This is a genomic window from Psychrobacter nivimaris (assembly GCF_043419765.1).
In the GTDB taxonomy this organism is placed as follows: domain Bacteria; phylum Pseudomonadota; class Gammaproteobacteria; order Pseudomonadales; family Moraxellaceae; genus Psychrobacter.
Genome location: NZ_JBHOFX010000007.1, coordinates 1 through 57,671, shown reverse-complemented (window position 1 = coordinate 57,671; position 57,671 = coordinate 1). Strand labels below are relative to the sequence as shown.

Genomic DNA, 57,671 nt, shown 5'->3' with positions numbered 1-57,671 from the left:
AATAGCACTCTCACTAATAAAAGTAATGTGCATGACGCGAGTAATATTGATATTTACTCATTAAGCATCATGACTGATCGCAACCAAGCATTGGCGGCTACTGTCTATCGCCCTAAAGATGCAACAAAAAAAGCAATCATGATGGCACCAGCCACAGGTATTAAGCGCCGCTTTTATCATAACTTTGCGACCTACCTAGCAGAAAGCGGCTTTGGGGTGCTGACCTTCGATAATGAAGGAATCGGTGAGTCACTATCGACCGATCTGGCAAAATGTAGCGCTTCCTTGATCAGTTGGGGTCGCCATGACATGCCTGCCGTACTTGATGCCTTACAAGATGAGTTTCCTGAGGCTTCTTATCATCTTATCGGTCATAGCGCAGGTGGTCAGCTCATCGGCTTGATGCCTAACTATCAAGCGATTAGCTCAGTGTTCAATGTCGCTTGCTCGTCAGGGCGTATCAAAAATATGGGCATGCCATATAAGCTCAAAGCCATGGGTTTTATGGATGCGTTTATTCCATTCACTAATTTAACACTGGGCTATACACCTTCAGACAAAATCGGTATGGGTGAGCCGCTGCCACGCGGCGTGGCTCGTCAATGGCGTGAATGGTGCAATGGCGCGGGCTATATCAAGACCGCATTTGGCAAAAGCATACACACGCATTTCTACGATGAGCTCAGTATGCCAGCACTGTGGCTTGGCTTTAGCGATGACGATATCGCCAACAGTGAAAACATGGACGATATGATAAGGGTATTTACAAAAATGCCCGTAGAAAAGCGTTTCTTAGATCCTGAAGATTTTGGGCTAAATCATATCGGTCATATGCGCTATTTTAGCAGTAAGACCAATATCAAAGCGCCGCAGCTATGGCAGATGGCGGTGACATGGTTGCACGACCAACCATAATCTTATCGTCACGTAGCCTCTTATATATTAGCTACGTAATAACTTAGATTACTTTTTCGCGTTTTCTGCTTCATCCAGTTGTAAGCGTTTAGTCAGTGCCGAATACAGCGAAGGCTGCATGTTATGAATATTGCCTATCATCCATTTAACATAGCTGATGGGCACGTCTTTAATCGGCTTGCCTTTATGCTTACCAAACGGCATTTTGCTCACAGGAGTCGCTTTATTAGAGATAGCATGTGCCGCTGCAAAATCTGTCGGCGCAATCTCTAGACGCTCACAGCATGCTTGATACAGCAGATAGCACATTCGAGCATCGCCAAGCGCGTCATGAGCGGCAATTGTCATTGCACTCGCCTCACCCTTACCCAACAGCTGCTCGATACACTTAGACTGACCGTAAGCACGCCATTCTGGAAAAGCTGCCCGCGCAAGTCTCACTGTACAAATCAGCTTAGCAGAAGGACTGCCAATCACTCGCCAATCAAAACGTACGTTATGGCCAATCAAGTATTCTGGCAATTCAAACTGCTCCAACTCAAAGCGCTCAAGTCCAGCCACATCATCATCAGTAATACCATGCACCTTTATGACAATGGGTGAAATAGATCGACCACTGTTAAAGTATTTCATCCACTCAAAACCAGTTGCTACATTGATAGTAGCAACTTGAATGGGTCTGGGATCACTGCCCTGATCTGTTTCGGTATCGATAACCAGCGCTGTTGTGTCGCGCGTGGCAGAAATATCAGCAGGCTTAAAAGCATCATTCATAAAATATTAACCATCAGTAGCAACTGTCTATTCTCAGCAGAAATGTTAAGTAGATAAAAATATATTTGCTGTCTATATCCTTAACCATAATGATATCTATGGGGGTAAAAACGATAGATAACAATGCGATACATATGTTGTTAGACGAAGCTCTTATAATAAAAACTCAAATGACATCAAATATATATGAGACATCAATGCTAGCAGATGGAAATAACCAGCCTCCCAGACCTTCTTTTTTCAGTCGTTTAATAAGCCTCTTAATTAAGGCTATCGTATTGCTAGCACTGTTATTTGTCTTTGATAAACTGCTACCCAGTATCAGTCAACAAACGCAATCATTTGTGGTTGCCAAATGGCAGCAATTGAGTCTATTGCAACAAGAGCTACCGACCGAAAATAGCTTGCCCAGTCCACTACCAGAACGAAACCTGACAGATACTTGGGGCGCGGCACGTAGTCAAGGCCGCTCCCACGAAGGTATCGATATCTTTGCGCCGCGTAATACTCCCGTGCAGTCAACCACACAAGGCGTGGTAAGCAAGGTTGGTGAAAACACATTGGGTGGGCGCGTAGTCGTGGTGGTAGGGCCTGGTGGCGCAGGACATTACTACGCTCATCTAGAAGACTATGCTGACATCTCCCCCAATGACTGGGTCAATCAGGGCGATGTAATCGGTTATGTAGGTGATAGCGGTAATGCAAAAGGGACACCGACACACGTACATTATGGTATCTATATTAATGGCAGTGCGGTCAACCCTTATCCGCTTTTGCAAAAGGATTAACGAATACAGAAAAGTATATCGTTGCCCCGAGCTGAAGTAGTGCTAAGTTTGCATTAATCACAAAACTGAAGCCGAAAAACCAACGCTAATACAGACTAGAAATCATATTAATTGGCTGTGACAGATCTGACGTAATTTGAGGGAAATACCACACTAAATGTCGACCCTTCCCCTTCTACTGAATCGATTTGCAATTGCGCTTCGTGCTGGTGTAATACATGTTTTACAATCGCGAGTCCCAACCCCGTACCACCTGTCGCACGGCTGCGACCTTTGTCGATACGATAGAAACGCTCTGTCAAACGGGCGATATGCTCTGACGCAATACCGATCCCATCATCTTCAACCGCGAAACGGCAACCATCAGACGTCCTTGTCCAGCTGATAGTGATATTGCCACCCTTTGGCGTATATTTGATCGCATTGATTACCAAATTGGATAGCGCACTATTTAAGTACATCTCTGACCCGTACAGCCCATCATACGTATCTATATGCAAATGAATGATGTGTTTGTATGCTTGGTTGTAGGCCTGTGCATCGTCGTAGATATTGGTTAGTAGCTTAGTCATATCTATGTAATGCAGCTCGTGTGACTCTTCGATTTCAATCTTAGACAGTAGCAGTAAGTCGTTCACAATTCTGTTCATACGGGCAGTTTGCTGCGTCATCAGCTCAAAACCGCGACGCCATTGCGGCGGCATATCTGGCTGATCGGAGAAATTTTCCAGATAGCCCATCATCACAGTTAATGGTGTTCTAAGCTCATGCGAGACATTCGCCACAAAATCTTGACGCATTTGCTCTAAATGCCGCAGGCGGGTCACGTCATATACAAACAGCAGTTTTTCATCACCGAAAGGAGTCAGTTCACACTTCAAGTAGCGACTAGGATCTCGCCATGATTCTATATGGACGCCATCGTTGGGTATCGTTGTACCTTCATAGTACTGGCGGAACTCAGGTACAGTAATAAAGTCAAAAATATTTTGACCTTTGTCCTCTGGCTGTAGCAGCAATAAGTCTTGTGCTGCCTGATTCCACCACTCTAAACCGTCAGTATTATTGAGCAAAATCACTGCATCGCGCAAGGCTCGTAGTGCACTGCCGATTTTTTTGAGTTGCTCAGCTGTACTTTGAGTAGATATTTGCTCTAATAGAGCTGATTGCTCACGTTGTGCTGGCGCTATCTTGTCCATTTCTTATCCTTACCACTATCCGCTGCCTCAATATCGCTGCGGCATTATTTGTACAAGATTAACTTGGCTCAATCAGGCTAGAAAATCGGTAGCCTGTCCCGCGTACTGTCTGTATCAATGTATCACAGTCATAAGGTCGCAGTAATTTACGTAGACGTTTGATATGCACATCGATGGTTCGGTCTTCGATATATACATTGCCGCCCCATACCTGATCGAGCAGCTGCGTTCGTGTATAGGCGCGCTCAGGGTGACTCATAAAAAATGCCAATAGACGATACTCTGTGGGCCCAACATCAACGATTTTACCTGCAGCTGTCACGCGCTGACTCTTGGTATCTAGACTTAACTGTCCAATTTCGATAGGTTTGTCGCTGCTCATCGCGCTACTGCGGCGTAGTACGGCTTTGATTCTAGAAATCAGCTCACGAGTCGAAAAAGGCTTGGTCATGTAATCATCTGCCCCTGCATCAAGACCATGCACCTTACTGTCTTCTTCACTTTTTGCCGTTAGCATAATGACTGGTATTTCAGAGAGCAGCTCATCGTTTTTGAGCATACGACAAAAATCCACACCGCTCTTGTCACCTGGCAACATCCAGTCTAACAGTATCAGTGACGGTCTATGATCGACCACTTGCTGATGCGCCTCTGACACGTCAGCCGCTTGCAAGCTATCAAACCCAGCCATCTCTAGCGTCATGACAACCATTTCACGAATCGCAGGCTCATCTTCAACAATCAAAATTTGCTCATTATACATAGGACATTCTCGGTGTTAGAGGACAAAATCTAGCATGTAAAAAGGCGATATATACTCACCAGTCTCTACCTATTAAACGGATTAATTATGACAGCTTGATGACACTCTAAAATCAGATTTCTAGTAAAAAATTGAGCGGCCCATCATTGACGCTCGACACTTGCATATCCGCACCAAACTGACCAGTTGCCACGTTAGGGTGCTTAGTTTTGGCATAGTCGACCAATTGTTCAAATAACGCTTGCGCCGCAGCAGGTACCATTGCTCCACCAAAGTCTGGTCGGCGCCCTTTGTCTGTTTTTGCCATTAGGGTAAATTGTGAAACTAAAAGCAACCCACCAGCAACCTGCTGAACGTTTTTATCCAGTTTACCAAATTTGGCCGGATCATCGTCATTTTCAAAAATGCGATAAGTCAGTATTTTGTCAATCATACGCTGGGCAGCGGCGAAATCGTCTTCATGCCCTAAGCCAATATATGCCAATACCCCATGCTCAATCTCGCCAATACACTGCTGATCGACGACCACACTAGCGTGCTTCACCCGCTGTATGAGTGCTTTCATTTACTAATTCCTTAACAGATTATGGCCATACAATAATATGCTGTCCATGATAAAATACCGTCATTAACTTAACTATTATTAGGGCGTGTTTGATATTCACAAATAGGTACTGCGGATCGCTAAAACTGTTCCAGACAAGGCGTAAAACGACGATAATGCTCATGCCTTATCTAGATCTACAACGTAGTATGGCGCAATTTTAGCCACTGTCAGTGCCATGGTCGAATTTCCAACACGCCCCCATTACATTACACCTTATTTTGGTAGCCTTATTATGAATGTATTTACCACCTTACAACAGCTTGTGCCGCAGCAAAAGCTCAGTAAAGTCGCTGGACGTTTGGCCGCCAGTCGCCATCCTTATGTCAAACGCACCTTTATCCGTAGCTTTGCCAAAGCTTATAATATCAGCTTAGACGAGTACGAACGCCAAAGCCTTAACGCTTATGAAAGTTTTAATGACTTTTTTACCCGCGAGTTAAAAGAAGACGCTCGTACTATCGACGCCACTGCAAACGGTATCGTGAGTCCTGCGGACGGTATTATCTCTCAGCTAGGACAAATCGAAGACCACAAACTACTACAGGCAAAAGGTCGTCACTATGATGTCGGCCAACTACTTGCTGATAGTGAAGATGGCAGTTATTTCGCTGATGGCAGTTTTGCGACTATCTACTTGGCGCCTAGCAACTATCACCGTGTGCATATGCCATTTACTGGCACATTGACTAAGACTCGCTATGTGCCTGGTACACTGTTTTCGGTCAACAATACTACGGCGGCTAACGTGCCAGACTTGTTTGCGCGTAATGAACGTCTGGTCTGTATGTTTGATACCAAGTATGGCAAAGCAGCTGTTGTGATGGTTGGTGCTATGATTGTCGCTGGTATCGAAACCGTCGCGACAGGCAAGATTGCTCGTACTGACGACATATTCGAGTCTGATCATGACATGCAGTTTGTAGCAGGCGAAGAGCTTGGACGCTTCTATCTAGGCTCAACGGCTATCGTAGTATTACCAAAAGCAGCAAAGGCTGACTGGCTAGATAGTATGCAAGCCAACGGCGTCGTGCAAATGGGACAGTTGCTAGGAATGGCGAACGCTCAATAACACGCCTGTATAAAAATAATTAAAACATCAGCCTAATTAAGCGTAAATCATAATGCTTAATTGGGCTTTTTTTATGCCTGCTACTTATGTAGATTTACGCATCAATTAACCAGCCTTTCTGAGTTGCGTATTCAATATTATGTGAGAGCCAATCATGGATAGGAGGAAAGCTGTCTTTGATAAATGCATGAGCACCCGCCACTTGCGAGCGCGTAACGCCAAGCTCAATCCACGTTTTACCATCGGTATTTAGATTGAGTAAAAACGGCAATAAGCGATCAACCACTCTGAGCAACTGGCTCTCTTTGCTACTTCCTGTTTCTTGCGCTTCCCAAACCTCACTCAAATCACTAATGCCATTGCCTCGCTCACGTTGCAATCTGGCAATACCTGCACGCTCTTCGACGTGTGCATCAGTACGCGTATCGGCATATAAAAAAGTATCGCCCGCATCAATCTCACCTAAATCATGGACTAACGCCATCTTCAGCAATTTTTCATGATTAACATCTAGCGCAAATAATTCAGCAATCGACCAACAGGCCATCGCTAAATGCCAAGAGTGTTCGGCAGAGTTTTCTTTGCGAGTGGTCTGTGTCACATAGCTGCGGCGATTCACGCGTTTGAGCGCATCTAACTCCAATAAGAAATGAGTGACATCATCGATTTGGATATGTGAAGTAGATTCGGAGTTAGTGAGTGATATAGAGCTGGCTTGCGACATTGATTTTCTCTGGTTTTCTCTAGTTATTGGTTTTAACGCTTATAAGTTCTAGCGATTTTAAGTTTCATTGCTCAAGGTATTATAGTTAGTTTGATATCTAGCAATGGTTAAAAAACTATTACCGTTATCAAAAAAATAGCGCTTATTTTACCAAGCGCTATCTATTATAAATTAGAAGATAAATGGTTAAATTGACATTTATCCAAGTCTTTAAGCAACTAAAGCTTAACCACCTACTTAATCAAATTAATAATGGTTTTAAACGCAGGATCTTCGCGGCTACGGCACAGTTCAAACAAGATTGATTCGACAGTACTAATCACCCCACCTGCACGGCGAATACGGCGAATGGCTTGCTTTTTGTCATAAGGAAAACGAGAACCCACCGCATCCCCAATAATGACAGGCTGCATACCATTATCCAATAAATCCAGTGCCGTCTGCATAATACAGACATGAGCCTCAGCACCAAAAAGCAGAACAGTACTACGGTTCTGCTGCGCTAGATGGTGCCATGAATCATTATTATCGCAGGCACTAAAGGTAACCTTTTCAAAGCTCTTGGCATTATCTCCTTCAAGTACGTCGCGCAGCTCTGGTAAGGTATCGCCCAAGCCTTTTTTATATTGTTCATTGAGCATGATTGGAATATTGAGCGCTTGCAGCCCTTTAATCAAGGTAACGGTTTTTTTGACGATATTTTCGTGGTCATAGATATGCGGCGTTAAGCGCTCTTGCACATCAACAATCATCGCTTGGGTATTCTCACGAGCGATTCGATAGGTGCGATCATTAATCATAGTAGACATAGTACACTCCTTGTACGGCTGACAGTTGCAACTAAAAACTATTTTAGAATTATCATAAACAGTGCCATGGTTCATCTTTCTCTTATTTAGTCATAGTTTCATGAATGCGTCAATGGAGATAATTTTTAATCGCCGTAATACTGTGTTTTTCAACTCTGTGATTTACTAACTGGCTAACTATTAATTTAACCCATAAAAAAACCTCTAGCCGTTATGACTAGAGGTTTTCCGTTAGCGAGTAGCTACTTATTAAGTGTTCAAATAATCTTGTTTATATAAATAAGACTAAACACGCTCAATAATAGTAGCAATACCTTGGCCAAGACCGATACACATCGTTGCTAGACCGATTTCAGTATCCGACTGCTCCATTGCGTTTAGCAAGGTAACCGTGATACGAGCGCCTGAACACCCTAGTGGATGACCCAGAGCAATCGCGCCACCATTGATGTTGACGATGTCTTGCTTGTCAGATAGGTTTAGACCTTTCAATACTGATAGACCTTGAGCAGCAAACGCTTCGTTTAGCTCGATGGTTTGCATGTCATCGATGCTCATGCCAGCACGCTTCAATGCTTTTTGGGTAGCAGGTACAGGACCATAGCCCATGATAGCAGCGTCACAACCAGCAACAGCCATACTACGGATACGAGCACGTGGCTTTAGACCTAGATCTTTGGCTTTTTGTGCGCTCATTACTAGCATTGCTGACGCACCGTCAGATAATGCAGATGAGGTTGCCGCTGTTACTGTACCGCCTTTTGGATCAAACGCTGGACGTAGCTTTTGCATTTGTTCCATCGTTGCATCTGGACGAATCACTTCATCAACCGTACATAGTTGCAGACGACCAGCAGCATCATGACCTTCGATACCGATGATTTCATTGTCGAAACGACCTTCAGTAGTTGCAGCCCATGCACGGCGATGTGACTCAAGACCAAACGCGTCTTGCTCTTCACGTGTGATATTGTTCATACGACCTAGCATTTCAGCAGTCAAGCCCATCATGTTTGACGCTTTTGCATAATGCTTAGAAGCAGCAGGGTTCAAATCAACACCGTGCATCATGCCGACGTGACCCATGTGCTCAACACCACCGATGATGAATACATCACCTTGGTTGGTCATGATTTGTGCAGCGGCAGTATGTAGTGCCTGCATAGAAGAACCACATAGACGGTTAACCGTTTGGCCACCAGCAGTCTTTGGGATACCAGCTAGCAAACCGATGTTACGACCGATGTTCAAGCCTTGCTCTAGCGTCTGATTGACACAACCCCAGATAATGTCTTCGATATCATTGGTATCAAAGTCATTACGTTCTACTAGCGCACGTACTAGTTCCGCTGACATGCTATCAGCACGTACATGACGGAACATACCGTTTTTGGTTTTGCCCATTGCCGAGCGTACGCCATCTACGATGACCACATCTTTTGGACTTAAAGTTGTCATACCATATTCCTTTTCAATTTTTATTGTCAGTGTAGTCAGTCCAATTTACGACTATTACCTTGTTAACCCCGCTCAAAGTACAGTAGGTACATTTGCGCTTGATTTACTCGTACTAGCATTAAACTAAACCAACTATAATCGTACGTTCGCTATTGGAGACTATTCATGTCTCAATTGCTTTCATGCAAAATAGCAAACGTACTGCACTTCATCCTAGTAATGACTGACTATTACGCTGTTGCGTAAAAAGTCTCGCCTGCGGCTGCCATGTCGCGAATCTTTTGTGGCGCTTCATAAGCTTTGCCAAGATGTGCGTATTTTTCACATAATGCCAAGTAGTTATCTAGACCCATTTGGTCGACATAACGGCAAGGGCCACCACGGAATGGAGGGAAACCTACGCCCATGATCATCGCCATGTCGGCCTCGCTTGGTGTGCTTACGATGTTATCTTCTAGGCAGCGAACGGTTTCGTTGCAGAAGGCAATCATAGTGCGATCAATGATTGCTTGATCGTCAAACGTTTGCTTTTCACTGTCAGTTGTGGCTTTTAGCAACTCGTAAGTGGCTTCATCAGCAACTTTCTTTGGCTTGCCGCGCTTGTCCATTTCATATTTATAGAAACCGATGCCGTTTTTCTGACCTAGACGCTCATTGTCATATAGATGCTGGATAGCACCTTTATAATCAGGCTTCATGCGATCAGGGAAACCATCAGCCATCACTGCTGCGCCATGTACACCAGTATCTAGACCAACCACGTCGATTAGGTATGCAGGGCCCATTGGCCAACCGAATTTTTCCATAACTTTATCGACATGAGCAAAGTCAGCACCTTGCTTCAGTAGCAAGTCAAACGCACCAAAGTATGGGAACAATACACGGTTTACCAAGAAACCTGGGCAGTCATTCACAACTACTGGCACTTTACCCATTTTAGAAGCAAGGGCAACAGTAGTCGCGATGGCTTCTTCAGATGATTTCTCACCGCGGATAACTTCTACCAATGGCATACGATGTACTGGGTTGAAGAAATGCATACCAACGAAGTTTTCTGGACGCTCAAGCGCTTCTGCTAGGAACGTAATAGAGATAGTCGAGGTGTTTGAGGCTAGGATGCAGTCGTCTTTTACTAGACCTTCTACTTCTTTTAGTACCGCACGCTTCACGTTTGGATTTTCTACAACGGCTTCGATAACGATATCAGTCTCAGCAAAATCACCATAGTTCAAAGTAGGACGGATACGGCTTAAGGTTTCACCCATTTTTGCTGGAGTCATCTTGCCGCGTTCTACCATTTTACCAAGCAGTTTGCTCGCTTCGCCCATACCAAGGTCTAATTGCTCAGACTTGATGTCTTTCATGATGATTGGCAAGCCTTTGCTGGCTGCTTGATAAGCGATACCGCCACCCATGATACCAGCGCCTAGTACAGCGGCTTCGCTGATGTCGTGTGCTTGCTTGCTGTGTTTTTTGGCCAGTTTTTTGACTAGCTGATCGTTTAAGAATAGACCAACCAAGCTCTCTGCTTGTGGCGTCTTAGCGGCTTTTGCAAAACCAGCAGCTTCTACTTCGATCGCTTTGTCACGTGATAAATTAACGTGCTTTTCAATCGTTTCGATAGCGATTGCTGGTGCTGGGTATTGCTTAGGATTGGCTTTAGCGAAAATAGCACCTTTGGCACTGTTGAACGCCATCGCTTGCTCAAGCTGGTTTAGCTTAACTGGAGCCAGTTTCTCTTCACGTTTTGCTTTCCAATCAAGCTCACCTGAGATACATTTTTTGACTAGGTCAATCGCTGCATCTTGTAAGTCGTCAGCAGGTACAGTCGCATCAACCAAGCCCAGCTTCAATGCTGCCAATGCTTTCTTTGGGCTACCAGTCGCGATCAGCTCAAGCGCGTTATCGATACCGATGATACGCGTACTACGAACTGTACCGCCGAAACCTGGGAAGATACCTAGCTGAGTTTCTGGCAAACCGATGATCGCTTTGTCACTCATGACACGGTATTCACAAACCAAAGTCATTTCACAACCGCCGCCCATCGCCGCGCCATTGATAGCCGCAACTTTCGGGAATGGTAGGTCTTCAAAACGATTGAAAGCGTCATTAACATGAACGACCCAATCTTTGATCTCGCTTTCTGATTTTTTGAAAGAACCGACGAATTCTGTGATGTCAGCACCAGCGATAAACACGCCTTTGGCTGAAGTAACGATAAGACCTTTTACGTTGTCGGCTTTTTCTAACGCACTAACTGCTTCACCAAACTGCTTATTGGTTTCGGCATCAAATTTGTTCACGCTCTCATTTTCGGCGTTGTACTGCATATTGGCGATGCCATCCTCTAGCATTGTCACCGTGATGCGATTTCCTTGGTATACCATTTGAAACTCCTTTCTATATAACGAAAGCTACGTTTTGAATTAAAATAAATAGCCAGTTACTGTTAGTAAAATGGGTAATAGCACTGTGCGCTTGTCATGTTATAAAGACAAACATATAACCAGCTCACAAGTGAAGATGTCTTTATTATCCAGCGTTCATCATGATGCACGTATTTTGCGTCTCTTGCATGACATCATATGACGCTTCATTTATATACTGCTGTTGCAGGTACTGATGTTCAAAATATTGACTGAGACTTGGTCTAACACTCGGTATCGACGATTGAACATCCTGAGAAAAATCCCAGTAGGGTCACCATCAGACCATTTTCACGTCAATTAGTGTAGGGGATTATGCCCCTAACTGTCACAAGCTAATACCATACTCGCAAGTCACTCTTAAATCACTTGCAGGCATTTACCTTACGATAAAAGTGTTTTAGTGAATAAATGTATACTGAATTATTAATTTAGATTTGTTTCGTGTTGTTGGCTCAACGAATGCCATCTTTGGAACGATAGTCCGTTGGTGCTATCTAATAAGTGCCAATTGATCGATGCTACTTGGTCAGTGCTAACTATTCAGTGTCAGCATTCAGTACCATTTTTCTACGATAATTAGATGAACGTGCCAGCCTAGCTTGCTCTTTTATCAGAACATATTCAACCAGAGAGTGACATCATCCATCGGTAACGAAATCTTGTCGTTATATTGCAGCTAAGATTGCTCTACTTTCGAATAGACTTCGGTAGAAAAATGCAAAAAATAATCAATTGATACCGTGTGTCACATAAGCGATATGACCTATCATGCTACACTAATAGCGTTTTTATCTTATCCCTAATAAGTTTTATTGTATCCCTGATAAATGGTTGGATTATGACTGTTTCCCTTACTTCTAGCACTACCTCTACTGGCGTTATCCCTTTTGACTTTGTTTCTTTTCAAAGCACTGAGCAGTTTCATGGTGCTGTGCGCGAGCAATTGGCGCAAGATATCGAGGTGTTGTTCGCTTATGCCAAGCTCCCTAGCCCGCTAGTAGATGCTTGCCGCTATGTCATGACTGGACAAGGAAAACTGGTACGTCCACTGATGGTTGCCAGCGCTTTTGCCAGTATTAATAGCAGTAATAATGAACGTACAGATGAGCCTAATGATGATATCGATACTCTCGATACTGATCTGGACGCGCTACTAGAAAACGACTCAGACTATGATATGTCGCGCCGTGCTGCATTAGCAGTAGAGCTACTGCATACCTACTCACTGGTACATGATGACTTGCCATGTATGGACGATGATGAGCTGCGCCGTGGTCAGCCGACTGCGCATATCGCCTTTGATGAAGCGACGGCTCTGCTGGCAGGAGATGTATTGCAGACACTAGCGTTTGAAGTATTAACTGCAGAGATGCCAACCTTTGCGCCATTCGATGCAAATATCGCAAGTCAGCTCATGGCAATATTTGCGCCGCGCGCCAGACGCATGGTATCGGGTCAAATGCTAGACCTCAATGCCGAAGCCAGTGCCAGTATTGCGCAGGATGATTTAGAAGCCATTCACCGCGACAAAACAGGCGCGCTGATTGAAGCGGCGATGCTCATGGGCGGCGTCTGTGCTGGTGCAACGGCCCCACAGCGCATGGCACTACAAGAGTGCGCCCAATATATCGGTCTAGCCTTTCAAGTCCAAGACGATGTGCTAGACGTCACGATGACGACCGACACCCTTGGCAAGCCTGCGGGTAGCGATGAAAAACTAGACAAATCTACCTACGTAAAACTGATGGGTGTCGATGACGCGACCAGCTATGCGCAATCGCTATTTAACGACGGACGCGCAGCCATTTCTAATGAACTACATAGTCGTGAGCTTGGTGCTAGCATCGATGGCGTTGGTACAGATAATGATGCGCTACTGGCATTGATTGAATGGCTCTGGTCACGTAAAAAGTAGCTTTTCACATAAGCGGTGATAAATATATCGTAATAAATTTTATTACCCAAAACGGCAGTGAGTGGTCAACATGGACAGTTCCCCTACCCCGCGCATTTACCTCGGCACTGGTGGCTATAGCGATACCGATTTGCTCGGTACGCTGTATCCCACCGGTACCAAAAAAACCGACTTCTTACGTGAATACGCCAAACAATATGGCGCAGTCGAAATCAACAGCACCTTTTATGCGCCCATCGGACAAAAAGCCTTTGCTGGGATGGTTGATAAAGCTTATGCACAGGCGGACAGTCAGTTGAAGTTCGCCGTCAAACTGCATCAAGACTTTACCCACGCTCGCAAAGGCACTGCTGAGCACGCACAAGCATTTCTAAATGCCTTATCTCCACTTATCGAAGCAAATGCTTTAGCGCCATTATTACTTCAGTTCCCACACGGCTTTGATCGTACTCGTGAGCATCGTCTCTATTTAGCAAACCTCGTCAGTTGGTTTCAAGACTACCCACTCACCATTGAGTTTCGTCATAACGGCTGGCACACACCGCAAGTGGTCGATAGTTTCCAGCAGCAAGGTCTCATTTGGTGTAGCGTCGATTATCCCAAGGTAGGCGGATTACCGCCGTCACGGTTGATATTCACTGAACGCACTGGCTACCTACGTATGCATGGCAATAATACAGGCTGGTGGGATGCGATGAGCGCGGCTGATCGTCATGACTATCGCTATAGTGAAGCTGAGATGCAGGACTGGGCGCAAGCGATTGCCAATCAGCGTCAGCACTTTGATACGCTCTATATCTTCTTTCAAAACACTGTCAATGCACACGCTTACTATAATATTGCGATGCTGCGAGAAACGTTGGGTAAGTTTGGGTTTGAGGTGCTATAAAAAGCAAATAAAGAATCAACTTGGAAAATGTTTACAACGTAGCTTATGCTTCATGCTAGCCTACGACGTTATAACTGTAGAAAACTTATCTGATAGATAGGCTAATTCATCAAAGGAACTGATAAATGTCTAAAAACATCAATGTAATTGAACCAATAAAAGATAGTGTTGTGTTGTCTACAGCTAAAAATAAAGTTCCTATAACAGTAAATGCAACACACAAAGGTGTTATGCATATAGGTGGTATAGACCTTGAGTGTTATGTACTTGAAGATGGTAGAAGAGTGTTTAACAAAAAAGGAATGGCTAAAGCTATTGGTTTAAAATCTGATGGTGGTAATTCATTTATGCGGACTATAGGTCGTAAAGGGTTAGGATCTGAAATAGATGACAGACTACAAAACTCTATTGAAAATCCTATACTTTTGAATTATTTGAGGTCAGATCCAAACCATGCCTATGAAGCTGATGTACTTGTAGAAGTTTGTAAAGCAATTAAGCGCGCACATGATGCGGGAAAACTTACTTCGACTCAAAAAGATCTTTACTATCAATCAGTAGCAATATTAAATGCTTTTGCCAAAATTGGTGTCGTAGCATTAATTGACGAGGCTACGGGATACCAAACTGAACGTAGCCCAGATGCACTGCGCTTACTTGTTCAGCAGTATTTAGAAGAAGAAAAAAGAGAATGGCAGAAAGAATTTCCTGATGAGTTTTATAGAGAATTAAACCGAATATACGGTAGTCAGAGTACTGCCACAAGGAAGTCTGGAGCTATAGTCATTAATAAGCCACAGCATTTTGCAAAATTTACTAGGTCATATGTTTACGAGCCTCTTGAAAACGGGGCAGTTTTAGAAGAATTAGATAAGTTAAACCCAAAGATAGATGACAAAGGAAATAGGAAAAATAGATTTCATCAACATATGACAGAAGAGTATGGTGTAGAAAAGCTTAGACTCCAAATGAGAGAAGTTTTAACTTTATTAAAAATTTCTGACACAATTACCGAATTTAAAAGAATGTTTAAAAAGCGCTTTCCACAATCTGGTGATCAAATGGATCTTTTATAGAAATATAATTTGAATTGAAGCTTTCGAACATAATAAAAAGGACACCTCACCGTGTCCTTTTCTTATCCAAACCCTAAATAGCTAAAAACTCCCTTTCAACGCTAACCTCTTAAACTCTATGCTTTACATCCGCATAGACACAATAGATAAATTTATCCAAAACAAGCATACAGAATCGCTCTACTTATTCGTTTTGCACACTGGTAACTTATAATCCTATGAATCAAGAGACATCAGTCAAAACGCAATATAAGCGTACTGATATTCACTTATACTATTGGAGAAAGTATCGATGACAACACTAAATAATAAAGTCGCGATTGTAACCGGTTCATCAAAGGGTATTGGCGCACAGATAGCCTTATCACTTGCAGAATCAGGGGCTAAAACCGTCATTAATTATGCAAATGATGACGTAGCAGCCAATGATATCGTCAACCAGATTAAATCCGCAGGCGGTGAAGCAATCGCCGTTCAAGCTGATGTCAGCAATCCCAAGCAAGTCGAAGCAATGTTTGATGCCACTATCAGCGCGTTTGGTAAGCCAGATATTTTGGTCAATAGCGCAGGTATAATGATTAATAAACCCATTGCCGAGACCACCGATGAAGACTTTGACCGTATATTTGCTATCAATGTAAAAGGCACGTTCAATACGTTGCGTGAAGCTGCGACTAAACTCAATGACGGTGGCCGCGTTGTAAACCTCTCAAGTACGACCACTCGTATGCTACTACCTAATTACGGCACCTACTGTGCGACCAAAGGCGCGGTCGATCAGCTAACCCGTATATTTGCCAAAGAAATTGGCGAGCGCAATATCACGGTCAATGCAGTATCTCCCGGCCCTACTGACACTGAGCTATTTCATCAAGGTAAAGCAGATGAAACGGTAGAGAGACTTGCCAGTATGTCACCGTTTAATCGTATCGGTGAACCAGTCGATATTGCTCATGTGGTAGCATTTTTGGTCAGTGAAGAAGCGGCTTGGGTTACTGGACAAAATATCGGCGCAAACGGCGGTATTGCCTAATAGCGTAATGGCGATGCTCTATCAGAAATATGTTTTAATCAGATATCAAAATAGAAAGCTATTATAGAAAGTTATCACATAAAAAAAGGACACCTCGCGGTGTCCTTTTTTCAATCAAATACTTAGTCGTTAAAGATTACTCTTCAACGCCAGCATCTTGACCTTTGTATTTTGCGTTTGCGTAGTCCCAGTTCACTAGTTTGTCTAGGAACGTGTCAACATAGTCAGGACGACGGTTACGGTAATCTACATAGTACGCGTGTTCCCATACATCACAAGTCAATACAGCTACTTGGTCATGTGCAAGTGGGGTGTCAGCATTAGCCGTTTTGGCGATTGACAATTTGCCACCGACTTTATCAGCAACTAGCCATGCCCAACCTGAACCAAACTGAGTCAATGCTGCGTTTTTGAACTCTTCACGGAATTTGTCGTAGCTACCGAAATCTTCTTCGATTTTTGCTTTTAGATCGCCAGTAGGTTCGCCGCCGCCGTTCGTTGGCGTCATGCAGTTCCAGTAGAACGTGTGGTTCCATACTTGAGCTGCTTGGTTGAACATACCTTGCTTGCTGTCATCTTTAGCAGTCGCTACGATGATTTCTGGCAATGTTTTGTCTTCTAGACCAGAACCTGACAACATGTCTTTTAGCTTGTTTACATAAGCAGCATGATGCTTGTCATGATGATACTCTAGCGTTTCGGCACTGATATGTGGCTCTAGTGCGTCTTTTGCATATGGTAGGTCTGGTAAAGTAATGTTTGACATAATTATTTTATCCTTGCTGTTTAGCCGTTAGTTTATAAAAACTTGCTTATAGAAACTGAATTTTACGCTATTTTTACACCGCAAAAAACACTATAAAATAGCGGACTAAATTGGCTGAGTTTATTGTTTGAAATGAACTTTATCGCTTGATACACGGTACTGCTCAATACAATATCACGTATCATTATGAATCCAAAATTAACCTAGCGGTTACTTATTGCTATTATTCTTCGCCAAAAAGCCAAGTCTCTGACTTTATAGACTTTTATTAACTTAATATTCACAAGCTATAAGATATAATTCACTGTAGCTTGGTATCTATTATAGCAACAGTGACCAATAATATCAGTTACCAAATGTTATAGCCCGTACAATCTGTATAGCGATTGGTTATTTATTACGCGGTAACTACATTCACTCCAAACTCATGCGTTATCATTATTAGCATAACTACTTCAATCGTCAAACAATTTACCGATTAGCACTGCAGAAGATAAATAAAGCCCACGCGAATAATAATTTTTCATCATTTTTATATAACGGACTGACTCTATGAGCACCACTGATACCTCGTTAACTGCTACCCATCCGACATCTAGCAACCAATGGGTACTGGCTAGCAACAATAAAGGCAAATTGGCTGAGCTTAAACGGCTATTTGCCGAAGCGAACTTGGACGTAACGATTGTCCCGCAAGGTCAGCTCGATATCGAAGATGCCATCGAGGATGGTCTAAGCTTTGTGGAAAACGCCATTATCAAAGCCCGTCATGCGAGCCGTATCAGTGGACTGCCTGCTATCGCTGATGATTCGGGACTGTGCGTGCCTGCACTAGGTAATGCGCCAGGTATCTACTCTGCTCGCTACGCTGGTGAGCACGGCAACGATAGTAAAAATAACGCCAAGCTCATCGCCGACTTGCAGCCTATCCGCGCAGCAAATCCAGATACTCCGATCAAAGGTATGTTCGTTTGCGTACTGGCAATGGTGCGTCATGCTGATGATCCGCTACCGATTGTCGCCCAAGGATTATGGCATGGCGAGATTTCAGAGACAGCGCATGGTGATGGTGGCTTTGGCTATGATCCATTATTTTGGTTACCTAACTTGCAAGCCAGTGCAGCTAGTCTGAGCGCTACTGATAAAAACAGCATCAGCCATCGTGGTCAGGCAATCCAGCAGTTATTGGCGCAGCTACCTTTATAAATACTTTATAGTTGTTCTATTTATAACTATCTACAAGTGCACTTGATACTCATAATACGTTTACAACCTTATCGCTGTTTTTTATCCGTTATCTTATTTATTGATTATGAATATGGTCAAATCTTTATATAAAATCAAGCCATATAAGAGCAAGCAACATAAGGAAACATGCCATCAAAGAGATAATTTTTACTTTAATAAACAGATAGATTATACTGTTCTACTTTTAAAATTTTGTTGAAATCCGTTATTTGGCTGTATAATTCACCAAAAAGCGTTATTATGCGGTGCATTAACGGTTTATTATCGATATTTGATAGCATGGACAACCTCAGCAGGTTCACCTTTTAGTATCAGCGGCGATTGCTACTGGCACTGAATTTGATGTTGTGCGCTATCGCTATCCCCTATTTATTTCAACGGCAGCCCGTCGTACATGCCCGTAATTTGAGGCGCGGTCTGTCTATTACAATTTAACCCTAAGTACTATTTCATTAATCAAACGTACTACTTAATCCTAAAGGTGTAATTAACATGGCTACAGATTTACAAGTCACAACCAACAAGCTATCTAATAAAGAAACCCAGCTAACGGTTAAAGTGCCCGTTGAAAAAATTCAAAACAAAGTTGAAGGCCGTATTCGCCAAGTTGCGAAAACTGCCAAGATTGACGGTTTCCGTAAAGGTAACGTCCCTATGTCACACATCCGCTCTCAGTACGGTGCTGGCATTCAACAAGAAGTTATCAACGATGTGATCCGTGATACTGTGTTTGAAGCGATCAAATCTGAAGACATCCGCGCTGTTGGCATGCCTAACATCGACGACGTAAAACTTGAAGACGATTTCTTGGTATATCAAGCCACTGTTGAAATCTTCCCAGAAGTAGATGTACAAGGTATCGATGAGATCGAAGTTGAGCGTCACACTGCACAAGTGAGTGAAGAAGACGTTGACACTATGATTGAAAACCTACAAAAGCAACGTGAAGAATTCGTTGAGAAAAAGGGCATGGCTGCAAAAGACAACCAAGTGACTTTTGACTTTGAAGGCTCTATCGACGGCGAAAAATTCGAAGGCGGCTCTGCTGAAGACTTCAAACTAGTTATCGGTAGCAACCAAATGATTCCAGGTTTTGAAGCTGGTATCAAAGGCATGAAAGCTGGCGAAGAAAAAACTATCGACGTAACTTTCCCAGAAGATTACCAAGCTGAGAACCTAGCTGGTAAAGAAGCTCAGTTCAAAATCAACGTAAAATTGGTTGAAAAATCTAAGCTACCTGAAATTAACGAAGAGTTCCTTGAGCTATTCGGCGTGAAAGAAGGCGGCGTTGAGAAGTTGAAAGAAGACGTACGCAAAAACATGGAACGCGAAATCAAAAACGCTGCGCGTAGCCAAGTTAAGCAAGCGACTTTTGACGCATTGCTAGAAAAGAACGAGTTTGATGTACCAAACGCGATGCTAGAGCAAGAAATCGAGCGTCAACGCAACATGATGATGCAACGTTTTTCTCAGCAGTTCGGTGCGAATGCTGATAGCTTCGATAAAGACATGCTACCAAATGAGCTATTTGAAGAGCAAGCGCTACGTGCTGCCCGTCTTGGCATCATCGTTGCCCGTGTTATCGACACTAAAGGCTTAGAAGTAGATCAAGAGCGTGTTGAAACCTTCATCAAAGAAGCCGCTGAAAACTACGAAGATCCAGCAGAAGTTATCGAGTACTACACCAATGACAAGCAGCAGCGCGCTAACATTGAGTCTGTTGTACTAGAAGACCAAGTAGTAGATTACTTGATCGCTCAAGGTAAAGTAACTGACAAAGAAGTTAGCTATCAAGACTTGCTAGCCGCTCAGCAACAACAGCAGCAAGCAATGTAGTTGATACGACAAGCTGTCTTTTTAGATATGCTGTAGTCGGTTATCAAAACTAAAATGCGCCCCCGACCTTTTGATCGGGGGCGCATTTTTTATGGCGTTCGATAGCTAGATAAAATCAGCCACAACTATCTAACTTACAAGCATCGTACTTGTACTATAAAGCGCGCTTTACACCAACACAGGCGCAAATATGGCGCTCAATCCTAGCAGTACTAGCCCGCGCTGTAACCACAGGCTATCGCTAAAGCGTTGCTGCAACTGCTGACTAACCAGCGTACCAACTGCATATAGCGCTAGCATCGTGACCATCATCCCTGCATAAAAACCTAGCTGACCGCCTACACCGACATTCGCTGGTACTTCCATCGCGTGTGCCATGCCATGAAAAACCGCCAGACCACCAAAGCCAAACAATGATAACTGCTGAATACTTGGCGTGCGTGCTGTATGAGTCTGCGCAGAGAACGCTTCTTGTCTACTTTTTTGGCTCATTAAGATTATAGCCAATACAACTACCGACAGTGATATCGCCACTTCAATTAGCCCAGATGATGCAGCAAATGCGATACCACCAATCAGCACGCCAGCCGTGCCCAATATCGCGCCTAACGACAACCCAGCTGTCAACGACATCATGCCTAAGCGCTGCTTTTGTAGTCCATAAAACAACATGCCCATGCCTACTGCCAAGAACAGATGATCAAAGCCAGTCACTGGATGCATCAGTCCTGCTTGTAACGTACCTAAAAATGATGGCGTTTGCGCGGTAGTCGAGTGAATATGTTCTGAATGCGCCTGCGCCAATGACGGTAGCATTAGTGATGTCATCATCACAGCCGAACCAGACACGATATGACGAGCTGAGAGCACTTGTGAAAAGCGAGAGTTTTCGATGTGAAGACCTTTTGTAAACTGTGTCATGCAGTTTTTCCTTATTTTTTATATTTTAATAGTAAAAGCTCAGCTGTTCTTTAGGCAAGCATGCCATGTTCTTTAATAAAGGCGATAATCTCGTCTAGCCCATCACCTGTTTTCATATTGCTAAATACAAAAGGTTTGTCGCCACGCATTTTTTTGGCATCGCGTTCCATCACTTCCAGCGAAGCACCAACCATTGGTGCAAGGTCAGTCTTATTAATAATCAACAAATCAGATTTGGTAATGCCTGGGCCACCCTTACGAGGTATCTTATCGCCTGCAGAAACATCAATGACGTACAAGGTCAAATCAGACAACTCTGGGCTAAACGTCGCGGCTAGATTGTCGCCACCTGACTCAATGATAATCAACTCTAAACCTTCAAAAGTCGCTTGTAGCTCAGCAATCGCAGTCAGATTAATAGACGCATCTTCGCGGATAGCTGTATGTGGACAGCCGCCCGTCTCTACACCGCGGATACGCTCAGCAGGCATGGCATCATTGCGGGTCAAAAACTCTGAATCTTCTTTGGTATAGATGTCATTGGTCACGACTGCCATATTGACCGTATCACGCAGGTTTTGGCATAGCCTTAACGTCAAAGCAGTCTTACCACTACCAACTGGCCCACCAATACCAAGGCGTAAGCACGATAAAGTAGAAGACGGTTTCTGGCTATCACTATCAGTTTGTACGTCTGATGCAGCGTGAGAATTTTTTGATTTAAGCGGAGTTAGAGACATATTAATTTCCTAAAACAGTTTGTATATTAATAATCATAAATAGAAATAAAGGTACAGTTATGAGCGGAACAACCGACTGTATTGCTCCTCATGCATACTCGAGAGGATAGCCAAATTGGGCAAGTTATTAGAGATATTAAGCGATTCATAGAGGTCTTGGCATAGCTGCTGACAGTCCGACTCTTCACTATTACCTAAAGTATTAGCCGTGTTTGTCGACATAACTAAGGCATCAAAAGCCTGTTGTACATCATCGCTTAGAGCTTCGACCTGAGCACCCAGATCGCTTTGCAATTGCCACAGAATACGCTGACCTGCCATTTGTCCTAGCGGCACTGTCTTGACAGCGGCGAGCACCATGTTCTCTAATTGCGCAAATCCATAAGTAGTCATCGACTGCGCTAGTGGCAGTTGCCAATGCTGAGCAACATGAGCAAATAGCGGCAAAAATCCATCTTCAGGTATTTCGGCCGGTATGCCAAGACTCAATACTTCGTTGAGCCAAGATACCATCGCTTGTGCCAACTGCTGCGACTCCAGTACAAACTCTTTACTCTCGAGGCCAGCGTGATAATCGTGTGCTAGATTTGCCGCTAGTGCTTCATGACCTTGGCTGAGCGCACACATTATCAGCCCTAACACTGGCAGCTCGTAGCCAACCACTGCAAGCGATAGATAGTCTTGCATAAATGTAAGCGTACTGGCTTCATCAGATACAACCCCTGACTCAATCGCTGACTCCACACCTTGGGAATAGGTATAGCTACCAATCGGCAAATTGCTCGATGCCAGCATCAGTAGCTGTCCAAGTTGGACTGAATCAGTAGACTGAGCACTGGTATCAACCATCATTTGAACGACCTACAGGCGCATCATGATGGCTATGGCTTTCATCATGGCTATGGTCATGACTTTCCTTATGACTATGAGAGTCACTATGCGAATGTGCATGTGAGTGAGAGTGGCCATGCGCATGCCCTTGGCCCGTTTGATAAGCGCCTGTCTCAGGCTCAAATGGCACTGAGGTAGACTCGATATGTAGACCGAGGTTTTCTAACATTTGTGCAAGTACATGATCATTTTCAAAATATAGCGCATAGCCTGCATCACCCTGATCAAAACTGTGGTCAAACATTAATGGCACATGACGGTTGCCCAAATGATAAGCGCCTTTCATTAGTAAAAAGTCATTAGCAGCAGTCACCTTAGTCACGGCTTGTGGCTTGGCGATAACTTGCATCAACTCTCCAGCTGCATTGATAAGCACGTCATCTCCTTTTAAGACGCCTGTACGAGGTAGGTCAACACCAACTGCCTCACCTGAAACAGTAATGGCTCTAAAGCGGGAATGCTGACGAGTATCAAAGTCTAATAGCAGGTAATCATCGGCTTGATACTGTTCTGCCAATTGCGCTTTTTGAGTATCGCTAAGCGTACTTAAACGGGTACTAAATATTTTCATTATTGTTCTCTGGCTGTTGTTGCTCAAACTATTGTCAATAGTATTGATGGTAAAAATGTTGGGAATACAGACACGATCTCACTCAAGAAACCAACTGACTATTGGCATACATGGTTTATGGCTCACTGTCCTAGAGCTCCTATAAACGTGCATCATAAGCTCTAAAATAAAAAGTAACGCTGTGCCATGGGTAATACATCAGCTGGCTCGCAGGTCAGTGTCTTACCATCGGCACGTACTTCATAAGTCTCAGGATTGATGTCCATATCTGGGCAGTAGCTGTTAAAGCGCATATCGTTTTTACGAATTTTACGGATACCGCGTACTGGCTGAATGACTTTGGTCAATCCAAGCTGTTTATCCACTTGTTTATCGATAGCCGCTTGCGACATAAAGGTAATGCTGGTTTGAGCAATCGATTTTGGATAAGTAGCAAACATAGGACGATAATGCACAGGCTGAGGGGTAGGAATAGAGGCGTTGATATCGCCCATCGGTACCGCAGCGATAAGCCCGCCTTTTATAATGCACTCAGGTTTTACCCCAAAAAACTTGGGCGACCATAGCACCATATCTGCCCATTTACCCACTTCAATTGATCCGACCATATCGCTAATACCGTGAGTAATCGCAGGGTTTATTGTATATTTTGCGATATAGCGCTTGATACGAAAGTTATCGTTGTCCGTGCTTTGGTCATAGTCTGTCAAAGTGATGAACTGTTGCTCATCTTCAATGGTCGCTGTTGCATCTGGTGCAAGATGGCCACGTTGAACTTTCATTTTGTGCGCGGTTTGCCATGTACGGATGACTACTTCACCCACTCGTCCCATCGCTTGTGAATCACTACTCATCATCGAAATCGCACCTAAGTCATGCAAGATATCTTCTGCGGCGATGGTTTCTTGACGAATACGGCTTTCAGCAAAGGCCACGTCTTCAGCGATAGCAGGGCTCAGATGATGACAAACCATCAGCATATCGAGATGCTCATCAATGGTATTGACGGTGTATGGGCGCGTTGGGTTGGTAGATGATGGCAAAACATGCGACTCGCCAATAGCCTTTAGAATATCGGGCGCATGGCCACCGCCTGCCCCTTCAGTATGAAAAGTATGGATACAGCGGTCTTTAAAAGCAGCGAGCGTACTTTCGAGATAGCCACTTTCATTTAAAGTATCGGTATGAATAGCCACTTGCACATCATAGTCGTCAGCGACACTCAAGCAGTTATCGATGGCTTGCGGGGTTGTACCCCAATCTTCATGTAGCTTTAGCCCCACGGCACCTGCTTCGATTTGTTCAGCAATGGGTTCTGGTACACTTACATTGCCTTTACCTAGCAGCCCAATATTCATAGGGATACTGTCGGTAGATTTTAGCATTGAGGCAATATGATACGCCCCTGGTGTACAGGTAGTGGCAAGCGTACCTTGAGCTGGCCCTGTGCCGCCGCCCAGCATCGTCGTTACCCCTGACATAAGCGCTGTCTCACACTGCTGAGGCGCGATAAAATGAATATGACTATCGACGCCACCTGCTGTGAGGATTTTGCCTTCGCCAGAGATGATTTCGGTAGCACCGCCAATAGGAATATCAATAGCAGGCTGGATATCAGGATTGCCCGCTTTGCCGATGGCACTGATACGACCATCTTTGATACCAATATCCGCTTTATAGATGCCTGTATAGTCAACGACCAATGCATTGGTAATAACTGTATCGGCAACTTCTGCACCCAGCAATTGTCCTTGACCCATACCATCACGGATGACTTTACCACCGCCAAATTTAACTTCTTCACCTTTAATTTCAATAGGCTTGCTGCTGCTTTCACCACTTTGCGACGTATCCGCTTGGTCAACAGCTGTATCTTTATGACTGGTTAAATCCGCTTCAACCTGTAGCCAAAGCTCGGTATCGGCAAGACGGACTTTGTCACCTGTGGTAGGGCCAAAATGCTCAGCATAAATGCGACGACTGACTCGTTTTTGCGAAGTAGCAGTTGCCTTTTTATCAGTGGCGCTCTCTGATGCTTCGTCGGGATGAGCGGCGCCCATGACACGCCCAGCAAAACCATATACATCTTGCTTACCAGCGTATGCTACCAATTCGACTTCCCGCGATTGGCCCGGCTCAAAACGTACGGCGGTGCCAGAGATAATATTGAGACGAAAACCCCGAGTCTGCTCTCTCTCAAAGCTCAAGGCATCATTAACTTCATAAAAGTGATAATGCGAGCCGATTTGGATAGGTCTATCACCAGTATTACTGACACTGATCGTCTGCACCTGTCGCCCTTGGTTTAAGATAATATCGCCATCTTGGATATGGTATTCGCCTGCTTGCATGGTAGCCGCCTTATTTTATAGTGAGCATTTCAGTGCTATAACAATGGTATACAGCGTTACACGATGGGATTATGTACCGTGACCAGTTTGGTGCCATCGGGAAAGGTCGCCTCGATTTGTACTTCATCTACCATCTCTGCGACACCTTCCATGACATCATTAGCAGACAAATACGTAGCACCCTCACTCATCAGCTCGGCAACTCTTTTGCCATCTCGTGCGCCTTCCATCAATAGCATACTGATATAAGCGATGGCTTCGGGATAGTTAAGCTTAACACCGCGATTTTTGCGACGCTCAGCCACCATACCAGCCGTAAATAGCATGAGCTTGTCTTTTTCTGTTGGGGTCAGGTGCATGACGATTCCTTGTTGTACTTATCATTATATTTATAGCAGATTAGAGGTTTTCAAAGCATTAGATATCGATTAAAAACAGTCGCAATATATCTTAATTTCATTATTTAAGGTGGCCGTATTAGGTGTCCCAAATACGTGGACGACAAGGTTCAAGTTGCCACCAATGATCTCGCAAGACTTCTCTCAGCTGATAAAACGCTTCAAAACAACCACGTACATCTGAGCCAATATAGCGGATATTGATCGCTTGGCAATTATGAGTGCAGTAGACAGGCAGCTGTGCTTGAATAATGACTTGGCGCAATGCTGCTACGGTATTGTCTAGATAGCGGGTTAATGACTGTTTGATAGTTGCTTGGGCCGTTTCGGTCGATTGCGTGGTTTGTGACGCGGAGAGTGCAAGATTGTCATGGACGTCGCTTAAGCTTGGGACTGCCCAAAACGATCCATAAATATGCTGGTTCGCTAATCCTAAATTTGAGGTAAACCAGCGATTTTGTGCTGCCTGCGCCACTCGCTCAGCAACGATTACTTTACCTTCTCGATAAATATTCAATCCAGTATGATAACGCCCTTGCAAAAACTGCTCGTCGTAAGCTTGCCGTCCAAATACGCTAATCTCCCATGTCAGTAGACTAGATGAATCCGTCAAATCGAAGCGGCTCGCTGCATGCATATTGGCTTCGTTATAAATGATACTCTCTTGCGGTAGCCATTCTAAACGGGTCTCTGCCGCGAGGTTGGCCTTTACATGTTGGCTCGCATAGGCAGCTATTTCATTTTGCCCCATATTTTGGTGAGCATCGTCGCTGCCCAACGGAGCTTTATGTTTTTGGCTAACACTGTCTTTGCCGTACCACTTACCTGCCCCTGGTGTGGTGATAACAGCATGGCTACCACTATCCAAATTTAGGTCTATAGTCAGCGTATCGCCACCTGCGATACCAGCTGGCGGGTACAATATCAGTATGTGACAAATACCCTGCTGTACGCTTGGCTCAGGATACAGAGCACGCTGTACCATCAAGGCACCTGTATGCTTACGATGATAAAGTCGCGTTTTTGAGTTATCAGCCGTACCTTCTTTGGCCGTACTTGTACTGCTAACAGTGTCAAAGCTTAATGCTAAAGAAGAGGCCCAACTCATTTTATATACTCATTTACCAATTAAATATGTTTCAGTATTTTGTATGACAGCTATCATTTGCTATGTGTTAAGACTCTATTACCAATCGTTAACTACAGTTCATTAGCGACAGTAATATCAGAATAATAACGGAGGGATACAGCCTACACCATTTATCGTGCCTAGCGCACCATGATAAATCAAAGCGTCAATGTTTTTATTGATACAAGCACTGTGCCAACCCTTGATAGCAGATAATCAAATAGACAACCTTACCGGCTCAAAACTTTGATTTGTCTGCGCTTTTTCTTTTTTGGATTAGACGATAAAAACAATCATATATTTCCAGCTATTTTCTAAACGTTTTTTGAGCCTTAATTATTTATAAAATTAGCAGATCTTTGCACCAAAACAGTACATTTTGTCCATAATAGTGCGTTTTTTAGCGTTATTGTTAGCGCAATATCCTCTGAGGACAGTAGATAAGCAAAAATACTAAACGCATAACTATTTGCAGGCTTAGTCAGTAAGATAGGTGGATTGTAGGGCTATTAATCAGGTATTCTATGTTAAAAAGTCAGGTTAGACATGATTTACGCTATTTGTATCGATATAGAAACTGTCGATACAGGTACTATCAATATCTGTACGACTTGATAATAGATAAGATAGTATTTATCTACTTCTAGACGTATTTTTAGTATAAGTTTCAATATAAGCAATGAGTCCTAGACATATCGGAGAGTCACTTTTTCAGCTATTTTATGCACAAACCCGTTTTATAGGCTTGAATAGTGAGCGCAGCCCCCTTATAAACAACCCATTAGTCAAAAACTACTAGACAATAAAATCATTCAATCCATTTTTATTTTATACATTTATCGATAGGACTTTTCTATGACAGATTATGATCGCATCACTGCCAACCCGCATTTTGATATGCTGATGAGTGCGCACAAAGAAGTACAGACCACACAAGCGGCTTTAGTACCTATGGTGGTTGAACAGTCCTCACGCGGTGAACGCTCGTTTGATATCTTTTCACGTCTATTACGTGAGCGCGTTATCTTTTTGACCGGTCAGGTCGAAGACAACATGGCTAACCTCATCGTTGCCCAGTTACTATTCTTAGAAGCTGAGAACCCTGACAAAGATATCCATTTGTATATCAACTCACCAGGTGGTTCAGTAAGCGCTGGCTTGGCTATTTTTGATACCATGAACTTCATCAAACCTGAAGTATCTACTATCTGTATGGGCGGTGCTTACAGCATGGGTTCATTCCTATTGGCCGCTGGTCAAAAAGGCAAGCGCTATTCACTTGCTAATGCTCGTGTCATGATTCACCAGCCATCAGGCGGCGCGCAGGGCCAAGCAACTGATATCGAAATTAATGCTCGTGAAATCCTTAAAACTCGTGCACGTCTAAATAGTATCTTAGCTGAGCGCACTGGTCAGCCAGTAGAAAAAATCGAAAAAGACGTTGAGCGTGATTATTGGTTAGATGCACAAGAAGCCAAAGAGTATGGTTTGGTTGACGAAGTATTAGAGCGTCGTCCTGAATCTTTGTAATCTAAGCATTAACGTGATGCCTCTTCATTGAGAGTGCAATCATAAGACCTTTTATAGTTTATTTGCCGTACAGTAAACCGTTATCAATGTCATACCTGACCTATTGAAAGATATGACCATTGAATGAATACGATAATTGACATACTACAAATAAACTAACCAGTTTTAAATTTTAGGAGCGCCTTTTATGGCAGAAGATAATACCCCGCAGTGTTCGTTTTGCGGTAAAGCCAAAAGCGATGTACAGCAACTGATTGCTGCTGACGATGCCAATATCTGTAATGAATGTATCGAGCTATGTACTGACTTAATCGCAGACAGCGCAGAGCACGGTGATGACGATAGCGAAGTAGATACCTCTTGGGTCAATAAAAAACTACCGACGCCAAAAGAGCTGCGTGCCAAGCTTGATGAATACGTCATCGGTCAGGACGCTGCCAAAAAAGCATTGGCTGTTGCCGTCTATAACCATTATAAACGCCTAAAAGTTAGCCAGACGTTAGCCAACGACAGCAAAAAAGCCAAGATCGGCGCTGACGATGCAATGGTAGAATTGGCTAAGAGTAATATCTTGCTAATCGGTCCGACTGGTTCTGGTAAGACATTGCTTGCGCAAACCTTGGCTCGTCTGCTAGATGTGCCTTTTGCGATGGCTGATGCCACTACCTTAACTGAAGCTGGTTATGTTGGTGAAGATGTTGAAAACATCGTACAAAAGCTACTTCAAGCTTCTGACTATGATGTGGCCAAAGCTGAGCAAGGTATCATCTATATTGATGAAATCGACAAAATCAGTAAAAAAGGCGACAATCCATCTATTACCCGTGATGTATCAGGTGAAGGCGTACAGCAAGCATTGCTAAAGCTAATCGAAGGTACTGTGGCTGCTATCCCGCCGCACGGTGGTCGTAAGCACCCACAGCAAGAGCTGATCCAAGTTGATACCAGCAACATCCTAATCATCGTTGGTGGTGCATTTGCTGGACTTGATAAAGTCATTCAGCAACGTACCGAAAAAGGCGGTATCGGCTTTAACGCTGATGTCAGCTCAAAAGATGACAGCCGTCGCAGCTCAGACTTGCTACAAGAAGTCGAGCCAGAAGATTTGATCAAGTTTGGTCTGATTCCTGAGCTAATCGGTCGTCTGCCAGTACTTGCGGCACTGCAAGAGCTAGATGAAGCGGCCCTAGTACAAATCCTGACCGAACCTAAGAACGCACTGGTAAAACAGTACAAGTACTTGTTCGATATGGAAGGTGCTGAGATTAGCTTTACCCAAGAAGCCCTAGATGCCATCGCCAAAAAAGCAATGGAGCGCAAGACAGGTGCTCGTGGTCTACGTTCTATCGTAGAAAACGCCCTGCTTGAGACTATGTATGAGCTACCTTCTATGGAAAATGCTAAAACTGTAATGGTTGATGCGGACGTTATCAATGAAGGTAAAGTGCCTAAAATTGCTTAATTTATAACTGATATAAATAGTCCGTTATCATTAACGGACTACTCAAAAAGCGCCTTGCTGAATAAGCTAAGGCGCTTTTTTTATGCCTATTATTTAACCAATTTGTCTGTTGGATAGCTTGCCTGTTAGATAACTTGATACTAGATAACTTGCCTACTGAAAATTGGCGATTTCCATTACACCTGCTCTGAAATGACAGCAGCGTTTATCAATCGCTAGCAGACATCAGCACAAACCATGCTAATGTAGATAGACTGTTTTGACCTTTATACTTTATTTCTATATACCACTATATATAGTCCGTACAACTCATATGATTAATAAGACAAAGGATTGTTTATTATGCTCAACCATGTGACCGCTATGGCGACTTCATTGCGCCAACATTTACCGTTTTCTTCTAACCATACTTCATTGGATGACTCAGACATTGCATCCTACTATCGCAACCATGTCGCTGCTATTACGGGCGCAGGCTCTGGTATGGGGCGTGAGCTGGCCATTCATTTAGCAAAAATGGGCTGTCATGTTGCACTATCAGATATCAATCCTGAACAGCTGGCAGCGACCAAACAGTTACTTGCCAATTATGATGTCAACGTCACTATGACCGTACTCGATGTGTCAGACAATACAGCCGTAGAAGCATGGGCTGATAGTGTGATGAGCGATCATGGCAAAGTAAATTTCATCTTTAACAATGCAGGTGTCGCACTCTACTCTACCGTCGAAGGCAGTAGTATTAGTGAGCTTGAATGGGTAATGAACATTAACTTTTGGGGTGTGGTTTACGGTACTAAGGCGTTTTTACCGTTAATCAAAAACAGCGTGAAACAGAGCCAGTTTGGCGAGCATGGACATATTGTCAATATCTCAAGTCTGTTTGGTTTGACCGCTCAGCCATCACAGTCAGCCTACAACTCTAGCAAATTTGCCGTACGCGGCTTCACAGAGAGCTTACGCCAAGAGCTAAACATCCAGAACTGCGGGGTATCAGCAACTTGTATCCATCCGGGCGGGATCAAAACCAATATTGCCAATAGCGCGCGCGGTAATGAGAGTATCCATGATATTGGCATGAGTACTGGGCCCAAAGCCATCAGAAGTTTTAATAAATTCTTAAAATTCGATGCCAATGAAGCGGCTTGGATTATCCTACAGGCAGCAGCGACTAATCAGCAACGCTGCCTGATTGGTAACGATGCCAAGATGATTGATGCCATCCAACGTGTATTTCCCTCACATTATAGCCAAGTGCTGAACGACTTCCATCAACTGTCCCGCAAACTAAAACCACGTCGTCATAAAAAGCTAAAGACCGTTAAATAGTATGTTATCAACATTCCCTCTATCATGAGAAATTGATGAATTTATATATAAAAAGCCCAGCTATAGTCGTAGCCAGGCTTTTTGAAAGTTGCCATTATTGATGAAGGATAAGACTGAATTTTGAGACTGGTGATGATATTTTAGCTCAACCTTCTAAGCATTAAGGCAGCTTCATATCACCAGCGACCAACCAACCCATACGGCGCATAATATAAGCCACTAACCCTGCAATCACTGCAGGCAAGACAAACATCAGGAGAATAATCGCTGCCCATAATTGACCAGTGCTCATAATTGCTTGTGACGCTTCAATCACCCCAAACACACCGACCAAACCAGCAGTACCCATACCCGCACCTGTCGCGGTACAAGCTAATCCAAAACCAACGGTCGCGATAGGCCCAACGATAGCACTAGCAATGACAGCAGGGAGAAGAACAATAGGTTTTCTGAGCACATTAGGGATTTGCAGCATACTGGTACCCAAGCCCTGAGAAATGACACCACTAACGCCATTGTCTTTAAAACTTGCAACAGCAAAACCAATCATATGCGCAGCACAGCCTACCACTGCTGCCCCGCCCGCCAATCCACCAAGCCCAATGGCAATACAAATGGCTGCACTCGACGTTGGTAGGGTCAATAAAATACCAACCACTACGGCGATGACGATACCCATTAGCAGTGGCTGTAATTCAGTAGCGGCATGAATACCCTGACCGATAGCTGCGACCCCTGCTACGATAGGTGGATTAAGCAGTGCGCAAACTAAGAGAGCAATACCGCATACAATTAAGGGCACCAATAAAATATCAAGCTTCGTCTTCCCAGCGATCCAAGTACCAGCACGATAAGCAAACACAGAAGTCAGATAAGCACCGATTGGATTGCCCGGCAGTGCTACAAAAGTTGCAGGCCCACCCACTTGCGGCGTAAAGAGCGTGCCTGCCATTAGTGCTTCAGAATGGGCACCAAGCATACCCGCTACTAGGCAGCTAAGCATCACTAGCGTTGGCGCTTTTAAGTAGTAAGCGATACCTACACCGATACCAGCACCCATCAATATCGAGGCAAGCTTCCCGACCGCGACCAATGCTGGCAAATCTAACCAACCACCGATTTGCGAGATAATCAGACCTGCGATCAACGTGACAAATAGCCCGAGAGCCATACCAGTAAAAGCATCGATAAAGTATTTTTGAAAGAACGCTTTAATAATGCCTGCTTGCGGTGTTACTGAGTTAGATACGGTCATAACCATACTCTTAATGGACGTTTAATAGGGTAAAACAGCTAGAAAGCTTTTGATAAAATAAAGAGATAAAAAAAGCGTCATTACGACGCTTTTTTTGATAAATACAATAACTGTAAACGACTGAATCTAGCGACGCTGTTCAACGATAATAGAATCTATACCATTGTTCTGTAGGCGCTGCTGTGCTGTCGTTACTGCTTGACGGTTATTCAAAGGACGCGAGATGACTTGATAAATTGGCAAGCCATTACCCGTCGTGTTTTTGACCACGCGAGCATCAACACCCGCCATTAGTACTTGCGCACGGCGACGATCCGCTTCATCTGCATCACTAAAGCTATTAATCTGCAAGATATAGGTCGCTGCAGGTTTAGCAGCTTGGATGCTGGCCGTACCTGCTGCTGTATTATTATTGCGGGTTGTAGCGTTGCTAGTAGCAGGCGGCGTACCATCATAAGTTGCATCTTCTTCAACGACAACGATATCCTCACTAGACCCAGCATTATTACTACCAGCAGGTTCGACAGTCGCATTTTCCGAACCACCGAAGCTGCCGGTTTCTGTACTGCCTGCATTACTCTCTGGTTGAGTAACGACGACGTCTGGTTCAAACGCACCGATATCACCTATTTGATCATTATCAATATCAGCGATATCTTCATCAGGGATGGTTGCCATCTCTTGATTTGGCAAAATATCGTAGAACTCATAATCGCCATTGTCGGTATCAGTATCCACACGTGGCTGTACTTGGCGATCAGGGTCATTCTCAGCACTACCATCAGCGGGGCTGAAATTGAATAATGGTGAGAGGTAGATAAACACCCCGATCATAAGGGTCAATACGGCCCCAACAAACATCCACAATAAGCCTGATACGCTACTTGATTTGCGCTTTTCTGTTGCGCCTTTAGGTTTTTTGGCTAGCATGGATCTCGTTCTCCCTACTGGATTTAACTATCATCATCGAATTAATGCTATCAGCTGTCTATACTCATGTCACATTTTAGAAAAGTACTACATGCTAGACGGTGCAGACAAGCCTAGCAGACTAAGGCCATTTGCTAATACCTGTCTAACGGCTTTTGACAGACGCAAACGTGCTTGCATTAAGTCTAGCTCATCCTGACTTGGCGTTTCACCTGACGTCAAGCTCATTGGCAAGATACGATTGGTGTCATACCAACCATGGAACAATGCCGCCAGCTCTTTTAGGTAGTTGGTCAAGACGTGCGGTTCATAACCAGTCGCTGCACGAAGTAACGTCGCTGGATATCCTGCTAACAGTTTAATCAGCTCGTCTTCGTTTGGCGCACTTAGCAAGTCTTGATGTGCCAAACCAATGGCATCATCTACGGTCAAATCGTAGGTTGCCAATTTTTCTAACACGCGGCAAACGCGCGCATGAGCATACTGAATATAATACACTTGATTGTCTTTGCTTTGTGATTTGGCAAGTTCTAAGTCAAAATCTACATGCACTTCAGGCTTACGCGCTACATAGTAGAATCGTGCAGCATCGTTACCGACTTCTGCACGTAGCTCACGCAAGGTCACAAACTGACCAGAACGCGAAGACATTTGTACTTTTTCACTACCGCGCCATAACGCGACAAACTGTACAAGCACTACATCTAGACGTTCTGCATCGATACCAAGAGCCAGTAGCGCTGCTTTTACGCGTGGGACATAACCATGATGATCTGCGCCCCAAACGTTAATGACTTTATCAAAGCCGCGATCGAACTTATTTTTATGATAAGCGATGTCAGAGGCAAAATACGTCGACTGGCCATTGGCACGGCGTACAACACGGTCTTTCTCATCGCCGAAATCGGTCGATTTAAACCAGATGTTGCCGTCTTTTTCGTATAGGTAGCCCTTGTCATCTAGTATCTGTAGGACAGGCTCAATCTCGCTATCGATAGATCTTTCGCTAAACCAGCACTCGTAGCTCACGCCAAAGTCATTTAAGTCGTCTTTGATATCCGCCAAAATACTGCTCAAGGCTGCGTTTAAAAATAACGCGTAGCTGTCACCTAACAAAGACTTACTATTGGCAATCAAGCCATCAATATGCGCTTCTTTATCACCTGAGATAACGGTTTTTTCGCCATCAGCATTAATCTCAAACTGAGCGTCTTCTGGCACATCTTTGGCAACGTCTGCAAAACTATGTACGTAGCTATCGCCATGCTGTGTTTTTAGCGTCTGGGCGATGTCACTGACATAGTCACCTTGATAGGCGTTAACTGGGAAAGTTATCTCTTCACCATTTAGCTGTAGATAGCGCAAATATGTACTAGTCGCTAAGATGTCCATTTGACGACCAGCGTCATTGACATAATATTCACGCGTGACGTCATAGCCGATGGCTTCTAGCAAGTTAGCAACGCTCATGCCAAATGCAGCACCGCGACCGTGACCGACATGCAGACTTGAGGTTGGATTGGCAGAAACGAATTCAACTTGGACTTTTTGACCGTCAAACTGATTGCTCAAGCCAAAGCGATCTTGCAATGTGAAGATATCATCCAAGACAGAAAATTTAGCTTCCGAGTTTAAGAATACGTTGATAAACCCTGGTCCTGCGATTTCTACTTGGCGAATATCTTGATTGTCAGGCAATGCGCTGACGATTTTTTCAGCAAGTTGACGCGGATTAGCCTTGGCCGCTTTCGCTGCCGTTAGCGCGATATTACTGGCAAAATCACCGTGACTTAAATCTTTCGTACGGGTAATTTGACTGTTATTTTGCCAATCGCTTGGTAGCGTACCATCTGCTTGTAGGGTTTGAATTGCATCGTTAAATAGGGATGCAAGCGTATCAATTTGGGCTTGTGACATAGGAATTTGAACTCAATTAAATAAATAACAAAAACGGTGCGAATGCGAGCAATCGATAACGGCTTATTATAATAGCGACCGACATTGCAGGGATAGAATAATGTAAAAAGATAAGTAACCTGTAAATATAACAATCTTTGCGCTTTATTGCACCATTTGCGCCAAAATTAGCACTAAAATCTTACCGTTATCAGGATTTGGACTGACTAATATCAATGATGCAAAACTGATAAATAACTCATAACGTGAATTGTAGCGTTACTGTTGCTCAATACTGGGCAGTCGTTTATACCTGACTGCTTCCACGTTATAATGATGGTTTGTACGGCTCTTCTAAAATATAGAAGACGCGTTACTACTCTATTATAGGATTACGCCATGTTTGCTATTGCCGCCAGTACTGTCACCAGTTGGGGACTGTACGTCTTGTTGCCGATATTCATCGCTTTCTTGTTTTTTATTATGTGGGATATCTCTAAAACGTCTGAAGCTGGACGCGCTGGTACTTTTTGGATATTTCTAGCCCTAGGCGCAGGTTCTGTTGGTTTTATCCTTAAGATAGTCATGGAAGTCGCTTTCAAAAAATGGTTAATCTAATTAGCCATTTTCATCACTATTCTTTGATATCGCTTAGGACATGAATAGCAAAACTAAAAATGTAATTACGACTTATGACTGCTGCCCTTTATAAGGTGTCAGTCATTTGAATCAGGGCCTTTTAAATCAAGGCTTCTTAGATCAAAACCCTTTAAATAAAAGAAGCTACTGAGCCTTAGCATTATTCTCTATAACCTGACTCACATACGTTGGTAGGTCCCACGCTCCACCAGCAAAACCTCGGCACATTCCCGTACTAGACTCTTCGCTCTTAGCAAACGTTTCACCATTCCATATCCATGCAGTACGGCTCCAGCAATCACCAATGCCTCGATCTTTATGAGTGGCCGAAATCTCACCATCAAAATAATCATTGCCCGCTGTCGTGATAAGCGTAGGTTTGCTAGGCTTTGCATTATCAATAAGCCAATAGCCATTACTAGAATTGTAAGCACCTAGCCAGCACGTATGCGCGGCTAACGTATAGCTATCATCAACTGGTATAAAGTCCCAACCAAGCATCGTAGAGCCATAATCTGACATTCGCTGATATGTTTCAGTTTTTGGGTTAATCAGCTCACAGTCGCCCATCGCGTCCTTGGACCCTATAAGCTGCTCATCATTAATATCGACCCACTTATCAATATTTTCCTGAAAATATGCCAGCTTTGATGGAGCAAGTGTTTTGTTGTCTTTTGCTGAATATGCAAATGCTTTTTGAATGATTGGTTTTGGTAGAGCTACTTTAGGACGTTGACGATTTGGATTATGCTTACTGACCGATGCTATCGGCGTCCCTACCCGACCTTGTACATCGTCTAGTTTGAGCAATACTGCTGACATGCCTTTATCGCTGATCTGCCAGTAGTTGTCGCCTGCTCTAATTTCTATCTTGGTCGCGATACGAGCATGATCAAGTAGTGCTTGGGTCTGCTTGGCTGATAAGTCGTATAGTAGACTGTCTTCTTTATTGGGTTGCAGCACACCATAGTTCTTATTATTCAGCCAAAGCTCAGCAGGCTTAAGATCATCTAGCGGCACTTCTGATATAAACTGAATTTGCGCTTGTTGTAGAGCTACTTTTGGCAATGCTGTGAGCAATATTGAGGCAGGCTCATCTATTAGTGATTCACTGGCGTATCCAGCAGCTCGACAAGTCCGCGTATTATCACAAACCACTTGCCAGTCATTTTGTACAAAGCCCCAGCCTTCAGATACAGTTCCATAACCTGCCATAGCAGGTAGCGATAGCAAGCTGGTAGTAGCTACAATCAAAGTCTTTGATGTCTTCATAGTGCTTTCCTTATGTTAGCTACCACCATCAATGCTACTTTTTGGCAATCAGAGTCGCACGCATGGGAGCAGGATATCCTTCGACGGTCTTAGTCGAGTCATTAGGATCTAAGAAGTCTGCTAACGAATGATAGGTCATCCATTCGGTTTGTCGTTGTTCCTCAGTCGAGGTGACTGCCACATCGACGCAGCGCACATCTGAAAACCCTGCTTTCTCTAACCAGCCAATTAATGCCGCCACCGATGGTAAGAAATAGACGTTATTCATCTGCGCATAGCGATCGTGCGGTACCAGTACAGTATTGGCATCACCTTCAATCACCAGCGTCTCAAGTACCAGCTCACCACCTTTGTTCAATTGTCCTTTAAGCTGTTGTAAATGCTCAAACGGTGACTGACGATGATAAAGTACGCCCATGCTAAATACGGTATCAAACAGCTGACTGTGCTCAGGTAACGCTTCAAGCGGTACAGGAATATAATGCGTCCGATAGCTACCTGTATCACTAGCGTCTGCGGCACCAACAAAGTGACGAATCGCCATAAACTGATGATAAAACAAGCATGACGGATCAATAATAATGACCGTATCCGCGCCAGCCCCTGCCATGCGCCAGCCGTGATAACCAGAGCCACCGCCCACATCCAATACGCGGCGACCGTCTAATCTACTTAAATGCGGCGCAACGCGTTTCCATTTCCAATCACTATGCCACTCAGTATCGATCTTAATACCTGACCCATCATTGCCGATTTGACCGCCAATCTGAAATGGGCCTTTACGCCACGGCATCAACTGCTTTAATAGTGCCGTTGTTTGTTTGCGCTGAGACTCATTTAGATCTACCTCAATCGTCAATGTATCACTATTTAGATCGACATTATTGACAGTTAAGTTTGGCAAACGAGCGACTGACGCTTGGTAAGCAGGCACGTGCGCATAGTTGGCTTTGTCTTTTATATCACCTAGCCACGTTGGTAATTGCTTGAGCCACTCATAAGCGCTCGGCTGCTGCTGTGCCAGCTCTAGCAAGGTTAAATACAGTTCACGTTCGGCGTTGATGATAGTGTCGTTGAGCATAAAAGCAGGTTACCGTATTGATTAATATTCAAATGAATAAAATTAAAAGGGTTAAAATAAAGAAAGATAAGTTTTAATATGTAAACTCTTTGAAAGTCGTGAACTACGCATGTCCTTGCAGAATTTCCGCTTCACTACGAAAGTCCTCATATTCAAAAACACCATCACTATTATCCTGACTTTTGAAAACAATTTTGCCTTCTTCTAACCAATGTAAGACATTTTTAGCATCCTCAATAATCTCGGGATAAAACTCATTTAAGATACTATCCATACTACTGTTTGATACCGATGTATCGATGTCTGTTAGGCGAACTCCATATACCATCCCTAGCCTATTGAGAAAATTATAACCATCGTAATAGAGGTGGTACATCATATAAATCACATCACAACACTTATCATCTCTATCAATAATTGAGTTTAAGTACCCTTTTATGCGATCAGCTTCAAATTTATAAAAATGGACGTATTGCGCAAAACTATCATAAAAACGGTAATAAAAATTATCTTCAGAACTATAATTAAATGAAATCAGTTCAAGATACAAATCAGGGTTGCTAGACTCTAATACATCATCTTCATATAACCATTGCTCAAATGATTGTATGCTCATTTTTTGTGTTAATACTTGATGAATATTTTGTTCAGCTATAGATGGAATCATATTAGTGCCTTGTTAGCTCCCAAAATCAACTCTATTTAAACGCCACAATAGAAACAAAGTTCAAAAACTGAAACCATGTTAGATGACGCGCAAACCCAACATTACTCAACCGTACATGATGCTCATCTAATGTGTCAGTAATCAGCACATTTTCTAACGCATTGCGCTTGCCACTGATTTCCATTTCGGTATAGCCATTGGCACGTTTAAAGTCGTAATAACGCTCTACTAACCACGCATCATATTGCTCATCAAAGGCATGGGTTTTTTCAGTCAGTACCAATATGCCGCCTTCGCTCAATGCCGCATAAATCTTCTCTAATACTGCGACCCTATCAGCAGCTGGCAAAAATTGTAACGTCAAGTTCAAAATCACCATGTCGCACGGCTCAAGCTCAATATCGCGGATATCTGCTGTGATTACTTCGATATCGTGCTCAGGATAATTCTCACTCAGTAGCGTGGTCGCCTCGGTCGTCATCGCTGGTGATATGTCAATTGCTTTAATCTGCAAGTCTTGTGGGTCGAACTCACCAGCTAGCGTCATACTGGCTGCACCCAATGAACAGCCCAAGTCATAAACGCGACTAACGCGCTGACCACTATCGCCCTGCTGACGATATTTGCAATGACGACGGGCGAATATAGGCAGCATCGCCAATACCTGTCCATAACCAGGCACACTGCGGCGAATCATGTCAGGAAAACAAGCCACCACTTGCTCATCAAAGGAAAAGCGTGCCGCCTTATCCAATGGTGTGGTAAACGGTTTATCAAATAGGGTGTCATGTTTGATAGCAGGCTGGGATTGGCTCATGGGACGACTCGTTTTTAGAATAGAACTGAAATTAAGAATTACTTGGTGTTTTGCTTGGTAGTTCGCTTGTCATTATCAGTTGATAAAGAAGCAAGATAGCAAAAGCCCATTATAACATTACTGTTTGTTACTTATCGCCTTTGGCTTGCCTGCTAAGCTGAATAAATAGTGCCAAGGGTAATGAGACGTTTGAAAGAAGCATTGAAAAACGAGAGCATCACTACCAAATATAGCGCTTAACCCATATTTATAATAATAGGAAAAAATTATGCAAACGATCGTATTAGGTGGCGGCTGCTTCTGGTGCACCGAGTCTGTATTTTTATCGGTAAAAGGTGTGCAATCTGTCGTCTCAGGCTACATGGGCGGCGATGCTGTCTCTGCCAATTATGAAACTGTCTGTAGTGGTACAACTGGCCATGTCGAAGTCATCAAAGTCGAATTTGATGAGTCTATCGTCCCGTTAGAAGTGATACTCGATGTCTTCTTCGCCACGCATGATCCCACCACGATGGATCGTCAAGGCAATGACGTCGGTAGTCAGTATCGCAGCGTAGTCTTTTACACCGAAGACAGTCAAAAACCGACTGTTGACCGTACCATTAACAAGTTACGCGATATGGGTGTCAATGTGGTGACGGAAGTACACCCTGCCGTTGAATTCTATCAAGCAGAAGATTCACATCAAGATTTCTTCAACAGAAATCCAGGACAAGCTTATTGCAACTTTGCAATTCCACCAAAGCTTGCCAAACTGCGTAAAGAATTTAGCAAATATATGGTTAGCTAAATTTAATAAAACATTATTTATCCGAACAGTCTTTTAGCCTAATGTTAGATACCAGCCAAACACTTATACTATAGGTGTTTGGCTTTTTATTATTTATTCCTTAGATATATCAGATAAAGATTAGAACCCTATATATAGAAACTTGCAAATAGAGGATAGCAGCATGAACCCTGAGTTTTGGCAAAAACGTTGGCAAGAAGGTCGCATTGGATTCAATCAATCTACGGTCAATCCATTGCTGACTGAGTACTTTAACCGCCTCAATCTAACTGCGGGTAGCCTCATTTTTGTACCGTTATGTGGTAAATCTATTGATATGATTTGGCTAGCGACGCAAGGCTATGACGTGGTGGGCGTTGAGTTGGTCGAAACAGCCGTACAAGAGTTTTTTGCTGAGCAAAACATCGAACCTATTGTCTATCAACAGGCAGACAATCCAACGATTAGATACTATCAAAGCCAGTTGTCGGGACAAACCATTACTTTATGGGTCGCTGATATTTTTGCGCTGACGCCTAAAGATATTGGCTCTATTGATGCAGTATATGATAAAGCGGCATTAATCGCCCTGCCCGCCGATATGCGTATGAGATATAGTGAGCAAGTGCGGAAACTTAGTAGCGATACCAGTAAAGTCGATGTTGCTAACAATGAAATAACACCGCAGCTTTTACTCACGCTAAATTACGATCAGCGTAAAAAGAATGGACCACCCTTCTCTATTAATAACGAACAACTAGAGCAGTATTATAGCGCTCACTACCAAATCTATGAGCTAGCAAGCGTGCCTTCTTCTATAGGTTCTGCACCTGATATCACCGTCACAGAACAGGTTTGGCTATTGAGCAGTAAATAAAAAACTCATATAACCTTTAACAAGCTGCTAAATGGCAATGGAGAAATTGAATGAAAATGATAGTCGGTCTAATGAGTGTAATTGCTGCTCTGCTAGTCGCTCTGGCAGGCCCATTGTATAAGTTTGGCATTGTAGAATTAGGGACTGCGTTTACAGGGTTTAAATTTGGGTTATTTGCTGGTATCGCAGCATTGGTATTGTTAGCTATACAGCTATTATTTAAACGCAATACAGCCAGTATTGGGAGCACACTAGCCTCAGCCGTATTTGCTGCTACTGCCATAGCTATTCCGCTCGGCATGATGAATACGGCCAAAAATGTACCACCTATTCACGATATTTCTACCGATTTGGTAAATCCGCCTGAGTTTGTCGCGATTGCACCACTACGTGCAGATGCACCAAATCCCGTAACGTACGCAGGCGCAGAAGTAGCTGAACAACAACGTGCAGCCTATCCTGATTTGCAGACATTGACCTATACTCAATCGAGGCCTGAGTTAGTTGAAGCAGCTAAACAAGCCATAGAAAATTTAGGGTGGGAGCTGGTCAATACTGATGCAGACAAAGGCATCATCGAAGCAACAGAGACGACTGCTTGGTTTGGTTTCAAAGACGATGTGATCATTCGTGTGACTGACAACGATAGCGAGCGCTTAGTTGATATCCGCAGTAAGTCACGAGTTGGACAGAGCGATTTGGGCAAAAATGCCGCGCGGATTCATAGCTTTACAGAAGAACTAGATAGTGTGCTAGCTAAATAAACAAGTTCTACTTCCTGAAAATAGTTCTCTAAAGGAATAGTACTCGAGTTGAAATACTGTTTAACGCTTTGCATTTTCAGCTCCACGAAATCCTCTTCTAATCTCACGGCAGCGTCAATTTATCGTAACCATTTATAACCTTGGTACTGCGACAGCTTTTCTTTACTGTTTAGATTGGTTACTCTACGTTAATATCACTTTTTACCTTTTGATAACTATTTTAACGTTTATAGGATATTTTCATGCGTTTGACTCCTTTTTCTACTTTGTCGCTGCTTAGTGTTGCTGTCGGCATCAGCCTTGCTACCACTGCTCAAGCCGCGCAGCCGCCAGCACCTGATTTATCCAATAGCGAGTTTCAGCAGTGTTTAGACAATCTAAAAAATTCTAGCAAATTTAGCGGTGTTGATGGTTATACCTTTAATAACTATCGCCCAAGCCAGCCTGATCCTAGTGTCATTCAGTCACTGAATTATCAACCAGAGTTTCAAAAAGACGTTTGGGACTACTTATCAGCATTGGTAGACAAAGAACGTGTTGAGGACGGTATCCGAGCCAAGCGTCAATGGGGCTCTACACTACGTCAAATCGAATCGCGTTATGGCGTAAAAGCTGAACACGTGCTCGGGGTCTGGGGCGTAGAATCTAACTTTGGTCAAACGCTAGGTAAAAAACCATTATTTGAGTCTTTGGCGACCCTATCTTGCTTTGATCGTCGCCAGAGCTACTTTCAGGGCGAGTATGCCAATGCTCTAAAAATCGTGCAAAATGGCGATATCACACCAAACGATATGACAGGCTCATGGGCAGGTGCCTTCGGACAGACGCAGTTTATGCCGAGTACTTTCTTAGAGTTGGCAGTAGACTTCGACGGTGACGGTCGCCGTGATTTGGTCAATAGCGTACCTGATGCACTCGCTTCTACGGCAAACTTCTTGGACAATCGCGGCTATCGTACTGGTGAGCCTTGGGGCTATGAAGTCAAACTACCTGATGGGTTCTGGGCCGCATCTAATCGTAAAGACAAAAAGTCAATAAGCCACTGGCGTGACCAAGGTCTGACGTTGGCTAATGGCGGTCCGTTACCATATGACTTGAGCAGTGCAGGCTTATTATTACCAGCTGGGATGGAAGGCCCTGCTTTCTTGGTGGGCAAAAATTTCGACACTTTCTACTCTTATAATGCCTCAGAAAACTACGCACTGGCTATCGCACACTTATCAGATCTAATCACTCGCGAAGACAGCAGCAAAACAGACTTTATCACTGCGTGGCCGACAGATGATCCTGGTATCAGCCGCCAGCAGGCCAAAGACATTCAGCAAGCGTTGCTAAATGCCGGTTATGATATCGGCGGTGTAGATGGCATCATCGGAGATAATACTCGTACCGCTATCCAGCAATACCAGACTAGTCGCGGTATTTTCCCAGCTGACGGACGCGCAGGTCAAAAGTTCTATCGCGCCATCGTTGGTAATGCAGCGCCGAGTCAAACTCAATACAGCCAGCCTGCAAACAGCCAGCCCCTGAATCCTGCACCTGCCGATCGCATGGGACAATTAATTCAGCAGCAAACGACTGCTCCTAGTAGCTACTCATCTCAGCCATCAGTGAGCTCCTCAACTTCTAGCAATACACGTTATCGCCGCGTTACTGATGCCGATGGCACTATCAAGCTTGTTCGTATAGACCAAGGTTCATAGTAGCAAGATAAGTAATGCTATTTAGACGCATCAAAAAAGCCACGCTAACGATAGCGTGGCTTTTTTATTTATAGATAGTAATTAGAAGAACTTATCCAATTGACTCAAAATACGTATCTAGACGATAGGTGGTGGCTTAGGCTGACCATTATCACCATTCCAATTTTCACGAGCTTTGTCGTCTAAATCGGCTGCCGTTTTTGGCTCCCATTTACCATTTTCTTTCCAAGTCGCATCGCCCCAATCTTCATCTTCTGCCTTACTGTCTAAATCTTTGTAGGCCTTGCTAGGATCTATACCGCGACGTTTCATATCTGCTACTTGCTCTTCTAACGTATGAAACTGATCAGCATCATGCATAGACTTTTCTAGACCATCGATCTCTCTTTTTAGTTCGTCATTTTTAGCATTGCTCATCGTACGCTCTCCCTAATTATTAATATTATAGTTGTCATTCTAAAACAGTTAACGTTGTCAACATAGCTAACTGACTGACTTCATTATTACGGGTCTGAGGAAGATTCACAAGCATTGCACGTATGCTTTGTATTACAAAACGTAGTCGTGATGCCTAAGTGAACGTTTTAGATGACTATTATTGAACACGCTAGCGAATAATTACTCGTCTTGTTTGTTCGTACTTACGGTATGATTTTGCAGTAGGTTTTTTGCGTAGAAGGTAAGCTTCCATAGCTCTTGTGATACCCGCGTGCCATAAGTCATTAGTTGTATCCAATTTGCACCGACTAGCTTACGTTGCAAATTATTGATATCAGCTTGAGAGATTTGGCAACGTGAGACAGCATGAACGTTTGGCATCTCTTTTTTGATGTCTATTTCCGCTTTAGCAGTAATCAAACGATTGATGGCATTTTGCAAGCCATAGCTCGAAAAAGTAGACGGTATTCTCATGAGCGTCATAAGTATCTCGTGCCACGAGAGGGTTAGTGATCGGGTCACGTCCGTTAGATTGCCGCCCTCATAAGCTTGGGCACTATATTGAATCTCAAAAAACTCTGTTAACTCAATTGGCTCGCTAACCTTATCCGAGATAAAATCTTCGTCATCAGGACTGTTGTTCTCTACCTCGGTAGTACTAGGTAATATATCGACGGTCTTCTCATACACGACCTTTTTACTAGTCGTACTCTCTTCGTCATTCGCTCTGACCCAGCCACCTATCATTTTATTATTGGCGACGGCATTATAATGAGCCTGTACTAGCAATGGCTCAATATCTTCTTCCGTATCATAGTAATGTAGCTGGTTGTCTTGCTTGGTGACTAACTTAATAAACTCTTGAAGTTGTCGGCTGATAACAGCGTCTGGAGAGTGGTTTTTGACCAGAACAATTAGCGGCTTAAGCTTCGCTTTGGCATTTAGATAACTCAAATGCATCTGGCTAACGCCGTTTTTTTGTACGGTCCCGTAGCTGTCGCCAACGATCATGACTGCGTAATCACAAGAGTCAATACACTGACGCCCATAAAAAGAGGCTTTAGATAATTTACTAGAAACATCATAGGTCAGAAATGCGCGCGCCTGAAAAAATATCGCTAAGCTGTCTAGAACCAACAACTGGTCGTTGTCAGCGCATATAATATGAATATGATAGCGACGATTCGGCACAATTACCTCTAAGCGTAGGTCGTGACATAAAAAGGATAGGATGTAAAATAGAACACAAAAATCTTGTCTTGCTCAGCCTAGCATACTCTTGGCTTGAAAAGATGCACTCAATTTATTTTAACTGAGTCAGCGTTGCATACAGCGTATTGATATCACTAGCTTTGATAATAACTAGTGAGAGTAGTATTGCAATGCCATTTCTGTACCGAGTAAGCGCTCAACTAAAGCGCATAGTCTATCACTATATTTAGTGGCGTGAAAAGTTAATGGCGGTCTAGTAATGGTATTCTTCTTACTGGTTTTTTGTGACAGATTTTCTTGTTTTTCACTCATCAATGATGCAGACAAGTTATTTGCAATCAATAGCTGTCTAACCCGTTCAGCAATCGCTTGACCAGAATCAATGACTTGTATTGATAACTGCTGCTGTGCAATCTCATCTAACAAGAATGTCTTAAAAAACGGATAATGTGTACATCCCAGCACTAACTGATCGACACCTTCATTAGCAAATATTCGTACCTGTTGACGTAATCTTTCAGCGGTCTCGTCTTGTTCTGACATACCTGCTTCTACCCAAGGAACCAATTGCGGATCAAAATACTTAGTGACTATTATATTGTTGGGTTTAGCAAAATTGACAATAACATCATTTAATAAAGTGCCATTCAAAGTCGCTTTGGTTGCCAGCACCGCTACATGACCACTCTTACTGGCTAGTACCGCAGGCTTCAATGCAGGGACTAGACCCACAATAGGTATATGTGGATAGCAGCGTCGGGCGGTATCTAGCGCATATGCTGAGGCACTGTTGCAAGCAATAACTATTAGCTTACAGCCTTGCTGATGTAACCACTCTACGGCTTTTAGTGTTAGTGCTTCAATATCTTCGCTGTCGCGATTACCATAAGGTACATTTAGCGTATCGGCGTAATATACGTAACGCTCAGTAGGCAGCTGCTGTGCTAAATGCAAGTAAACAGACAAACCGCCAACACCAGAATCAAACACGCCAATGGGCGCGCTACGGTTTTTATCGCTTACAACTGTATTACCAGCATGTTTATTGACACCTACTAGATCAATAGTTTTGAGACTCTGGTCAACAGATATATCGACACACGGTCTGAGTTTTTCGACGGTCTGGTTTTTGATATCCATCTTTATGCTAATGCCATTATCATATTATTCATCAATCTCATTACCCAGTTAAATGCGCTATATATATGTTGCATGTATGTCGTTATTCTACGTCGGCTCTCTATCGACTACCTTTATACGATAATGATTTTTTAAACCAATAAAGAATCAGGCGACATTATAAAATTATAGCATTCATCGGCGTACAGCAATTAATAGATAAACATAATACTTAATCAGTAGGCATCGATAACGAATAAGACTGACCACCACTCTGTAGCGTCAATATCGTCTTGCCATTGTCTTCTGATAACGCTCCAATTTCAGTTAGGTGATAAAAAGTATTACGCCCGATAAGTGCGGTTAAGCCATTTCTAACCATCATGTAAGGGCGTACCTGTTCTGTAGACGCTAATTCCTGAGAATCTGCAACATCGTCAGCGGTACTCACTTGATTCGCTTGATCGCTTTCACTAAAGTCACTGTTATTAAAGTCGCTGTCGTTAGAATCGCTCTTATTAGAATTATACGCCTTTAATACAATCGAATGCTCATCGTCTAAGCGGACCACATCTCCTGTCGTCGTTGTAAACTCCAACCAACTCATATCATTTTCATTGACAATACCAACATCATTTATCAGAAGTGGTGCATCTTCAACTTGGATACGGATTTTCTGTACAGGGGTCTTGAGGAAGTACTCAGTAATGCCATTATTTTCTTCTTTCCATAGTATTGTGGCAAACAAGCTGACCAATGACTCACGGGTCATTTGACCGCCTTCATGCCACCACTCTCCGTTTGCCTTGATAGTCAAATCCATATCAGCAATATCTTCAGGATGCCATTTTTCAAGTGGTGGTATCGCACGCCCTTCGCGAGTGCCTTTCGTAGACTTAATATACTGGCTTAGTTCATCCAAATTATCTAAGCTATCTAGGCTAGAAGTCTTACTGATCGGGGCTTCCGCTATTCTTTCATTGCTGTCTTCAGTGCTGTTATTATCGTTATTCATTATTAATTCCTTTCTTTAGTATTCAAAGTTTGGCTTATCTATTATTACTATAAATTTTTGTTTCAGGTATGATGAAACTTTATCGTTATAACAACCTCATTTTCTTAACATTACCTTAGCATCGATACTCATAAATGCGTATCGTGTTTGTAGGACTTTTCTTTTATAATGAGTAACGATTTTTTATTGAAATGGTCAAGTGGGTGTTGTATTGATGACACATCTTACGTTATGCGTTGATATTCTTAGATAAATTGGTATTAACCATGACGGGTCAATTGATGCCGCAAAGACAGTTTTATCGGGCAGCCATATGTCTGAGTGACGTTAGCGCCGCAAGTCTATTATTCAGTTGTTAAGCTAATGATGCCCTGAGATAAGCCACTAAAAGTTTAGGAGTAGGTATGCAAGAGCAAGACAATCAAACGCCAGTTATTGATGGTAATACTGTGAATGCTGACGCACCAGTAGTGACAGAGACCGCAACGCTAGATAAAGCAGAACCAGTCGTAGCGCCAGTTGCCGCGGAACCTGAAGTCGAACGCGAATCAATGGAGTTCGATGTCATCATCGTTGGTGGTGGACCTGCAGGTCTGTCTGCTGCCATCCGTTTGCGCCAGCTCGCAATTGAAGCTGGTAATGATGAGTTTATGGTTTGTGTGGTCGAAAAAGGCTCTGAGTTTGGTGCCCATACGTTGTCTGGTGCAGTCATCGAGCCACGCGCTCTAAATGAGCTGATTCCTGACTGGAAAGAAAAAGGCGCACCGCTTAACGTGCCAGCGACAGAAGATCGTTTTTATTATTTAAACTCTGCCACACGCTCAACTAAAGTGCCTGACTCTTTGATTCCAAGTCCAATGCACAATGATGGCAACTATATTGTCTCGCTAGGTAATGTCGTTCGTTGGTTGGCCGTACAGGCAGAAGAGCTTGAAGTCATGATGTTCCCAGGCTTCCCTGCCGATGATATCTTATACAACGACGACGGTTCGGTCAGAGGTGTATTAACTGGTGATATGGGTGTGGCAGCCAATGGTGAAGCCAAGCCAAGCTTTGAGCCTGGTTATGAGCTTCTTGCCAAATACACTATTTTTGCCGAAGGTAGCCGTGGGCATTTAGGCAAACGCTTAATCAGCCGTTTTGATCTAGATAAAGACTCTGATCCTCAGCATTATGGTATCGGTCTAAAAGAGCTATGGGAAGTTGAGCCTGAAAAGCATGAGCAAGGCGTTGTTATGCATGGTCTTGGCTGGCCATTGACTGAAACTGGCTCTACTGGTGGCTGGTGGTTATACTTTGATGAAAACAACCAAGTAAGCTTTGGTCTTGTGGCGGATTTGTCTTACCACAACCCTTACATGTCTCCATTCGATGAAATGCAGCGCTTGAAAACGCACCCTGTTATCAAAAATGTTCTAGAAGGCGGTAAGCGTATTTCTTACGGCGCACGTGCGTTGACCAAAGGCGGTCTAAACTCATTACCGAAGTTCACCTTCCCAGGTGGCGTGTTGGTAGGTGATGACGCTGGTTTCTTAAACCCAGCAAAAATCAAAGGCACACATACCTCAATGAAGTCAGGCATGCTCGCAGCCGAAGCTATTTTTGAGGCGTTGCAAGCTGAACGTCAGCATGATGAAGTGGTTGCTTATAGCACAATGTACAAAGAGTCATGGTTGTATCAAGATAACTATGAGTCGCGCAACTTCTCACCGGCGATTCACCGTATGGGTCTGTTCATGGGCGGCGCTTTCACCTTTATCGAGCACAACTTGTTAAAAGGTAAAATGCCATTTACTTTGCATGACAATATCCCAGATTACGATCAGTTGGAGCGTGCTAATCATGCTTATCAACCAACCTATCTTAAGCCTGATGGTAAGTTGGTATTTGACAAATTGTCGTCGGTATTTATCTCTAATACCAACCATGCAGAAGATCAGCCAACGCATCTAAAACTTACTGATCCGACGGTACCTATTTCAATCAACTTACCGTTGTATGCTGAGCCTGCACGCTTATACTGCCCAGCCGGTGTGTACGAAGTGGTCAAAGACGCTGAAGGCGCTAAGTTTGTCATCAATGCGCAGAACTGTGTGCATTGTAAGACCTGTGATATCAAAGACCCTTCACAGAACATCACTTGGGTAACGCCAGAAGGTGGCGGTGGTCCTAACTACCCAAACATGTAAATCAGGATAATTCTGGTTTGAGCTGGTACAGTTAATATCATTAAAACTGTACTCCAATAAAAACCGCCTTTCTCTGCATAAGAGTCGGGCGGTTTTTTAATGCTTAGAACAAGCAACTTTTACCAATCAATGATGCTTAGTCTGTCCAAGCATCACGGTTAGCTTCATCTCTGAGTTTTACAAAGTTATCAGGATCAAACTTTATCTGATCGCCTGTTTTACCCTCTTTTACCTGACGCTCATAATCACGTAGTATTCTTAGTGCCACAGGAGACAAGAGCAAGATAGCGACTAAGTTAACCAAGGCCATCAGACCCATAGACAAGTCAGCGAAGTTCCATATAGCAGGTAGACTGGCAACAGAGCCGATAAATACCATACCTAACACTAGAAAGCGGAAAATCATAATCATTACTTTGGCGTTTTTGGCACCAGAGATAAACTCAAGATTTGACTCACCGTAGCTATAGTTAGCGATGATAGATGTAAATGAGAAGAAGAAAATCGCAATCGCCACAAACACCACGCCTAGGTCACCCACATACTGTGATAAGGCTAGCTGAGTTAACTGAATACCTTCTTGCTCGACATTAGGGTCGACCACGCCAGACAAGATAATAATCGATGCCGTTGCGGTACAAATGATAAGAGTATCCATAAATACACCTAGCATCTGCATAAAACCTTGCACTGCTGGGTGATCAGGATGACTCTTTGCCGTTGCTGCAGCATTCGGCGCTGAACCCATACCTGCTTCGTTAGAGAACAAACCACGTTTGATACCGTTAATCATTGCCTGCGCAATACCATAACCGATGACACCGCCTGCCGCTTGCTCAAAACCAAATGCTGATTTTACAATCAACGCGATCGCCGCTGGGAATTGACTAAAGTTAGTCACGATAATGAATAGCGCTAGCAAGATGTACAAGATGGCCATCACTGGTACGATTTTACCCGCGATACGAGCTACTGAGCGCAAACCACCGAATACCACTGGCGCTACCAGTACTACCAATACCAAACCTGTCATCCACGTTGGCACACCAAAGGCTTCATTAGTCGCTTGAGCGATGGTGTTGGATTGTACGCCATTGAACGCCAAGCCAAAGGCCACTAACAAACATAATGAGAAAAACACGGCAAGCCAGCGTTTGCCTAGACCTTTTTCGATATAATAAGCTGGGCCACCGCGGTACACATTATCGTTGTGCGGTACTTTATATGCCTGTGCTAAGGTTGACTCGATAAAGCTGGTCGACATACCGACTAGTGCCGTCATCCACATCCAGAATACAGCACCTGGTCCACCCAAATAGATGGCAATTGCCACACCTGCCAAGTTACCAGTACCAACACGCGCGGCCAGCGACGTCATCAATGCTTCAAATGAGCTGATACCACCATCTTTGCGTCCTTGATTGGACACGCGTAGCAACTTCCACATATGACCAAAATGACGAAACTGAATAAAACGTGTCACGACGGTGAAGTAAAGACCAGCACCAATTAGTAAGAACATCAGTAATCCATACCAAGGGTTGCTAGCAATCAGCCAGTCATTGTTACCCCAGATAATACCGACACCATAATTTACGATGTTATTAAACCAACCTACTATCCCTTCGTTCATATGGGCTCCTTATTCATTCTTTATACGCGTTACTTAAGTTTCATATCGATATCATATTTTGATGGCGATGGACTATATAAGCCTCTGTGCAAAATACCTGATACCAAAAAGACACGTGCATGATATAGATATTGAGCGACATGTGACCATCACGTTTACTTATCGACTTCATATAATTATTTTTAAAATAAATAATGCTTATGTTTCAGCTTATATAGAATAGATTAAGTGATAATTTAATCGCACAAATTACACGGTTGCCGTACCGTTTCCGTAACGTTAGGTTTTTTAATGAATGCCAAGCAAACTAATTTTTAGTAATTTACTTATTATTTATGCGCAGTAGTTTGCAATTATCTTTATTAAACCGTGCTAATATGAATTCTATATCCGTTTAGACTGTTTTATGGTTATCGAAGCTATCAAGCAGCACAACAGGTTAGCGTGTTAAAAAGATTAAAACTCTTGTCAGGAAGACGAGATTGTTAAAAAGACACTGGATAGTCCACCCTTCTGTCTTCCTCAAGAAACGTTATTTTTGCCATTCGATGGTTTAAGTCAATGCGATGCTTAAATAGTTAACTACTTTTATTTGAAGTAGAGAACTATCGAGCATTAAACGTACTATCACGCATCATCGTTTTCACTATATAAAGCAGTACCTGACTATTTTTTATACTTTTCGTGGTAAGAAATAATCGCAGTTCTTTTTATATTGTTGGTATTTTTTAGGGAAGACAAAAGGAGTTGTCCTATGAAAGATCATAACGATCCATCCGGTTATTGGCGTGCCAATGTCCGTCTCATCTTAGGTAGCCTAGTAGTTTGGGCACTATGTTCTTATGGTTTTGCTATCTTATTGCGTCCTCTTTTAGCCGGTATCAAAGTCGGCGGCACTGACTTGGGATTTTGGTTCGCTCAGCAAGGCTCCATCGGGGTGTTTATCATTTTAATTTTCTTCTACGCATGGCGTATGAATAAGTTAGATAAACAATATGGCGTAGATGAGGAATAGACCATGAGTCAGTATTTAGTTAATATTATTTTCGTAGGCCTATCTTTCGCTCTGTATTTTGGTATTGCGATTTGGGCTCGGGCTGGGACAACCAGTGAATTCTATGTGGCGGGCGGCGGTGTACATCCAGTAGTTAACGGTATGGCGACAGCTGCTGACTGGATGAGTGCAGCATCTTTTATTTCTATGGCAGGTTTGCTTGCTGCTGGCGGTTATGGCGCATCGACCTACTTGATGGGTTGGACAGGTGGTTATGTACTACTAGCCATGCTACTGGCTCCTTACTTACGTAAATTTGGTAAATTCACGGTGCCTGATTTTATTGGGGATCGCTTTTATTCAAAAACGGCTGCAATGATTGCCGTGGTTTGTTTGATTATTGCGTCTACCACGTACGTTATCGGTCAGATGACAGGTGCTGGGGTCGCATTTTCACGCTTCTTAGAAGTAGATAACAACACAGGTCTTATTATTGCGGCGGTTGTTGTATTCTTTTACGCAGTTCTTGGCGGTATGAAAGGGATTACCTACACGCAGGTTGCGCAGTATGTGGTTCTGATGATTGCTTATACTATTCCTGCTGTCTTTATCTCACTTGAATTAACCGGCAATCCAATTCCAGGTTTGGGCTTATTTTCAAACCATATCGAATCTGGTGTCCCTATCCTAACCAAGCTTGATCAAGTCGTGACCGATTTGGGATTCACAGCATATACGGCTGACGTACCTAACAAGCTAAACATGGTGCTATTTACCTTATCACTCATGATTGGTACCGCTGGTCTACCTCACGTTATTATTCGCTTTTTCACCGTTCCTAAGGTTGCCGATGCACGTTGGACTGCTGGTTGGACATTAGTGTTTATTTCTTTATTGTACTTTACAGCACCTGCTGTTGGCGCAATGGCACGTTTAAACCTTATTGATACTATCTATCCACAAGGTGTTGCAGAGCCTGCTATCGACTATGACCAACGTCCAGACTGGATGAGGACTTGGGAAGATACTGGCCTGATTAAGTATACTGACCTTAACAATGATGGTCGTATCCAGATGTATAATGATAGTGGACTGGGCGCTGCAGAAGTAGCTCTAACCAATGCACAGACTGAAGGCGGTGACGTAGGCGCTGCAACAACTGCGGTTGAGACAGCACGTGCTGCACATGACCTAGAACTTGATGGTCGCTTTGCAGATGCAGGTTGGGCTGGTAACGAGCTCGACGTCAATGCTGATATCTTGGTATTGGCCAATCCAGAGATTGCACAACTGCCATCTTGGGTAATTGGTTTGATCGCTGCAGGTGGTTTGGCAGCAGCACTATCAACTGCTGCTGGCCTATTGCTCGCTATCTCGTCAGCGATTAGTCATGACTTAATCAAACGAAACCTCAATCCAAACATTACTGACAAAGGAGAGCTCAAGGTCGCACGTATCACGATGGGTATTGCGATTGTGGTTGCTACTTATCTAGGTATGAATCCACCAGGGTTTGCGGCACAGGTAGTTGCATTGGCATTTGGTATCGCTGGTGCGTCCCTCTTCCCTGCACTAATGATGGGTATCTTCTCAAAACGTATCAACAACCTTGGCGCTATCGCTGGTATGTTGACAGGTTTGATCAGTATCTTGGTTTACATTTTCGTCTTCAAAGGTTGGTTCTTTATCAGCGGTACTGCCAACTTCCCTGATACAGCAGAGTACTGGCTGTTTGGTATCTCACCACTATCGTTTGGTGTGATTGGTGCACTGCTTAACTTTATCGTTGCATTCATCGTTTCTTATGCGACTAAAGCGCCACCGCTACACATTCAAGAATTGGTTGAAAGCGTTCGCTCACCACGCGGCGCAGGCGGTGCAGTCGACCATTAACCTAACGAATGATGAGATGTCTTCTGTTACTATACATCACTCACTGGCTGCCACTGCTGGTGAGTGATTTTTTATCTAATACTTATTAAAATAATATTTAGATAATGGTTTTGCTTTGTCCAATTGAACATACCTGACTAAAAGTGCCTAGCGCATTAAGGAATATTTTATGCTTTTTGAGTTTATCGCTACCATAGCTGCTGCATTTGGCATGGCTGGATTGGCACTGATCATAACTCACCTCTGTAAACTGTCAGGTAAGCGCGCGCCAAAGTGGCTGATTCCGTTGTTTGCTGCGATTGGTATTTTTGGGTTTCAGGTACATCAAGAATACAACTGGTATGATCAGCAAGTCCGTCAGCTACCAGATGGTGTTGAGGTCATAAAAACTGCCGAAAGTACAGAATGGTTTCGCCCATGGTCTTATGTTAAACCGCAAGTTTTGCGCTTTATTGCAGCAGATACGGGCAATGCCAGCATGCATGCTGACAATCCAGATATGCATTTAGTTAATTTGTATTTGTTTGAAAGACGCAGAAGCGTGCAGAAGATTTTACAGGTAATAGACTGTACTACACCTGCACGAGCGGACTATGTGATACCAGAAAAAGGTAGCACGCTGACGGTTGATGAACATGTAAAGCAAACCACTGCATGGCGAGAGCTGACTACAGATGATCCTTTATTTATCAAAATATGTACTGATGCAAGCGTCTAATCCAATAATGCTTGGTACGACAACGCTGGTTCATTAGATGCCGATACCTAGTTGCTTTCAATAGCGTTGAGAAGCGGCTGAATAAGTATGCTTTGAATTCGCGCCTAGCAATAGCCCAGCGCACAAACCACCAAAATGTGCCGCAAACGAGATACCTTGTTGCGGCATCAATCCTTGCTTAATGGTCAGCCAATAACCAGTTCCCATAACAATACAAGCAATCAGATAACCCCAGCGCCGCGCAAATATAGCCCCGCCTATCATATAACCTAACATTGCAAAGCAAAGTCCTGATGCGCCAATATGGATAGAAGATGGCGACCCGATGACCCAAGTGACCAGTCCTGAGGCGACAACCAGTTTAATTACCGTGCGATAAGCATTCTTCTCAAACAGTCCAAACAAAAACAAAATCTGTAATAGCGTCACTGTATTGCCAGTCAAATGCGACAAATTGCCATGCATGGTCCATGAAGCAAACACCCCTATCATACTACCTACATCTAAAGCACGCGGTACGATACCAAAGATATTCCACATACCAAATAAGGCCACCTCATTTAGAAAAAACATGCCCCACATCGGTATAAGTACAAAAGCATACAGCCCAATGACCTGCTTTATCCGTACGACAATTAAATTAAGCAACTGCTGCCAATTCATATACCATCCTATCCTTATTACCTAGATTTTTTATATCTACTTAATGATTTATAGCAAATAGTGGATGCACAGCAGGTTTGAATGATAACAAAGATGCATCCTCATCAGCAGTCAAATAGTTGTCACCATGCAATAATGACGTCGAATGATACGGAACCAAGGCCGTAGGAATAAAGCGACGTGCTGCATCAATATGCTTGATTGAATCGTCAAAGAAGATATGCGGCGCAAATGTTCTGAGTACCGCTGTTTTCTCTAATCCCCCCAAAAAAAACGCCATATCAACATTCACGCCCCACTCTCGCAACGTCTTAATAGCACGCAAGTCAGCTGGTGCATTGCGCGCGGTCACCAGCGCAATTTTTATTGGCGAGTATTTTAAACCAGCAGGGAGGCGTTCTTGCAGATTTGACAATTTAATCAACAATTCAGCATAAGGGCCTTTTTCAATCGGCAAATCACGCATTTGTACTTCACGATCATGAAAGGCTCGTAGCCCTTTTTGTTTGTATAGCAGTTCACCTGAATCATCAAAAAGCACCGCGTCCCCGTCAAAGGCAATGCGCAGCTGCTCAGTATCCAGCTCATAAGTATTCACAGGCGTCGCATCTAATATGGCACAGGCACAGATATTGGCATCTGCAACTTGTTGAGCATCTTCACGATTAGTGGTCAAGAACAGATCAACGTTAAAGTCTTTGATATAAGGCGCAACAGGGCTACCTGAAACAAAAGCAGAACGGGAGATATTAATATCATGTTCTAGAATTGCATTAAGCACCTGAATACCAGTGTCTGGACTGCTTTTTGAGACGATAACAACTTCGACCAATGGTGTTTCAATGTCTGAATCTCGTCCATCGCTATTATCAGAATACTTATTTACGTTTAATAATGCTTTAATCAACGGATAACCTGCACCAATATTCAAGGGATCATTTTCACGCTCGGTCATGTACTCTCTAAACTCTTTTATAGCATTTGCAGGTCGTTGCTCTAGCAGCTCTAGCAAATAGTTTTCTGATTCAGTCAAATCAAAAAGTGCCGTTGCAGAAATTGCGACGATAAGCGTATTACTAAAATCGACAGCCATGACTATCTCTACTTATAAAGTTATATAGGAAAATGAATGAAAACCAGTTTACTACATTCATAAGCCTTTATAACACTAAGAAAAGTTACCATCACGCAGCATCGCAGATTGTAAGTTTGTAAAATGTTCCTCTCTTAATTCTTAGACAAAATATCAGACACTAAAAAAGCCACACTGCTTTATTAGCAATATGGCTTCATACAATAACTCTATAAGCTATGGTTTAGGTTCAGCCTACCCGAGCAGCACAAGTGAAATCGCAGGGAACATCACCAAGATAACCAAACGAATCACATCAGAGACAATAAATGGTGCCACCCCGCGGAACATATCACTCAGCTTAATGTGCGGTGCCATCGCCTTAATCACAAAGATATTCATCCCCATCGGCGGCGTAATCAAACCAAGCTC

General features: G+C 43.4%; 52 protein-coding genes. 21 read left to right on the top strand and 31 right to left on the bottom strand.

What is annotated here, in order from left to right:
- The first annotated feature begins 69 nt into the window (after positions 1-69).
- Positions 70-915: an alpha/beta hydrolase family protein gene (locus ACHEVO_RS13225; protein ID WP_394125234.1), complete on the top strand. Its 846-nt coding sequence runs from the start codon at positions 70-72 to the stop codon at positions 913-915.
- A gap of 48 nt (positions 916-963) precedes the next feature.
- Here the strand turns inward: ACHEVO_RS13225 and ACHEVO_RS13220 are convergent, their stop codons facing one another.
- Positions 964-1,689: a putative quorum-sensing-regulated virulence factor gene (locus tag ACHEVO_RS13220; RefSeq protein WP_394125212.1), complete on the bottom strand. Its 726-nt coding sequence runs from the start codon at positions 1,687-1,689 to the stop codon at positions 964-966.
- A 197-nt stretch (positions 1,690-1,886) separates the two neighbouring features.
- Between ACHEVO_RS13220 and ACHEVO_RS13215 the strand changes: the two genes are divergently transcribed.
- Complete coding sequence (locus ACHEVO_RS13215; RefSeq protein ID WP_101205360.1) at positions 1,887-2,477, top strand: M23 family metallopeptidase; 591 nt, start codon at positions 1,887-1,889, stop codon at positions 2,475-2,477.
- 107 nt (positions 2,478-2,584) lie between these two features.
- On the opposite strand, the gene phoR is transcribed toward ACHEVO_RS13215, so the two are convergent.
- The 3 genes from phoR to dtd form a co-directional block, all read right to left on the bottom strand.
- Positions 2,585-3,676 carry a phosphate regulon sensor histidine kinase PhoR gene (gene phoR / locus ACHEVO_RS13210; RefSeq protein WP_394125211.1) on the bottom strand — a complete coding sequence of 364 codons (1,092 nt, stop codon included), beginning with the start codon at positions 3,674-3,676 and terminating at the stop codon, positions 2,585-2,587.
- A 58-nt stretch (positions 3,677-3,734) separates the two neighbouring features.
- Positions 3,735-4,439 carry a phosphate regulon transcriptional regulator PhoB gene (gene phoB / locus ACHEVO_RS13205; RefSeq protein WP_057761786.1) on the bottom strand — a complete coding sequence of 235 codons (705 nt, stop codon included), beginning with the start codon at positions 4,437-4,439 and terminating at the stop codon, positions 3,735-3,737.
- Positions 4,440-4,551: 112 nt separating this feature from the next.
- Positions 4,552-5,004 (bottom strand): D-aminoacyl-tRNA deacylase, encoded by a 453-nt coding sequence (dtd, locus tag ACHEVO_RS13200; protein WP_394125210.1) that lies wholly within the window; start codon positions 5,002-5,004, stop codon positions 4,552-4,554.
- 274 nt (positions 5,005-5,278) lie between these two features.
- Between dtd and asd the strand changes: the two genes are divergently transcribed.
- The gene (asd, locus tag ACHEVO_RS13195) at positions 5,279-6,115 is read left to right on the top strand and encodes an archaetidylserine decarboxylase (RefSeq protein WP_394125209.1); all 837 of its coding nucleotides are present in this window, start codon (positions 5,279-5,281) and stop codon (positions 6,113-6,115) included.
- A gap of 94 nt (positions 6,116-6,209) precedes the next feature.
- Here the strand turns inward: asd and ACHEVO_RS13190 are convergent, their stop codons facing one another.
- From ACHEVO_RS13190 to fadB, 4 genes are all read right to left on the bottom strand, one after another.
- Positions 6,210-6,839: an HD domain-containing protein gene (locus ACHEVO_RS13190; RefSeq protein ID WP_394125208.1), complete on the bottom strand. Its 630-nt coding sequence runs from the start codon at positions 6,837-6,839 to the stop codon at positions 6,210-6,212.
- Positions 6,840-7,072: 233 nt separating this feature from the next.
- Complete coding sequence (locus ACHEVO_RS13185; RefSeq protein ID WP_394125207.1) at positions 7,073-7,648, bottom strand: isochorismatase family protein; 576 nt, start codon at positions 7,646-7,648, stop codon at positions 7,073-7,075.
- Positions 7,649-7,933: 285 nt separating this feature from the next.
- Complete coding sequence (gene fadA / locus ACHEVO_RS13180) at positions 7,934-9,106, bottom strand: acetyl-CoA C-acyltransferase FadA (RefSeq protein WP_057761795.1); 1,173 nt, start codon at positions 9,104-9,106, stop codon at positions 7,934-7,936.
- Between the two features lie 230 nt (positions 9,107-9,336).
- Positions 9,337-11,496, bottom strand: a complete 2,160-nt coding sequence (gene fadB, locus ACHEVO_RS13175) for a fatty acid oxidation complex subunit alpha FadB (protein ID WP_101205329.1) — start codon at positions 11,494-11,496, stop codon at positions 9,337-9,339.
- A gap of 880 nt (positions 11,497-12,376) precedes the next feature.
- Between fadB and ACHEVO_RS13170 the strand changes: the two genes are divergently transcribed.
- The 4 genes from ACHEVO_RS13170 to ACHEVO_RS13155 all read left to right on the top strand — a co-directional run bounded on the left by ACHEVO_RS13170 (position 12,377) and on the right by ACHEVO_RS13155 (position 16,451).
- A complete protein-coding gene (locus ACHEVO_RS13170) occupies positions 12,377-13,453 on the top strand; it encodes a polyprenyl synthetase family protein (protein WP_394125206.1) in 1,077 nt (358 codons plus the stop codon).
- Positions 13,454-13,523: 70 nt separating this feature from the next.
- Positions 13,524-14,342, top strand: a complete 819-nt coding sequence (locus ACHEVO_RS13165) for a DUF72 domain-containing protein (protein ID WP_394125205.1) — start codon at positions 13,524-13,526, stop codon at positions 14,340-14,342.
- Between the two features lie 125 nt (positions 14,343-14,467).
- Entirely contained in the window at positions 14,468-15,418 is a 951-nt protein-coding gene (locus ACHEVO_RS13160; RefSeq protein WP_394125204.1) for a P63C domain-containing protein, read from the top strand.
- A 292-nt stretch (positions 15,419-15,710) separates the two neighbouring features.
- Positions 15,711-16,451 (top strand): SDR family oxidoreductase, encoded by a 741-nt coding sequence (locus tag ACHEVO_RS13155; RefSeq protein ID WP_394125203.1) that lies wholly within the window; start codon positions 15,711-15,713, stop codon positions 16,449-16,451.
- A gap of 136 nt (positions 16,452-16,587) precedes the next feature.
- Here ACHEVO_RS13155 and ACHEVO_RS13150 read toward each other — a convergent pair whose 3' ends face one another.
- Complete coding sequence (locus ACHEVO_RS13150) at positions 16,588-17,217, bottom strand: superoxide dismutase (RefSeq protein WP_394125202.1); 630 nt, start codon at positions 17,215-17,217, stop codon at positions 16,588-16,590.
- A 552-nt stretch (positions 17,218-17,769) separates the two neighbouring features.
- Between ACHEVO_RS13150 and rdgB the strand changes: the two genes are divergently transcribed.
- Positions 17,770-18,423, top strand: a complete 654-nt coding sequence (rdgB, locus tag ACHEVO_RS13145; RefSeq protein ID WP_394125201.1) for an RdgB/HAM1 family non-canonical purine NTP pyrophosphatase — start codon at positions 17,770-17,772, stop codon at positions 18,421-18,423.
- Between the two features lie 534 nt (positions 18,424-18,957).
- Positions 18,958-20,301 carry a trigger factor gene (gene tig, locus ACHEVO_RS13140; protein ID WP_102091742.1) on the top strand — a complete coding sequence of 448 codons (1,344 nt, stop codon included), beginning with the start codon at positions 18,958-18,960 and terminating at the stop codon, positions 20,299-20,301.
- Positions 20,302-20,469: 168 nt separating this feature from the next.
- Here tig and ACHEVO_RS13135 read toward each other — a convergent pair whose 3' ends face one another.
- The 7 genes from ACHEVO_RS13135 to ACHEVO_RS13105 all read right to left on the bottom strand — a co-directional run bounded on the left by ACHEVO_RS13135 (position 20,470) and on the right by ACHEVO_RS13105 (position 27,281).
- A complete protein-coding gene (locus ACHEVO_RS13135) occupies positions 20,470-21,222 on the bottom strand; it encodes a HupE/UreJ family protein (RefSeq protein WP_394125200.1) in 753 nt (250 codons plus the stop codon).
- A gap of 50 nt (positions 21,223-21,272) precedes the next feature.
- Entirely contained in the window at positions 21,273-21,962 is a 690-nt protein-coding gene (gene ureG, locus ACHEVO_RS13130; RefSeq protein WP_394125199.1) for an urease accessory protein UreG, read from the bottom strand.
- A 57-nt stretch (positions 21,963-22,019) separates the two neighbouring features.
- Positions 22,020-22,814, bottom strand: coding sequence for an urease accessory protein UreF (locus tag ACHEVO_RS13125; RefSeq protein ID WP_394125198.1), 795 nt, complete (start codon positions 22,812-22,814; stop codon positions 22,020-22,022).
- On the bottom strand, positions 22,804-23,424 hold the full coding sequence (ureE, locus tag ACHEVO_RS13120) for an urease accessory protein UreE (RefSeq protein ID WP_394125197.1): 621 nt from the start codon (positions 23,422-23,424) through the stop codon (positions 22,804-22,806). Before ureE ends, ACHEVO_RS13125 begins: the two co-directional genes overlap by 11 nt.
- A gap of 161 nt (positions 23,425-23,585) precedes the next feature.
- The gene (gene ureC / locus ACHEVO_RS13115; RefSeq protein ID WP_394125196.1) at positions 23,586-25,775 is read right to left on the bottom strand and encodes an urease subunit alpha; all 2,190 of its coding nucleotides are present in this window, start codon (positions 25,773-25,775) and stop codon (positions 23,586-23,588) included.
- Positions 25,776-25,831: 56 nt separating this feature from the next.
- Positions 25,832-26,134 (bottom strand): urease subunit gamma, encoded by a 303-nt coding sequence (gene ureA / locus ACHEVO_RS13110; protein WP_201569572.1) that lies wholly within the window; start codon positions 26,132-26,134, stop codon positions 25,832-25,834.
- Between the two features lie 118 nt (positions 26,135-26,252).
- Positions 26,253-27,281 carry an urease accessory protein UreD gene (locus ACHEVO_RS13105; RefSeq protein ID WP_394125195.1) on the bottom strand — a complete coding sequence of 343 codons (1,029 nt, stop codon included), beginning with the start codon at positions 27,279-27,281 and terminating at the stop codon, positions 26,253-26,255.
- Positions 27,282-28,205: 924 nt separating this feature from the next.
- Between ACHEVO_RS13105 and clpP the strand changes: the two genes are divergently transcribed.
- The 3 genes from clpP to ACHEVO_RS13090 all read left to right on the top strand — a co-directional run bounded on the left by clpP (position 28,206) and on the right by ACHEVO_RS13090 (position 31,623).
- The gene (clpP, locus tag ACHEVO_RS13100) at positions 28,206-28,832 is read left to right on the top strand and encodes an ATP-dependent Clp endopeptidase proteolytic subunit ClpP (protein ID WP_197411852.1); all 627 of its coding nucleotides are present in this window, start codon (positions 28,206-28,208) and stop codon (positions 28,830-28,832) included.
- 187 nt (positions 28,833-29,019) lie between these two features.
- Complete coding sequence (gene clpX, locus ACHEVO_RS13095) at positions 29,020-30,294, top strand: ATP-dependent protease ATP-binding subunit ClpX (RefSeq protein ID WP_057761822.1); 1,275 nt, start codon at positions 29,020-29,022, stop codon at positions 30,292-30,294.
- Between the two features lie 342 nt (positions 30,295-30,636).
- The gene (locus ACHEVO_RS13090) at positions 30,637-31,623 is read left to right on the top strand and encodes an SDR family NAD(P)-dependent oxidoreductase (protein ID WP_394125194.1); all 987 of its coding nucleotides are present in this window, start codon (positions 30,637-30,639) and stop codon (positions 31,621-31,623) included.
- A gap of 160 nt (positions 31,624-31,783) precedes the next feature.
- On the opposite strand, the gene ACHEVO_RS13085 is transcribed toward ACHEVO_RS13090, so the two are convergent.
- The 3 genes from ACHEVO_RS13085 to argS form a co-directional block, all read right to left on the bottom strand.
- Positions 31,784-32,878: a PTS transporter subunit IIC gene (locus ACHEVO_RS13085; protein WP_394125193.1), complete on the bottom strand. Its 1,095-nt coding sequence runs from the start codon at positions 32,876-32,878 to the stop codon at positions 31,784-31,786.
- Between the two features lie 126 nt (positions 32,879-33,004).
- Positions 33,005-33,808: an SPOR domain-containing protein gene (locus tag ACHEVO_RS13080; RefSeq protein WP_296207294.1), complete on the bottom strand. Its 804-nt coding sequence runs from the start codon at positions 33,806-33,808 to the stop codon at positions 33,005-33,007.
- Between the two features lie 87 nt (positions 33,809-33,895).
- Positions 33,896-35,725 carry an arginine--tRNA ligase gene (argS, locus tag ACHEVO_RS13075; RefSeq protein WP_165597600.1) on the bottom strand — a complete coding sequence of 610 codons (1,830 nt, stop codon included), beginning with the start codon at positions 35,723-35,725 and terminating at the stop codon, positions 33,896-33,898.
- Positions 35,726-36,103: 378 nt separating this feature from the next.
- Here argS and ACHEVO_RS13070 point away from each other — a divergent pair, with 378 nt between their 5' ends.
- Positions 36,104-36,322 (top strand): DUF2788 domain-containing protein, encoded by a 219-nt coding sequence (locus tag ACHEVO_RS13070; RefSeq protein WP_101205310.1) that lies wholly within the window; start codon positions 36,104-36,106, stop codon positions 36,320-36,322.
- 165 nt (positions 36,323-36,487) lie between these two features.
- On the opposite strand, the gene ACHEVO_RS13065 is transcribed toward ACHEVO_RS13070, so the two are convergent.
- The 4 genes from ACHEVO_RS13065 to cmoA all read right to left on the bottom strand — a co-directional run bounded on the left by ACHEVO_RS13065 (position 36,488) and on the right by cmoA (position 40,180).
- Complete coding sequence (locus tag ACHEVO_RS13065) at positions 36,488-37,615, bottom strand: DUF1176 domain-containing protein (protein WP_394125192.1); 1,128 nt, start codon at positions 37,613-37,615, stop codon at positions 36,488-36,490.
- A gap of 34 nt (positions 37,616-37,649) precedes the next feature.
- The gene (gene cmoB, locus ACHEVO_RS13060; RefSeq protein ID WP_394125191.1) at positions 37,650-38,696 is read right to left on the bottom strand and encodes a tRNA 5-methoxyuridine(34)/uridine 5-oxyacetic acid(34) synthase CmoB; all 1,047 of its coding nucleotides are present in this window, start codon (positions 38,694-38,696) and stop codon (positions 37,650-37,652) included.
- Between the two features lie 103 nt (positions 38,697-38,799).
- Entirely contained in the window at positions 38,800-39,363 is a 564-nt protein-coding gene (locus ACHEVO_RS13055; RefSeq protein ID WP_296207301.1) for a hypothetical protein, read from the bottom strand.
- 31 nt (positions 39,364-39,394) lie between these two features.
- The gene (gene cmoA / locus ACHEVO_RS13050; protein ID WP_394125190.1) at positions 39,395-40,180 is read right to left on the bottom strand and encodes a carboxy-S-adenosyl-L-methionine synthase CmoA; all 786 of its coding nucleotides are present in this window, start codon (positions 40,178-40,180) and stop codon (positions 39,395-39,397) included.
- Positions 40,181-40,448: 268 nt separating this feature from the next.
- On the opposite strand from cmoA, the gene msrA reads away from it, so the two are divergent.
- From msrA to ACHEVO_RS13030, 4 genes are all read left to right on the top strand, one after another.
- The gene (msrA, locus tag ACHEVO_RS13045) at positions 40,449-40,970 is read left to right on the top strand and encodes a peptide-methionine (S)-S-oxide reductase MsrA (protein WP_394125189.1); all 522 of its coding nucleotides are present in this window, start codon (positions 40,449-40,451) and stop codon (positions 40,968-40,970) included.
- Positions 40,971-41,133: 163 nt separating this feature from the next.
- A complete protein-coding gene (gene tmpT / locus ACHEVO_RS13040; RefSeq protein WP_394125188.1) occupies positions 41,134-41,826 on the top strand; it encodes a thiopurine S-methyltransferase in 693 nt (230 codons plus the stop codon).
- Positions 41,827-41,876: 50 nt separating this feature from the next.
- Complete coding sequence (locus tag ACHEVO_RS13035) at positions 41,877-42,590, top strand: DUF1499 domain-containing protein (protein WP_394125187.1); 714 nt, start codon at positions 41,877-41,879, stop codon at positions 42,588-42,590.
- Between the two features lie 242 nt (positions 42,591-42,832).
- Positions 42,833-44,293, top strand: coding sequence for a lytic murein transglycosylase (locus ACHEVO_RS13030; RefSeq protein ID WP_394125186.1), 1,461 nt, complete (start codon positions 42,833-42,835; stop codon positions 44,291-44,293).
- 117 nt (positions 44,294-44,410) lie between these two features.
- Here ACHEVO_RS13030 and ACHEVO_RS13025 read toward each other — a convergent pair whose 3' ends face one another.
- From ACHEVO_RS13025 to ACHEVO_RS13010, 4 genes are all read right to left on the bottom strand, one after another.
- Positions 44,411-44,710 (bottom strand): hypothetical protein, encoded by a 300-nt coding sequence (locus tag ACHEVO_RS13025; protein WP_057761845.1) that lies wholly within the window; start codon positions 44,708-44,710, stop codon positions 44,411-44,413.
- A 201-nt stretch (positions 44,711-44,911) separates the two neighbouring features.
- A complete protein-coding gene (locus ACHEVO_RS13020; protein ID WP_394125185.1) occupies positions 44,912-45,922 on the bottom strand; it encodes a DUF4062 domain-containing protein in 1,011 nt (336 codons plus the stop codon).
- 171 nt (positions 45,923-46,093) lie between these two features.
- Positions 46,094-47,083 (bottom strand): glutamate racemase, encoded by a 990-nt coding sequence (murI, locus tag ACHEVO_RS13015; protein WP_394125184.1) that lies wholly within the window; start codon positions 47,081-47,083, stop codon positions 46,094-46,096.
- A gap of 211 nt (positions 47,084-47,294) precedes the next feature.
- A complete protein-coding gene (locus tag ACHEVO_RS13010) occupies positions 47,295-48,077 on the bottom strand; it encodes a DUF1285 domain-containing protein (RefSeq protein WP_394125183.1) in 783 nt (260 codons plus the stop codon).
- Between the two features lie 551 nt (positions 48,078-48,628).
- Between ACHEVO_RS13010 and ACHEVO_RS13005 the strand changes: the two genes are divergently transcribed.
- Positions 48,629-50,266, top strand: coding sequence for an electron transfer flavoprotein-ubiquinone oxidoreductase (locus ACHEVO_RS13005; RefSeq protein ID WP_394125233.1), 1,638 nt, complete (start codon positions 48,629-48,631; stop codon positions 50,264-50,266).
- A gap of 136 nt (positions 50,267-50,402) precedes the next feature.
- Here ACHEVO_RS13005 and ACHEVO_RS13000 read toward each other — a convergent pair whose 3' ends face one another.
- Positions 50,403-51,899 (bottom strand): alanine/glycine:cation symporter family protein, encoded by a 1,497-nt coding sequence (locus ACHEVO_RS13000; RefSeq protein WP_201608209.1) that lies wholly within the window; start codon positions 51,897-51,899, stop codon positions 50,403-50,405.
- Between the two features lie 754 nt (positions 51,900-52,653).
- Here ACHEVO_RS13000 and ACHEVO_RS12995 point away from each other — a divergent pair.
- The 3 genes from ACHEVO_RS12995 to ACHEVO_RS12985 all read left to right on the top strand — a co-directional run bounded on the left by ACHEVO_RS12995 (position 52,654) and on the right by ACHEVO_RS12985 (position 55,504).
- Positions 52,654-52,914, top strand: coding sequence for a DUF4212 domain-containing protein (locus ACHEVO_RS12995; protein ID WP_057761855.1), 261 nt, complete (start codon positions 52,654-52,656; stop codon positions 52,912-52,914).
- 3 nt (positions 52,915-52,917) lie between these two features.
- Positions 52,918-54,786 (top strand): sodium:solute symporter family protein, encoded by a 1,869-nt coding sequence (locus ACHEVO_RS12990; protein ID WP_057761858.1) that lies wholly within the window; start codon positions 52,918-52,920, stop codon positions 54,784-54,786.
- Positions 54,787-54,955: 169 nt separating this feature from the next.
- Positions 54,956-55,504 (top strand): hypothetical protein, encoded by a 549-nt coding sequence (locus tag ACHEVO_RS12985; protein WP_394125182.1) that lies wholly within the window; start codon positions 54,956-54,958, stop codon positions 55,502-55,504.
- A 57-nt stretch (positions 55,505-55,561) separates the two neighbouring features.
- Here ACHEVO_RS12985 and ACHEVO_RS12980 read toward each other — a convergent pair whose 3' ends face one another.
- From ACHEVO_RS12980 to ACHEVO_RS12970, 3 genes are all read right to left on the bottom strand, one after another.
- Positions 55,562-56,167: a rhomboid family intramembrane serine protease gene (locus tag ACHEVO_RS12980; RefSeq protein ID WP_114701886.1), complete on the bottom strand. Its 606-nt coding sequence runs from the start codon at positions 56,165-56,167 to the stop codon at positions 55,562-55,564.
- 40 nt (positions 56,168-56,207) lie between these two features.
- Positions 56,208-57,260, bottom strand: coding sequence for a 5'-nucleotidase (locus ACHEVO_RS12975; protein ID WP_394125181.1), 1,053 nt, complete (start codon positions 57,258-57,260; stop codon positions 56,208-56,210).
- A 234-nt stretch (positions 57,261-57,494) separates the two neighbouring features.
- Complete coding sequence (locus tag ACHEVO_RS12970) at positions 57,495-57,662, bottom strand: TRAP transporter large permease subunit (RefSeq protein WP_394123897.1); 168 nt, start codon at positions 57,660-57,662, stop codon at positions 57,495-57,497.
- Between the last annotated feature and the right edge of the window lie 9 nt (positions 57,663-57,671).

Excerpts from the sequence above, each read along its gene's own strand:
- ACHEVO_RS13190 (WP_394125208.1), bottom strand. The coding sequence starts at position 6,839 with ATGTCGCAAGCCAGCTCTATATCACTCACTAACTCCGAATCTACTTCA.
- ACHEVO_RS13010 (WP_394125183.1), bottom strand. The coding sequence starts at position 48,077 with ATGAATAACGATAATAACAGCACTGAAGACAGCAATGAAAGAATAGCG.
- ACHEVO_RS13035 (WP_394125187.1), top strand. The coding sequence starts at position 41,877 with ATGAAAATGATAGTCGGTCTAATGAGTGTAATTGCTGCTCTGCTAGTC.
- asd (WP_394125209.1), top strand. The coding sequence starts at position 5,279 with ATGAATGTATTTACCACCTTACAACAGCTTGTGCCGCAGCAAAAGCTC.
- ACHEVO_RS12975 (WP_394125181.1), bottom strand. The coding sequence starts at position 57,260 with ATGGCTGTCGATTTTAGTAATACGCTTATCGTCGCAATTTCTGCAACG.
- msrA (WP_394125189.1), top strand. The coding sequence starts at position 40,449 with ATGCAAACGATCGTATTAGGTGGCGGCTGCTTCTGGTGCACCGAGTCT.
- ACHEVO_RS13105 (WP_394125195.1), bottom strand. The coding sequence starts at position 27,281 with ATGAGTTGGGCCTCTTCTTTAGCATTAAGCTTTGACACTGTTAGCAGT.
- ACHEVO_RS13225 (WP_394125234.1), top strand. The coding sequence starts at position 70 with ATGACTGATCGCAACCAAGCATTGGCGGCTACTGTCTATCGCCCTAAA.
- ACHEVO_RS13135 (WP_394125200.1), bottom strand. The coding sequence starts at position 21,222 with ATGACACAGTTTACAAAAGGTCTTCACATCGAAAACTCTCGCTTTTCA.
- ACHEVO_RS13220 (WP_394125212.1), bottom strand. The coding sequence starts at position 1,689 with ATGAATGATGCTTTTAAGCCTGCTGATATTTCTGCCACGCGCGACACA.
- ACHEVO_RS13030 (WP_394125186.1), top strand. The coding sequence starts at position 42,833 with ATGCGTTTGACTCCTTTTTCTACTTTGTCGCTGCTTAGTGTTGCTGTC.
- ureE (WP_394125197.1), bottom strand. The coding sequence starts at position 23,424 with ATGAAAATATTTAGTACCCGTTTAAGTACGCTTAGCGATACTCAAAAA.
- ureA (WP_201569572.1), bottom strand. The coding sequence starts at position 26,134 with ATGCACCTGACCCCAACAGAAAAAGACAAGCTCATGCTATTTACGGCT.
- ACHEVO_RS13155 (WP_394125203.1), top strand. The coding sequence starts at position 15,711 with ATGACAACACTAAATAATAAAGTCGCGATTGTAACCGGTTCATCAAAG.
- ACHEVO_RS13160 (WP_394125204.1), top strand. The coding sequence starts at position 14,468 with ATGTCTAAAAACATCAATGTAATTGAACCAATAAAAGATAGTGTTGTG.
- ureC (WP_394125196.1), bottom strand. The coding sequence starts at position 25,775 with ATGCAAGCAGGCGAATACCATATCCAAGATGGCGATATTATCTTAAAC.
- clpX (WP_057761822.1), top strand. The coding sequence starts at position 29,020 with ATGGCAGAAGATAATACCCCGCAGTGTTCGTTTTGCGGTAAAGCCAAA.
- cmoA (WP_394125190.1), bottom strand. The coding sequence starts at position 40,180 with ATGAGCCAATCCCAGCCTGCTATCAAACATGACACCCTATTTGATAAA.
- cmoB (WP_394125191.1), bottom strand. The coding sequence starts at position 38,696 with ATGCTCAACGACACTATCATCAACGCCGAACGTGAACTGTATTTAACC.
- ACHEVO_RS13185 (WP_394125207.1), bottom strand. The coding sequence starts at position 7,648 with ATGTCTACTATGATTAATGATCGCACCTATCGAATCGCTCGTGAGAAT.
- ACHEVO_RS13150 (WP_394125202.1), bottom strand. The coding sequence starts at position 17,217 with ATGTCAAACATTACTTTACCAGACCTACCATATGCAAAAGACGCACTA.
- ACHEVO_RS13055 (WP_296207301.1), bottom strand. The coding sequence starts at position 39,363 with ATGATTCCATCTATAGCTGAACAAAATATTCATCAAGTATTAACACAA.
- ACHEVO_RS13080 (WP_296207294.1), bottom strand. The coding sequence starts at position 33,808 with ATGCTAGCCAAAAAACCTAAAGGCGCAACAGAAAAGCGCAAATCAAGT.
- fadA (WP_057761795.1), bottom strand. The coding sequence starts at position 9,106 with ATGACAACTTTAAGTCCAAAAGATGTGGTCATCGTAGATGGCGTACGC.
- argS (WP_165597600.1), bottom strand. The coding sequence starts at position 35,725 with ATGTCACAAGCCCAAATTGATACGCTTGCATCCCTATTTAACGATGCA.
- ACHEVO_RS12990 (WP_057761858.1), top strand. The coding sequence starts at position 52,918 with ATGAGTCAGTATTTAGTTAATATTATTTTCGTAGGCCTATCTTTCGCT.
- ureG (WP_394125199.1), bottom strand. The coding sequence starts at position 21,962 with ATGTCTCTAACTCCGCTTAAATCAAAAAATTCTCACGCTGCATCAGAC.
- dtd (WP_394125210.1), bottom strand. The coding sequence starts at position 5,004 with ATGAAAGCACTCATACAGCGGGTGAAGCACGCTAGTGTGGTCGTCGAT.
- ACHEVO_RS13070 (WP_101205310.1), top strand. The coding sequence starts at position 36,104 with ATGTTTGCTATTGCCGCCAGTACTGTCACCAGTTGGGGACTGTACGTC.
- tmpT (WP_394125188.1), top strand. The coding sequence starts at position 41,134 with ATGAACCCTGAGTTTTGGCAAAAACGTTGGCAAGAAGGTCGCATTGGA.
- clpP (WP_197411852.1), top strand. The coding sequence starts at position 28,206 with ATGAGTGCGCACAAAGAAGTACAGACCACACAAGCGGCTTTAGTACCT.
- rdgB (WP_394125201.1), top strand. The coding sequence starts at position 17,770 with ATGAGCACCACTGATACCTCGTTAACTGCTACCCATCCGACATCTAGC.
- ACHEVO_RS13085 (WP_394125193.1), bottom strand. The coding sequence starts at position 32,878 with ATGACCGTATCTAACTCAGTAACACCGCAAGCAGGCATTATTAAAGCG.
- ACHEVO_RS13215 (WP_101205360.1), top strand. The coding sequence starts at position 1,887 with ATGCTAGCAGATGGAAATAACCAGCCTCCCAGACCTTCTTTTTTCAGT.
- ACHEVO_RS13000 (WP_201608209.1), bottom strand. The coding sequence starts at position 51,899 with ATGAACGAAGGGATAGTAGGTTGGTTTAATAACATCGTAAATTATGGT.
- ACHEVO_RS13165 (WP_394125205.1), top strand. The coding sequence starts at position 13,524 with ATGGACAGTTCCCCTACCCCGCGCATTTACCTCGGCACTGGTGGCTAT.
- tig (WP_102091742.1), top strand. The coding sequence starts at position 18,958 with ATGGCTACAGATTTACAAGTCACAACCAACAAGCTATCTAATAAAGAA.
- ACHEVO_RS13090 (WP_394125194.1), top strand. The coding sequence starts at position 30,637 with ATGCTCAACCATGTGACCGCTATGGCGACTTCATTGCGCCAACATTTA.
- phoB (WP_057761786.1), bottom strand. The coding sequence starts at position 4,439 with ATGTATAATGAGCAAATTTTGATTGTTGAAGATGAGCCTGCGATTCGT.
- ACHEVO_RS13170 (WP_394125206.1), top strand. The coding sequence starts at position 12,377 with ATGACTGTTTCCCTTACTTCTAGCACTACCTCTACTGGCGTTATCCCT.
- ACHEVO_RS13125 (WP_394125198.1), bottom strand. The coding sequence starts at position 22,814 with ATGATGGTTGATACCAGTGCTCAGTCTACTGATTCAGTCCAACTTGGA.
- murI (WP_394125184.1), bottom strand. The coding sequence starts at position 47,083 with ATGGATATCAAAAACCAGACCGTCGAAAAACTCAGACCGTGTGTCGAT.
- fadB (WP_101205329.1), bottom strand. The coding sequence starts at position 11,496 with ATGGTATACCAAGGAAATCGCATCACGGTGACAATGCTAGAGGATGGC.
- ACHEVO_RS12985 (WP_394125182.1), top strand. The coding sequence starts at position 54,956 with ATGCTTTTTGAGTTTATCGCTACCATAGCTGCTGCATTTGGCATGGCT.
- ACHEVO_RS12995 (WP_057761855.1), top strand. The coding sequence starts at position 52,654 with ATGAAAGATCATAACGATCCATCCGGTTATTGGCGTGCCAATGTCCGT.
- ACHEVO_RS13005 (WP_394125233.1), top strand. The coding sequence starts at position 48,629 with ATGGAGTTCGATGTCATCATCGTTGGTGGTGGACCTGCAGGTCTGTCT.
- ACHEVO_RS12980 (WP_114701886.1), bottom strand. The coding sequence starts at position 56,167 with ATGAATTGGCAGCAGTTGCTTAATTTAATTGTCGTACGGATAAAGCAG.
- ACHEVO_RS13025 (WP_057761845.1), bottom strand. The coding sequence starts at position 44,710 with ATGAGCAATGCTAAAAATGACGAACTAAAAAGAGAGATCGATGGTCTA.
- phoR (WP_394125211.1), bottom strand. The coding sequence starts at position 3,676 with ATGGACAAGATAGCGCCAGCACAACGTGAGCAATCAGCTCTATTAGAG.
- ACHEVO_RS13065 (WP_394125192.1), bottom strand. The coding sequence starts at position 37,615 with ATGAAGACATCAAAGACTTTGATTGTAGCTACTACCAGCTTGCTATCG.